49 protein-coding genes and 3 pseudogenes (1 of these 52 only partly in view) are annotated in these 56,546 nt (G+C 71.9%); 31 read left to right on the top strand and 21 right to left on the bottom strand.

Translation table 11 applies throughout. From position 1 onward, the window contains the following. Positions 1 to 53: 53 nt before the first annotated feature. Complete coding sequence (locus tag BLV72_RS22330; RefSeq protein WP_093464398.1) at positions 54 to 806, bottom strand: GntR family transcriptional regulator; 753 nt, start codon at positions 804 to 806, stop codon at positions 54 to 56. Between the two features lie 188 nt (positions 807 to 994). Continuing rightward, positions 995 to 1,360, bottom strand: a complete 366-nt coding sequence (locus BLV72_RS22325; protein ID WP_093470485.1) for a hypothetical protein — start codon at positions 1,358 to 1,360, stop codon at positions 995 to 997. A 458-nt stretch (positions 1,361 to 1,818) separates the two neighbouring features. Between BLV72_RS22325 and BLV72_RS22315 the strand changes: the two genes are divergently transcribed. From BLV72_RS22315 to BLV72_RS22300, 4 genes and pseudogenes are all read left to right on the top strand, one after another. Further along, entirely contained in the window at positions 1,819 to 3,285 is a 1,467-nt protein-coding gene (locus BLV72_RS22315; protein WP_093464397.1) for a M1 family metallopeptidase, read from the top strand. A 20-nt stretch (positions 3,286 to 3,305) separates the two neighbouring features. After that, a pseudogene (locus BLV72_RS50015) lies at positions 3,306 to 3,437 on the top strand (Uma2 family endonuclease); the annotation flags it as partial. An 83-nt stretch (positions 3,438 to 3,520) separates the two neighbouring features. Then, positions 3,521 to 3,772 (top strand): hypothetical protein, encoded by a 252-nt coding sequence (locus tag BLV72_RS22305; RefSeq protein ID WP_093464395.1) that lies wholly within the window; start codon positions 3,521 to 3,523, stop codon positions 3,770 to 3,772. After that, positions 3,772 to 4,164 carry a DNA-binding protein gene (locus BLV72_RS22300; protein WP_093464394.1) on the top strand — a complete coding sequence of 131 codons (393 nt, stop codon included), beginning with the start codon at positions 3,772 to 3,774 and terminating at the stop codon, positions 4,162 to 4,164. The genes BLV72_RS22305 and BLV72_RS22300 overlap by 1 nt, the downstream gene beginning before the upstream one ends. A gap of 60 nt (positions 4,165 to 4,224) precedes the next feature. Here the strand turns inward: BLV72_RS22300 and BLV72_RS22295 are convergent, their stop codons facing one another. Continuing rightward, positions 4,225 to 5,115: a LysR family transcriptional regulator gene (locus BLV72_RS22295; protein ID WP_093464392.1), complete on the bottom strand. Its 891-nt coding sequence runs from the start codon at positions 5,113 to 5,115 to the stop codon at positions 4,225 to 4,227. Positions 5,116 to 5,185: 70 nt separating this feature from the next. On the opposite strand from BLV72_RS22295, the gene BLV72_RS22290 reads away from it, so the two are divergent. Beyond that, positions 5,186 to 5,503: a hypothetical protein gene (locus BLV72_RS22290; RefSeq protein WP_093464391.1), complete on the top strand. Its 318-nt coding sequence runs from the start codon at positions 5,186 to 5,188 to the stop codon at positions 5,501 to 5,503. Further along, positions 5,500 to 6,252, top strand: coding sequence for an SDR family NAD(P)-dependent oxidoreductase (locus BLV72_RS22285; protein WP_093464389.1), 753 nt, complete (start codon positions 5,500 to 5,502; stop codon positions 6,250 to 6,252). The genes BLV72_RS22290 and BLV72_RS22285 overlap by 4 nt, the downstream gene beginning before the upstream one ends. Before the next feature lie 410 nt (positions 6,253 to 6,662). Here BLV72_RS22285 and BLV72_RS22280 read toward each other — a convergent pair whose 3' ends face one another. The 4 genes from BLV72_RS22280 to BLV72_RS22265 form a co-directional block, all read right to left on the bottom strand. Then, positions 6,663 to 7,544 (bottom strand): SDR family oxidoreductase, encoded by an 882-nt coding sequence (locus BLV72_RS22280; protein ID WP_244320912.1) that lies wholly within the window; start codon positions 7,542 to 7,544, stop codon positions 6,663 to 6,665. A 174-nt stretch (positions 7,545 to 7,718) separates the two neighbouring features. Continuing rightward, positions 7,719 to 9,296, bottom strand: a complete 1,578-nt coding sequence (locus BLV72_RS22275; protein ID WP_208905699.1) for an FAD-dependent oxidoreductase — start codon at positions 9,294 to 9,296, stop codon at positions 7,719 to 7,721. Next, positions 9,293 to 10,021 (bottom strand): class I SAM-dependent methyltransferase, encoded by a 729-nt coding sequence (locus tag BLV72_RS22270; protein WP_093464387.1) that lies wholly within the window; start codon positions 10,019 to 10,021, stop codon positions 9,293 to 9,295. The genes BLV72_RS22275 and BLV72_RS22270 overlap by 4 nt, the downstream gene beginning before the upstream one ends. After that, positions 10,018 to 11,295: a lycopene cyclase family protein gene (locus tag BLV72_RS22265; protein WP_093464386.1), complete on the bottom strand. Its 1,278-nt coding sequence runs from the start codon at positions 11,293 to 11,295 to the stop codon at positions 10,018 to 10,020. The genes BLV72_RS22270 and BLV72_RS22265 overlap by 4 nt, the downstream gene beginning before the upstream one ends. Before the next feature lie 266 nt (positions 11,296 to 11,561). On the opposite strand from BLV72_RS22265, the gene BLV72_RS22260 reads away from it, so the two are divergent. From BLV72_RS22260 to BLV72_RS22245, 4 genes are read left to right on the top strand one after another with little or no spacing between them, the layout of a single operon-like run. Beyond that, complete coding sequence (locus BLV72_RS22260; protein ID WP_093464384.1) at positions 11,562 to 12,905, top strand: polyprenyl synthetase family protein; 1,344 nt, start codon at positions 11,562 to 11,564, stop codon at positions 12,903 to 12,905. Further along, positions 12,902 to 14,677, top strand: a complete 1,776-nt coding sequence (locus BLV72_RS22255; RefSeq protein WP_244320910.1) for a phytoene desaturase — start codon at positions 12,902 to 12,904, stop codon at positions 14,675 to 14,677. Before BLV72_RS22260 ends, BLV72_RS22255 begins: the two co-directional genes overlap by 4 nt. Beyond that, on the top strand, positions 14,674 to 15,705 hold the full coding sequence (locus BLV72_RS22250) for a phytoene/squalene synthase family protein (protein ID WP_093464383.1): 1,032 nt from the start codon (positions 14,674 to 14,676) through the stop codon (positions 15,703 to 15,705). The genes BLV72_RS22255 and BLV72_RS22250 overlap by 4 nt, the downstream gene beginning before the upstream one ends. Then, entirely contained in the window at positions 15,702 to 16,712 is a 1,011-nt protein-coding gene (locus BLV72_RS22245) for a Rieske (2Fe-2S) protein (RefSeq protein WP_093464381.1), read from the top strand. The genes BLV72_RS22250 and BLV72_RS22245 overlap by 4 nt, the downstream gene beginning before the upstream one ends. A 139-nt stretch (positions 16,713 to 16,851) precedes the next feature. On the opposite strand, the gene BLV72_RS22240 is transcribed toward BLV72_RS22245, so the two are convergent. Both BLV72_RS22240 and ychF read right to left on the bottom strand, forming a co-directional pair. After that, positions 16,852 to 17,226, bottom strand: coding sequence for a hypothetical protein (locus BLV72_RS22240; protein ID WP_093464379.1), 375 nt, complete (start codon positions 17,224 to 17,226; stop codon positions 16,852 to 16,854). A gap of 33 nt (positions 17,227 to 17,259) precedes the next feature. Further along, on the bottom strand, positions 17,260 to 18,348 hold the full coding sequence (gene ychF, locus BLV72_RS22235; protein WP_093464377.1) for a redox-regulated ATPase YchF: 1,089 nt from the start codon (positions 18,346 to 18,348) through the stop codon (positions 17,260 to 17,262). A 196-nt stretch (positions 18,349 to 18,544) separates the two neighbouring features. On the opposite strand from ychF, the gene BLV72_RS22230 reads away from it, so the two are divergent. After that, a complete protein-coding gene (locus tag BLV72_RS22230) occupies positions 18,545 to 19,219 on the top strand; it encodes a DUF6542 domain-containing protein (RefSeq protein ID WP_093464375.1) in 675 nt (224 codons plus the stop codon). On the opposite strand, the gene ppgK is transcribed toward BLV72_RS22230, so the two are convergent. Both ppgK and BLV72_RS22220 read right to left on the bottom strand, forming a co-directional pair. Next, positions 19,125 to 19,916, bottom strand: coding sequence for a polyphosphate--glucose phosphotransferase (gene ppgK, locus BLV72_RS22225; protein ID WP_093464373.1), 792 nt, complete (start codon positions 19,914 to 19,916; stop codon positions 19,125 to 19,127). The two genes, BLV72_RS22230 and ppgK, sit on opposite strands and share 95 nt — an antisense overlap. Continuing rightward, positions 19,913 to 20,953 carry a 4-hydroxy-3-methylbut-2-enyl diphosphate reductase gene (locus tag BLV72_RS22220; RefSeq protein WP_208905698.1) on the bottom strand — a complete coding sequence of 347 codons (1,041 nt, stop codon included), beginning with the start codon at positions 20,951 to 20,953 and terminating at the stop codon, positions 19,913 to 19,915. Before BLV72_RS22220 ends, ppgK begins: the two co-directional genes overlap by 4 nt. Positions 20,954 to 21,006: 53 nt before the next feature. On the opposite strand from BLV72_RS22220, the gene xseA reads away from it, so the two are divergent. The 3 genes from xseA to BLV72_RS22205 all read left to right on the top strand — a co-directional run bounded on the left by xseA (position 21,007) and on the right by BLV72_RS22205 (position 23,290). Further along, positions 21,007 to 22,227: an exodeoxyribonuclease VII large subunit gene (gene xseA / locus BLV72_RS22215; RefSeq protein WP_093470483.1), complete on the top strand. Its 1,221-nt coding sequence runs from the start codon at positions 21,007 to 21,009 to the stop codon at positions 22,225 to 22,227. Positions 22,228 to 22,237: 10 nt separating this feature from the next. After that, positions 22,238 to 22,537 (top strand): exodeoxyribonuclease VII small subunit, encoded by a 300-nt coding sequence (locus BLV72_RS22210; protein ID WP_093464369.1) that lies wholly within the window; start codon positions 22,238 to 22,240, stop codon positions 22,535 to 22,537. 162 nt (positions 22,538 to 22,699) lie between these two features. After that, entirely contained in the window at positions 22,700 to 23,290 is a 591-nt protein-coding gene (locus BLV72_RS22205) for a malonic semialdehyde reductase (RefSeq protein WP_093464367.1), read from the top strand. A gap of 72 nt (positions 23,291 to 23,362) precedes the next feature. Here BLV72_RS22205 and BLV72_RS22200 read toward each other — a convergent pair whose 3' ends face one another. Then, positions 23,363 to 23,902, bottom strand: coding sequence for a DUF4245 domain-containing protein (locus tag BLV72_RS22200; protein ID WP_093464365.1), 540 nt, complete (start codon positions 23,900 to 23,902; stop codon positions 23,363 to 23,365). A 185-nt stretch (positions 23,903 to 24,087) separates the two neighbouring features. Here BLV72_RS22200 and glpX point away from each other — a divergent pair, with 185 nt between their 5' ends. Continuing rightward, positions 24,088 to 25,119, top strand: a complete 1,032-nt coding sequence (glpX, locus tag BLV72_RS22195) for a class II fructose-bisphosphatase (protein WP_093464363.1) — start codon at positions 24,088 to 24,090, stop codon at positions 25,117 to 25,119. A 98-nt stretch (positions 25,120 to 25,217) separates the two neighbouring features. Here glpX and BLV72_RS22190 read toward each other — a convergent pair whose 3' ends face one another. Continuing rightward, on the bottom strand, positions 25,218 to 25,574 hold the full coding sequence (locus tag BLV72_RS22190) for a WhiB family transcriptional regulator (RefSeq protein WP_020868722.1): 357 nt from the start codon (positions 25,572 to 25,574) through the stop codon (positions 25,218 to 25,220). Between the two features lie 179 nt (positions 25,575 to 25,753). Next, positions 25,754 to 26,461: a DUF1707 SHOCT-like domain-containing protein gene (locus BLV72_RS22185; RefSeq protein ID WP_093464362.1), complete on the bottom strand. Its 708-nt coding sequence runs from the start codon at positions 26,459 to 26,461 to the stop codon at positions 25,754 to 25,756. 207 nt (positions 26,462 to 26,668) lie between these two features. Between BLV72_RS22185 and BLV72_RS22180 the strand changes: the two genes are divergently transcribed. Further along, positions 26,669 to 28,372 carry a fumarate hydratase gene (locus BLV72_RS22180; protein ID WP_093464360.1) on the top strand — a complete coding sequence of 568 codons (1,704 nt, stop codon included), beginning with the start codon at positions 26,669 to 26,671 and terminating at the stop codon, positions 28,370 to 28,372. A 188-nt stretch (positions 28,373 to 28,560) separates the two neighbouring features. On the opposite strand, the gene BLV72_RS22175 is transcribed toward BLV72_RS22180, so the two are convergent. Further along, positions 28,561 to 29,655 (bottom strand): chitinase, encoded by a 1,095-nt coding sequence (locus BLV72_RS22175; protein ID WP_093464359.1) that lies wholly within the window; start codon positions 29,653 to 29,655, stop codon positions 28,561 to 28,563. Positions 29,656 to 30,842: 1,187 nt separating this feature from the next. On the opposite strand from BLV72_RS22175, the pseudogene BLV72_RS22160 reads away from it, so the two are divergent. The 5 genes and pseudogenes from BLV72_RS22160 to BLV72_RS22140 all read left to right on the top strand — a co-directional run bounded on the left by BLV72_RS22160 (position 30,843) and on the right by BLV72_RS22140 (position 38,660). Next, a pseudogene (locus BLV72_RS22160) lies at positions 30,843 to 33,043 on the top strand (bifunctional polysaccharide deacetylase/glycosyltransferase family 2 protein). A gap of 78 nt (positions 33,044 to 33,121) precedes the next feature. Continuing rightward, entirely contained in the window at positions 33,122 to 34,540 is a 1,419-nt protein-coding gene (locus BLV72_RS22155) for a class II fumarate hydratase (RefSeq protein ID WP_093464355.1), read from the top strand. 68 nt (positions 34,541 to 34,608) lie between these two features. Beyond that, entirely contained in the window at positions 34,609 to 35,310 is a 702-nt protein-coding gene (gene fomD, locus BLV72_RS22150) for a cytidylyl-2-hydroxypropylphosphonate hydrolase (RefSeq protein WP_093464354.1), read from the top strand. A 134-nt stretch (positions 35,311 to 35,444) separates the two neighbouring features. Continuing rightward, positions 35,445 to 36,164, top strand: coding sequence for a class I SAM-dependent methyltransferase (locus tag BLV72_RS22145; RefSeq protein WP_093464353.1), 720 nt, complete (start codon positions 35,445 to 35,447; stop codon positions 36,162 to 36,164). 57 nt (positions 36,165 to 36,221) lie between these two features. Continuing rightward, positions 36,222 to 38,660 carry a SpoIIE family protein phosphatase gene (locus BLV72_RS22140; RefSeq protein WP_093464351.1) on the top strand — a complete coding sequence of 813 codons (2,439 nt, stop codon included), beginning with the start codon at positions 36,222 to 36,224 and terminating at the stop codon, positions 38,658 to 38,660. 55 nt (positions 38,661 to 38,715) lie between these two features. Here BLV72_RS22140 and BLV72_RS22135 read toward each other — a convergent pair whose 3' ends face one another. Next, the gene (locus BLV72_RS22135; protein WP_093464350.1) at positions 38,716 to 39,363 is read right to left on the bottom strand and encodes a TetR/AcrR family transcriptional regulator; all 648 of its coding nucleotides are present in this window, start codon (positions 39,361 to 39,363) and stop codon (positions 38,716 to 38,718) included. Between the two features lie 114 nt (positions 39,364 to 39,477). Between BLV72_RS22135 and BLV72_RS22130 the strand changes: the two genes are divergently transcribed. From BLV72_RS22130 to BLV72_RS22120, 3 genes and pseudogenes are all read left to right on the top strand, one after another. Continuing rightward, positions 39,478 to 40,386: a shikimate dehydrogenase gene (locus tag BLV72_RS22130; protein WP_093464348.1), complete on the top strand. Its 909-nt coding sequence runs from the start codon at positions 39,478 to 39,480 to the stop codon at positions 40,384 to 40,386. A gap of 2 nt (positions 40,387 to 40,388) precedes the next feature. Then, positions 40,389 to 42,184, top strand: a pseudogene (locus tag BLV72_RS22125) (bifunctional sugar phosphate isomerase/epimerase/4-hydroxyphenylpyruvate dioxygenase family protein). A gap of 68 nt (positions 42,185 to 42,252) precedes the next feature. After that, on the top strand, positions 42,253 to 43,695 hold the full coding sequence (locus tag BLV72_RS22120) for an Nramp family divalent metal transporter (RefSeq protein ID WP_093464347.1): 1,443 nt from the start codon (positions 42,253 to 42,255) through the stop codon (positions 43,693 to 43,695). A 65-nt stretch (positions 43,696 to 43,760) separates the two neighbouring features. Here the strand turns inward: BLV72_RS22120 and BLV72_RS22115 are convergent, their stop codons facing one another. Continuing rightward, entirely contained in the window at positions 43,761 to 45,995 is a 2,235-nt protein-coding gene (locus BLV72_RS22115; RefSeq protein ID WP_093464345.1) for a transglycosylase domain-containing protein, read from the bottom strand. A gap of 231 nt (positions 45,996 to 46,226) precedes the next feature. Here BLV72_RS22115 and BLV72_RS22110 point away from each other — a divergent pair, with 231 nt between their 5' ends. From BLV72_RS22110 to BLV72_RS22090, 5 genes are all read left to right on the top strand, one after another. Beyond that, positions 46,227 to 47,183 (top strand): SPFH domain-containing protein, encoded by a 957-nt coding sequence (locus BLV72_RS22110; protein WP_093464343.1) that lies wholly within the window; start codon positions 46,227 to 46,229, stop codon positions 47,181 to 47,183. Beyond that, a complete protein-coding gene (locus BLV72_RS22105) occupies positions 47,180 to 47,479 on the top strand; it encodes a type II toxin-antitoxin system antitoxin (protein ID WP_093464342.1) in 300 nt (99 codons plus the stop codon). Before BLV72_RS22110 ends, BLV72_RS22105 begins: the two co-directional genes overlap by 4 nt. 87 nt (positions 47,480 to 47,566) lie before the next feature. Next, positions 47,567 to 48,091: a PadR family transcriptional regulator gene (locus BLV72_RS22100; protein WP_014054635.1), complete on the top strand. Its 525-nt coding sequence runs from the start codon at positions 47,567 to 47,569 to the stop codon at positions 48,089 to 48,091. Then, a complete protein-coding gene (locus BLV72_RS22095) occupies positions 48,088 to 48,774 on the top strand; it encodes an ABC transporter ATP-binding protein (protein ID WP_093464340.1) in 687 nt (228 codons plus the stop codon). The genes BLV72_RS22100 and BLV72_RS22095 overlap by 4 nt, the downstream gene beginning before the upstream one ends. Beyond that, a complete protein-coding gene (locus tag BLV72_RS22090) occupies positions 48,771 to 51,182 on the top strand; it encodes an ABC transporter permease (protein WP_093464339.1) in 2,412 nt (803 codons plus the stop codon). Before BLV72_RS22095 ends, BLV72_RS22090 begins: the two co-directional genes overlap by 4 nt. A 96-nt stretch (positions 51,183 to 51,278) precedes the next feature. On the opposite strand, the gene BLV72_RS22085 is transcribed toward BLV72_RS22090, so the two are convergent. Beyond that, the gene (locus tag BLV72_RS22085) at positions 51,279 to 52,244 is read right to left on the bottom strand and encodes a hydrogen peroxide-inducible genes activator (protein WP_093464337.1); all 966 of its coding nucleotides are present in this window, start codon (positions 52,242 to 52,244) and stop codon (positions 51,279 to 51,281) included. A gap of 139 nt (positions 52,245 to 52,383) precedes the next feature. Between BLV72_RS22085 and BLV72_RS22080 the strand changes: the two genes are divergently transcribed. Together BLV72_RS22080 and BLV72_RS22075 are read left to right on the top strand one after the other, a co-directional pair. Further along, a complete protein-coding gene (locus tag BLV72_RS22080; RefSeq protein WP_093464336.1) occupies positions 52,384 to 52,938 on the top strand; it encodes a peroxiredoxin in 555 nt (184 codons plus the stop codon). Between the two features lie 11 nt (positions 52,939 to 52,949). Beyond that, on the top strand, positions 52,950 to 53,489 hold the full coding sequence (locus tag BLV72_RS22075) for an alkyl hydroperoxide reductase (RefSeq protein WP_014054603.1): 540 nt from the start codon (positions 52,950 to 52,952) through the stop codon (positions 53,487 to 53,489). A gap of 150 nt (positions 53,490 to 53,639) precedes the next feature. On the opposite strand, the gene BLV72_RS22070 is transcribed toward BLV72_RS22075, so the two are convergent. From BLV72_RS22070 to phoH2, 3 genes are all read right to left on the bottom strand, one after another. Further along, positions 53,640 to 55,241, bottom strand: coding sequence for an AI-2E family transporter (locus BLV72_RS22070; protein ID WP_093464334.1), 1,602 nt, complete (start codon positions 55,239 to 55,241; stop codon positions 53,640 to 53,642). Between the two features lie 144 nt (positions 55,242 to 55,385). Next, the gene (locus BLV72_RS22065) at positions 55,386 to 56,099 is read right to left on the bottom strand and encodes an aggregation-promoting factor C-terminal-like domain-containing protein (RefSeq protein ID WP_059146255.1); all 714 of its coding nucleotides are present in this window, start codon (positions 56,097 to 56,099) and stop codon (positions 55,386 to 55,388) included. A gap of 429 nt (positions 56,100 to 56,528) precedes the next feature. Then, positions 56,529 to 56,546: the final stretch of an RNA 5'-3' helicase PhoH2 gene (phoH2, locus tag BLV72_RS22060; protein WP_093464333.1), read on the bottom strand. The gene runs 1,317 nt beyond the window's last position; the window shows 18 of its 1,335 coding nt (coding positions 1,318-1,335); its start codon lies beyond the right edge, outside the window — the gene reads right to left on this strand; it ends in the stop codon at positions 56,529 to 56,531.

Raw genomic sequence — 56,546 nt, 5'->3', positions numbered from 1 at the left:
GGAGACGCCGAGCACCCACGGGCCGGCCGAGCACCCACGGGCCGGACGAAGAATCACTTCACCGGCAGCCGATAGGCGACCCGATAACGCTCGGCGAGCACCACCACATCGGCGGTCTCGACCGGACGGCCGCCCGCGAAGTACGTACGCGAGGTGACCAGCACCCAGTGCCCCGGCACCCCGCCGAGCGCCAGCACCTCCTCGGCCCGTCCGGGGCGCGCGCCGACCTCCTCCGCCATGTTGTCCACCACCAGGTCGAGGGCGGCCATCCGGTCGACGACCCCGCGCCCGGCCAGGGGCCCCTCCTCGGGCAGCATCACGGGCGTACGACCGGTGACGGCAAGCGGCTCCCAGGAGGTGGACAGCATGACCGCCTCCCCCTGCGACTGGAACACATAGCGGGTGCGCATCACCCGCTCCCCCACGTCGATCCCCAGCCGCCCGGCGATCTCCGCCCCGGCCTCATCCTGCTCACTGTGGGCGTCCCAGCTCCCGATGACCCGCTCATCGGCCTGCTCCTGCCGGAACGGCGTGGCCTCCCCAGCGTTATGAAACCCGCCTCGGACGACCCGCCGCGGCACGGGCTGGGCCCGCACATACGTCCCCGACCCCGACCGCCCCTCGACCAGCCCCTCGGCCATCAGCACCTTGCGAGCCTCGAGGGCGACGGTGTCCGAAACCCCGTACTCCTCCCGGATCCTGGCCTGCGAGGGGAGACGCGCATGCGGTGGCAGCTCACCCCCGGCGATCTTCTTCCGCAGATCGTCGGCGACGCGGAGGTATGCGGGCTGGTCACCAAAGGCCACGTGCACTCCCTGGGTTGACAGTCAGCCACAGCTTGGCAACCCAGCGTTGTCGATCGCAACTCAAGGCCATAGCTTCACTAGAAGTGGTGAACTGCAGCTCAGAGACGTTTAACTCGCTCAAAGCCCGCTGAGCTGCCCAACCCCGCCCCCGCCCCCGCCGTTTGCGACCGCGACGCGCTGTCGCCCCGTCAGCTCACGCTCTTCTCGATCGCCTCGAAGATGTCCGCGTCCGTCTCCTGCTGCCAGCCCGGGAGATCGCCCCAGTCGGCCACGTACCCCGGCTTCGGGTCCTCGAAGTGCTGATACATCTGCGCGATCCAGCACGTCGCGACGAAGCGCCCCTTCTGCTCACGCGTCAGGCGCGAGCCATGCCCACCACTCAGGTCGAGGAACTGACGCACCTGTGCACAGACCGCCCCGGCGGCCTCGCGCTCCCACTGCGGCGTGTCCTCCCAGGGCGTCACATAGCCGGGCTTGGGCTCACCGGGGAAGTGCCGGCGCACGCCCGCGATCCACGCCTCACGGAACAGCCGCGCACCTTCGGTCTGCGACATACCCACCCCCTCCATCACGTCACACTCAGTGCCTTGATCTCGGCGTCCAGCTCTGCGATGCGCCTATCACGAGCGAGTGGACCGAACTCCGAACGCAAGGCTTGGAGTCTACGAGCGACATAGCCGGAGGAGGATTCACGCGCCAGGTGGAGCGCCTCGCGGGCGTACGTGACCACCTGCTCCGGGTCCTCGCGCGCCTCGGTGGGTAGCCCACGCCCGTGCGGCGTCGGCCATGTCCGCCAGCCAGGTCGCGTCGGGGTACCGGTCCGCATGTGACTGGTTCATGCGGAGTGCGGCTGCGGCGAAAGCGTCGATGGCGTGTCCGAGAGGTCACGCTGATCGTGGAGGCGGCGCGGGGCCGCTCCTGATGTCCGCCGGGCGGGCCCTGGACCTCCGCCGGGCGGGCCCCGGCGGCCGTTACTCTCCTGAGCAGCAGCCGCCGAAGCGTAGGGACCGTGATGGACGACGAACCGCTCGCCTCGGAGCCCCACCGCGTGGCGCCCAGGCCCATTCGCCGCATCACGCGGGTGCTGCCCGGCGTGCTGCTGCTGGCGCTGTGCGTCGCGGGCTGCACCGGTGGCTCCGGGGCACAGGGCGCGGCCGGGACGTCCCGTGCCGGAGCGGGCGCCGCGGGGGTCGGCGACGCGCTCTTCCCCCGGCTCGGCAACGGCGGCTACGACGTGCGGAGCTACCGGCTCGCCCTCGACTACACACCCGGCACCCGCCACCTCAAAGGCACCGCCCGCATCACCGCCCGCGCGGACCGGGCCCTGCGCTCCTTCCACCTCGACCTCGCCGGGCTGCGCGTCCGGAAGGCCACGGTGAACGGCCGCCCCGCCAAGGCCGCCCGCAGTGGCACCGAGCTGGTCCTCACCCCGGCCTCGGCCCTCCCTCGGGACCGCCCCTTCACGGCCACCGTCGTCTACGACGGCAAGCCGAAAACCCTCACCGGCGAGGACACCGGGAAGGAGGGATGGATCCGCACCGACGACGGCGCCGTGGCCCTCGGCGAGCCGACCGGCTCGATGGCCTGGTTCCCCGGCAACCACCACCCCTCCGACAAGGCCGCCTACGACATCGCCGTCACCGTTCCCGAGGGCTACACCGCCGTCTCCAACGGTGAGTTGAAGGGCCGGCAGACCCGCGACCGCCACACCACCTTCCGGTGGCACATGGGCGAGCCCATGGCGAGCTATCTGGCCACCGTCGCCATCGGCCGTTTCGACGTCCGCACCACGACCACCGGCAAGGGCCTGCCCGTCTACGTCGCCGTCGACCCCACCGAGGCCGAACGCGCCAAGGACATCACCGCCCAGGTCGACGACGTCATCACCTGGGAGACCCGCACCTTCGGCCCGTATCCCTTCTCCTCCACCGGCGCCGTCGTCGACCACCTCCCCGGCCTCGGCTACGCCCTGGAGACCCAGACCAAGCCGTACTTCGACGCGGCCCCGGACACAACGCTCGTCGTGCACGAGCTCGCCCACCAGTGGTTCGGCGACTCGGTCACGCCCCGGGCCTGGAAGGACATGTGGCTCAACGAGGGCTTCGCGACCTACGCCGAGTGGCTGTGGGAGGCGGACCACGACGGCCGCAGCGCCCAGCAGACCTTCGACGACTTCTACGACGGCACCGACGACGAGAGCGAGGGCATCTGGGACTTCCCGCCCGCCGACCCCCCGAGCGTCGCCAGCGTCTCCGACCCGCCCGTCTACGGCCGCGGCGCGATGGTGCTGCACCAGCTCCGCCGGACCGTCGGCGACAAGACCTTCTTCTCCATCCTCCGCACATGGCTCAAGGACCACCGGCACGGCAACGCGGATACGAAGCAGTTCATCGAGCTGTGCGAACGCAAGTCCGGCAAGGACCTGACCCGCCTCTTCGACGTCTGGCTGTACGGCGAGGGCAAGCCGAAGAAGCCCTGACGGCAGGGGAAGGTGACGGCCACGTCTATGAGCTCGACGAGCCGACCGGCGCCTACGCCCCCGCCGGAATCTTCCGCCACAACCTCCAGCGGACGGTCCCCTTCAAGATCAACATCAATCTGGATGACCTCACCCCCGCCAAGAGCAGGTGAGACGACGACGTGCCGGAGTCCGGGAATCCCGCCCCGTCCCACACCCCACACCCCGCCTTGCTACCTCAGGCAGGATCAGCACCATGGCCGGTAGCAAGAAGTACTCGATCAGCCTGCCCGAGGAGCTCGCCGAGTCCGTGCGCGCCCAGGTCGGCCCCGGCGGGTTCTCCGCCTACGTCGCCGAGGCTCTCGAACAGCGCGTCGCCATGGACAAGCTCCGCGAGATCGTCGATGACTTCCAGACCGACAACGACGAGCTCTCCCGCGATGAGGTCGAGGCCGCCCGGTCCCTTCTGCGCCACGACCATCGCGCATCCGGCGGAGCCGCCGCCTGATGCCCGGCACCCTCCTGCTCGACTGCGAGGGGCTCTCCAAGCTCTACCGCAAGGACCGGCAGGTCATGGTGCTGGTCCAAGCCGCCTCCGAAGAGGGCATCCGCGTGGGCACCACTGCCATGACCGCCCTGGAGGCCGCCTACGACCGCATCCATCCCGCCCGTATCCGGTGGGTCCTCTCCCGTATCGATGTCCACGACGTCACGAGGGAGATCACCGACCGAGCCGCCGAACTTCTGCGTACCCACAGCCTCCACGGCCACAAGTACGCCATCGACGCCGCGTCCGCAGCCGTCGCCCGTGCTGCGCACGGGCCGGTCACCGTGCTCACGTCCGACCCTGAGGATCTGACACTGCTCTGCGGCTCCACCGTGGAGATCGTCAAGGTCTGAGCCCATCGTGGGCCCGAGTTGGGCGTTCTCTGCCGTGCGGGGGATCCCCCTGCGCCCGACTCACGACGTCAAGGTCGCCCCTGACACGTCAGCCCCGACCATGTCGGCCATTCTGGGCGGAACCCTCAGCGCCGCGGCCACGAACGTGGCGAGCAGCGGGCGACGGTCCTGTTCGTTCCAGGCGAGTACGAGGCGGCTGGGCGGGGCGTCGGATACCGGTACACCGACCAGGCCGGGCGGGAGCGGTTCGACGAGCGAGCGGGGAAGTACCCCGATCATCCGGCTCACTTTGATCATCTGGAGCAGCTGGACCACGTCGGCGACCTCCGGGCCGGTGCCGTCGCCCCCGGGCACGCCCTTCCAGCGCGGCAGTGTCTCGCCCTCCAGGTCGGCCATCCGTACCGAGGCGAGCCCGGCCAGGCGGTGTGCGGTGGGGACGATGGCCACCCGCTCCTCGGCGTGGAGCGTCTCGTGGTCCAGTCCGTCGAGATCGTCGAACGGTACGTAGAGCAGGCCGACGTCGGCCCGGCCGTCGAGCAGGAAGTCGGTGCGGTCGGCGGGGCCGCTGAAGAGGATGTCGACCCGGCGGGCATCGGGCTGGTGGGAGTACTCGGCCAGGATCCCGGACAGCAGCCCGGCGTCGCCGCCGGGTTTGAGTACGAGCCGCAGGTGAGCCTCGGTGTCGACGGCACGCCGGGCGCTGCGGACGGCGGCGGCGACCGCGTTGAGCGCGTGCCGTCCGTGCTCCTGCAACGCTTCCCCGGCCGGTGTGAGCTCGACGTGCCGGCTGGAGCGGAGGAACAGCGGGACGCCGAGCCGGGTCTCGATCCGCCGGATCGCCTTCGACAGCGCCGGCTGGGCGATCGAGAGCCGGGTGGCGGCCCGGCCGAAGTGCAGCTCGTCGGCGACTGCGACGAAGTACTCGAGCTCGCGGGTCTCCAGTTCAACCATGCCTGTAGGTTATCGCCGAATTCCATACCGATCTTGGACACTTGCGGCAAGCGGTCGCAAGAATTGCCGCATGATCCAGCACACGATGATCGTCTCCTTCGATCAGCCGCTGCCCGATACGGAACTCGACCAATACCTCGGGGATATCGAACGGGCCATGCTCGACACCGGCTTCGTGGAGTCGGTGGTAGCCCGCCGCCACCTTCCCGTCCCCGGGGAGGAGGCCATTCCCGCGCTGATCGCGACCGCGATCGTGCAGTTCGCCGTGGCCGACATCGACGCTCTGGCGAAGGGGTTCGCCGCGCCCGCCCTGCACGAGGTCATCCACCGCTGGCAGTCGCGGCACCCGTACAAGGTCGCCTGGGCCAATCACGAGCCGCTCGCATGAGCGCCGCATCCCGGAAGGTGGGACTGGTCACCGGCGCGGGCAGTGGGATCGGCCGCGCGGCGGCGCTGGAGTTCGCCCGGTGCGGCGCCGCGGTCGCCGTGCTCGACATCGACGAGAGCACGGCCGCCGAGACCACCGAGATGATCAGGGCGGACGGTGGGGAGGCACTGGCCGTCCCCGTCGACATCGGCGACGAAGACTCCGTACGGGCGGCCGTCGAGCGTACGGTCGCGGAGTACGGGGGCCTCGACTTCGCCGTGAACAACGCCGGTTTGGCCTCCCATCACCGGCAGCTCGAGCAGATGACACTGGACGAGTTCGAGCGCGTGGTTCATGTCAATCTGGCCGGAACCTTCCTGTGCATGAAGTACGAACTGCCCGCACTGCGCCGCCGCGAGGGCGGCGCGATCGTCAACATCGCCTCCAACGGCGGCTTGTACGCGATCCCGACCGCCCCCGCCTATGTGGCCGCCAAGCACGGCATCGTCGGGCTCACCAAGGTCGCCGCGGTCGACTACGCGCCGGACAGCATCCGGGTCAACGCCGTCTGCCCCGGCCCGACCCGTACTCCCGGGTTCGAGCGGGTGGCGGCCGGTACCGACCTGATCGCCATGCAGGAGGCGATCACGCCGCTCGGCCGGATGGCCAACCCGGAGGAGGCCGCGGCCGCCGCCGTCTGGCTCTGCTCGGACGCGGCGTCCTACATCACCGGCATCGCCCTGTCGGTCGACGGCGGACGGCGGGCCTGAGGAATCCACCGCGCGCGGGCACCGGACCCTCCTCAGGCCACATGGCACCCGGCCCCGCCCCCGCGCTCTCCGTCGCCCGCGCTCCTGAAGAGCCGGGTGCGGAGGGGGCCGGGCCGTCGGGGCTCGAGTCGGCGGATCGCGCTCGGGCCCCCGCACGGGATCAGGCCGCATCGGGCACGGCCCCCCTGCCCGGCCCCTATGAACGAGCCCCCTCCCCCGGCCCGGCCCACCCCGCCGGGCCGCACCGACGTACCTCCGCCCTCCGCGCATGGTTCCGCTGGTCCGCCGCCCTGCCCCCGCAGGATCCGGTCGCCGCCGCAGCCGAACTCGAACGCTGCGTGGAGCAACTCGGTGGGCGCCCCGGTCAACGACCACACCCACGGCCGCGATCTTGTCCTGGGCCTTGCCGGTCAGTCTGCCTGCCCGTCCGGCCGCGGACTCGGTGCGGACCGGTGCGCGCTCCAGTCGGCGCGGCCGCCCGCGCCCAGGACTCCGGTGCCGGCGGTGAACTCGGCCCCGCTCGGGCGTCGCAACTCCCGCCGGGAGATGCGGGCGACGAGGGCGGGGAAGACCGGGCGCAGCGGCTGGCACCAGCGCAGCCAGGGCGGCGCGTGGACGCGGGGGGCGCGGCGGACGATGCCGGCGGTGAGCAGGTCGGCCACCCGCGCCGGAGTCTGGACGCGGCGGGCGAACCGGGGCTGATGCGCGCGCAGGGCCCGCAGTACCGGGTTGTCGTCGATGCCGCCGATCATGTCGGTGCCGGTCCAGTGCAGGTAGGCGATGCCGACGGCGATGCCGTCGGGTTCGAGCTCGCAGCGCAGGGCTTGGGCGAAGGACTCCGCACCCGCCTTGGAGGCGCAGTACGCGCTCATCATGGGCGCGGAGCCGAACGAGGCGGTGGAGGCGACCTGGAGGAAGTAGCCGCGGGTGCGGGTGAGGTGGGGCAGAAAGGCCCTGGCGGTGTTGGCCGCGCCGGTCAGGTTGACGTCGACGACCCGCTGCCACAGGTCGGCCGCGGTGGTGCGGAAGGGTCCGCTGACGGCGATGCCCGCGTTGGCCACGACCACGTCGGCGGGGCCGAGCCGCGCCTCGACCTCGCGTGCGGCGGCGTCCAGGGCGGCCTGGTCGGTGACGTCCGCCTCGACGCACAGGGTGGGCGCGGGCAGCCCGGCCGCCGCCTCCCGCAGCCTCTCCTCCTCCCGGCCGAGCAGCGCCACCCGTGCACCGGCCTCGGACAGCGCGGCGGCGACGGCCGCGCCGACACCGCGGGCGGCTCCGGTGACGACGGCCACGCGTCCGCGCAGCGGTGAGACGCCGGTGTGCGGGCTCGGGGGCGGGCGATGCCGTGGCGGCCGCGTCCTCGTCCGCTTGTCCTCATGGTCCTCTTCTCCTGCCGACGGGTCTCTCCATCCCCCGGCGGTTCTTCCGGCGTACTCGTCTCCGAAGGAGTCGTCCCGCCCGGCCGTTCAGTCCGACCGCCCGCGGACGGCGGGCGTCCGCCCCCACGTGGCCAGGGCCCTGAGGAGCGCGCCCCGCCCGCGCTGCGGCACCGTCCACAGCGTCTGCCCCCGCACCCCCCACCGCTCCAGCAGGGCGTTGGCCGCGAGGAAGCCGCTCGTCGCCGCCCGTTCCATGAGCGCCACGGGCAAGTCGGTGCGGACCACGTCGCCGGCCACGACCAGTCGAGGGTGCGGGGTGCGGACGGTGGGGCGGTCGCCGTAGCCGCCCACCGGGAACAGGGGGCAGTCGTCGTGCCACTCGTGGCGGGCGTCGAGGACCGTGGCCGTGCTGGTCTCCGGGTAGACGCGGTGGAGTTGGTCGAGGAGACGCTTGTGTTCGACGTCCCGGGGGGCGTCGGGCGGTACGGCGTAGGCGTGCAGTTCGACGACGGAGCCACCGGTGCGGGCGTTCCAGCGGGCCGCCTCGTCCTCGTAGCGTTCCAGCACGCTGATGTTGTCGAGGGTGCCGAAGCCGCTGGTGCCGAGGAAGCCGGGCCGGTCGGGTGCGACGGGCCGGTCCAGCCACAGGCGGCTGACCAGGAAGGGCGGGGCGGTGCGCAGCCGTCCGATCCGCTCGCGCCACGGCGCGTCGCTCAACTGTGGGCAGCGTGCGACCAGCGAGCGCAGCCCGGCGGTGTCCAGTGCGAGGACGACCCCGTCGTGGCGGCGCTCGTCCCGGTCGGAGGCGACCACGAAACCGCCGTCCGGGACGGGCGCGATGTGCTCGACGGCCGTGCCGGTGCGCACCTCGGCGTGGTGGCGGGCCAGATAGCCGGCGAGCGGGTCCCACAGCGCGGCCGGGAAGGGGGCGCGGACCACGTCGAACAGCAGCCCTTCGGCGGAGCCGAGGAAGTAGATGTGGAACGTCAGCGCCATCTCGGCCGCCGACAGCTCCCGCGGGTCGGCGAAAAAGCTGCGGGAGAACACCTCGAAGGCCAGGTGACGGGCGCTTTCGGGAAAGCGCACGGCGTCCAGGAAGTCGTGGGCGCTGGTGCCGTCCAGGCGTTCGTACACCTCCGGCACGCGCACGTCCAGCAGGGGCAGGGCGGCCACCGGGTCGATGGCGCGCAGGTCCGCGAGCCGGAAGGAGGGACTGAGCGCCACGAAGCCGAGCGCGCCGAACGGCGGGGTGCGCGGGACGTGCCGGAAACTGTCGTGCAGGCCGTCGGCGCCCCGCAGCGGGTAGTCCGGGAGGCCGGTGAGCCGCTCCAGGCCGGGGTCGGTCCGGCGCAGCAGTCCACGCAGGTTGTAGTACTGACGGAAGAACGCATGGAAGCCGCGGCTCATGGTCACCGTGGTGCCGTCGCACAGTGCGGTCGGCCAGCCGCCGACCCGCCCGCCGAGGTAGGGCCGCTTCTCGTACAGGGTGACGGCCACCCCGCGCTCGGCGAGCGCGGTGGCGGCGGCCAGGCCGGCGATGCCCCCGCCGACCACCGCCACCGACGGCGGGGTCCCCCGCACCCGGGGGACGCCGGGCCGGGCCGGCAGCGTCCGGGCCCGCCGGTCGCGTCCCCGGCGCGCGGCGCCCCGGCGTGGGGTCCTCATGCGTCCTCCCTCCGGTCGTGTGCCCGGCGGGCGACGAAGGTGTGGGCGATGCCCGTCTGCCAACCCGGCAGCGGCAGGGCGCGGATCCGGTCGAAGCCGGCCGCGCCGAGGCGCCGCGCGAACCGCCCGGCAGTGTCGAACTCCAGCACACTGCGCCACAGGTGCCGGTACAACGGCGCGTCCCCCAGCAGGGTCGCGACGGGCTGTACGACACCCCGGCACACCAGCGTCCACACCGCGCGGTCGGCGCGCCGCCCGCGGAGGGTGTACTCGTGCACGCCGAGCCGGCCGCCCGGCCGCAGCAGCCCGCGCACGCCGGTGAGGACGGCGTCGGGGTCGGTGACGTTGCGGAAGAGGTACGCCGCGAAGACCGCGTCGAAGGGGCCGCGTACCCCGGCCTCGGCCAGCCGCTCGGCGGGGGCGTGCACGAAGGTCACCCCGTCTGCCCACGGCTTGGCCGCGGCCCGCCGGAGCATGCCGGCCGAGGCGTCCGCGGCCGTGATGTCGGCGGCGGGCAGGACGTACCGCAGCGCGGCGGTGGAGGCGCCGGTGCCGCAGCCGAGGTCGAGCAGGCGCAGCCCCTGCCCATGTCCGGGCAGCCCGAGCCGGCGCACCGAGCGGCGCAGGTGGGCGTGGTAGCCGGGATTGGCGGCCACGAGCGTGTCGTAGCTGCGGGAGGCGTGGTCGAAGGCGGCGGCGAGGCGCTCGTCGCGCAGCAGCGTCATGCGGTCTCCGTGGGGGGCGGGGCGGGCGGGTCCGGCGTGGGAGGCGGCGGAGTGGCGGGGCGCGCCGGCGGATGCGGCGACGCGAGCAGGTCGAAGCGGCGGCGGGGCAGGCGGGGCAGCTCCAGGGCGGAGCGCAGCATCGGCCCGACGGGCGTACGCAGGCCGATGGACACGTCCTCGTGCAGGCGGGTGCCACCGTCGAGGAAACGCAGCAGCCGTGCCATGGGCACGCGGGCGAACAGGCGGCTGAACAGTTCCGGGCCGTCGGCCCGGCCGCTGTCCAGGGCGCGCAGCAGGACGGCGTCCATGGCGCGGGAGCGCACCGAGTGGGCGGCGGGCGGCACCGGGCGGCGCCCGCGGCGCAGGGCGTCGGCGACGGCCCGGGTCTGGCGCTGCAGTCCGGCGAAGGTGTAGCCGGTGGCGGGGCGGGTCGCTCCGCCGGCGGCGCCGATGTGGAAGACCGAGGCGCCGGCCTGCCGGGGGATCGGCGCGTCCGTCATCGGGATGACGCCGGTCTCGGTGGCCAGGACCTGCCGTTCGCCGAGCCTCAGCACTTCGTCGGCGTAGTGCCGTACGGCGGCCTCGTAACGGTCCGGCGTGAGGGTGCGCCGGGAGAACTCGGTGTACTCCACGAGCGCCTCGCACGGCCCGAGCGGCAGGACGTAGCCGAAGGACAGGCCGTGGGCGGGCTGCGGGGTACGGAAGTCCATCAGCTCCACGGCGGCCGGGTCGAAGGCGGGCCGGGCGGTGCGCACGACCCAGCCGTGGAAGTGCTGCAGCAGAGTGGTGCGAGCGGCCGGCAGGCTGCTCGGGGGGCGGGAGTCCAGCACCCAGCGGGCGCTGAGCACCCGCGCCCGGCCGTCGGTGTCCCTCAGGTGGACTTGAGCGCCACCGGGCACGTCCTCCACCGTTCCGACGGTCGCTTCCAGGCGCCGGACGTTGGGGCTGCCGGCCAGGTCCCGGGAGACCAGGCGCTCGAAGTCCTCGGAGAGGATCATTCGGTACCGCAGCGGGGCGATGTCCCCCTCGATCGGGGCGCCGGTGCGCGGACGCACCCTCAGCCGCCGCCACTCGGCCCGCACCGCCGCGTCGAACCGCCCGGGTCCCGCCGCCCAGTAGCACCAGGTCCGCGGCGGCGGGCGCAGCGGACCGGGCGGCGCGTCCACCAGCACCACGGACGGTGTCCGCAGGCCGGGAACGCGTCCGGCGAGCCGGTGGGCCAGCGACAGCCCGGCGGCGCCCGCCCCCACAACGGCCACGTCCGTCTCCGGCACGATGCCTCCCTTCCTCGGTCCGCTCCCGTGCCGCCGGGCGGATGGGCCACACGGCACCCGTTTTCGAATGCCTTGGCCTGGTTTTTCCACATTGTGTACCCCGGCGGATGCAGGGCGCCCCCTGACGGCGAGCGCCCGAGCGCCGGACACGGCACCGTGAAAGGGCGGTGGTCGCCATGCGCGTGAGGCGTTCGCATATCCGTCCGCACCGCCCGCACCGAAGCAGACGTGTGACGAGAACGACGGACACGACGGAGGGAACCGGAATGCGTCCCACCCACGCGAAGGACCACCCCGCGACCGCGCCGCCGTGCCCGGTCGCGGTGGCAAAGACGCCCGTGGCGTCACTTCCGCGCAGGCCGGTGGCCGACGGCGGCGCCGGACACGGCACGACGGAGGCGTGGCCCGCGGCGGGCGGGCCGCTCCCCACCGGGTCCGCCGAAGTGCGCCAGGTCGACGCCGACGTGCCCGGCGCCGTCGGCCGGATGCTCGACCATGTGCTGGCGGAGCGCCTGCGCCACGCTCGGCTGGCGGATCCGCTGTTCGCCGAGGAGCTGGCCGAACGGGTGACACGCTTCACCCTGGAGGGCGGCAAGCGCACCCGCGCGCAGCTGGTGTGGTGGGCCTCGCGGGCCTGCGCCGGCCGGGATCCGGCGGCCGCGGCAGCGGCCCTGCGGATCGCAGGCGCCCTGGAACTGCTCCAGACCTGCGCGCTCGTCCACGACGACGTGATGGACCGGGCGGCGCTGCGGCGCGGCCGGCCCGCGCTGCACACGGACCTGGCCGATCGCTACGCCGACCGGGTGGGGGCCGAGCGGGCCGAGCGGTTCGGGCAGTCGGCCGCGGTCCTCGCCGGGGATCTGGCGCTGGCCTGGGCCGACGACCTGGTGGTGGAAACGCCGCTGGCGCCCACGACCGCGGTGGTGGTGCGGCGGCTGTGGAGCGACATGCGCACGGAGATGGTGGCGGGCCAGTACCTGGACGTGCAAGGCCAGATCACCACCGCGCGGTCCCTGTCCCGCGCGCTGCGCGCCGCCCGCCTGAAGAGCGCCCCGTACACGGTGGAGCGGCCCCTCACCCTGGGGGCCGCCGTGGCGGGCGCGGACGAGGCGACACTGCGCCGGCTGCGCGACGCCGGCCGATGTGTCGGCTTGGCGTTCCAGCTCCGCGACGACCTGGACGACGTCTTCGGCGGCCCGCGGGAGACCGGTAAGGCATGCGGCGGCGACATTCGGGAGGGCAAGCCGACCTATCTGGTCGCGGTCGCCCGTGCGCGGGCCGAGGCCGCCGGCGACGGCGCCGCGCTCGCCGTGCTGGAGCGGTGGCTCGGTGACGCGGCGCTCACCGAGCGCGGCCTGGACGAGGTGCGGGACGTGCTGATCGCGACCGGGGCGCGCGCCACCGTGGAGACCACGATCGACCGGCTCGCCGCGCAGGGGCTGGGGCACTTCGACCGCGCCCGGCTCGACCCGGAGGGCACCGGCCCGCTGCGCGCTCTGCTGCTCGCGGCGGCCGGGGCGCGGCCGGGTCAGGAGGCCGCCGTACGCCTGCGGCCCGCGCACGATCCGTGCGGGACACGGCCCTGCGGCACCGAGGGGACCGGCCGATGACCCGCGCCCTGCCCGGTCCCACGGACCACGTGGTGGTCGTCGGCGCCGGACTCGCCGGGCTGTCGGCGGCGCTGCACCTGCTGGGCGCCGGGCGCCGCGTCACCGTCGTCGAACGCGAGGACCTGCCCGGCGGCCGGGCCGGACGCCTCGACCTGGCCGGCTACCGGATCGACACCGGGCCCACCGTGCTGACCATGCCGGAGCTGGCCGACGAGGCGTTCGCCGCCGTCGGCGACAGCCTGTACGAGCGGGTCCGCCTGGTCCCTCTGCACCCGGCCTACCGGGCCTGCTTCGCGGACGGCAGCAGCCTCGACGTACACACCGGAGCGGACGCGATGGCCGCGGAGGTGGAACGGTTCGCAGGACCGGCCGAGGCGGCGGGCTACCGGCGGCTGCGCGACTGGCTGGAGCGGCTGTACCGGGCTCAGATGCGCCGGTTCATCGACGTCAACTTCGACTCGCCGCTCGGCCTGCTCAACGCCGACCTCGCCCGGCTGGCCGCGCTGGGCGGCTTCGGCCGCCTCGACGCCCGGATCGGCCATTTCCTGAGCGACGAGCGGCTGCGCCGGGTGTTCTCCTTCCAGGCCCTGTACGCGGGTGTGCCCCCGGCGCGGGTGCTGGCCGCCTACGCGGTCATCGCCTATATGGACACCGTCGCCGGCGTGTACTTCCCCCGGGGCGGCATGCACGCGCTTCCGCGGGCGATGGCGGAGGCAGCCGGCGACGCGGGCGCCGAGCTGCGGTACGGGCAACGGGTGACCCACCTGGAACGGTCGGGCGAGCGGATCACGGCCGTCGTCACCGGCACCGGCCGCATCCCGTGCGACGCGGTCGTCCTCACCCCGGATCTGCCCGTCGCCTACCGGCTGCTCGGCCGCCGGCCACGCAGACCGCTGGGGCTGCGCCACTCCCCCTCCGCGGTCGTGCTGCACGCCGGCACGGACCGCACCTGGCCCCAGCTCGCCCACCACACGCTCTCGTTCGGCGCGGCATGGCACACCACGTTCGACGAACTCACCCGTGCCGGACGGCTGATGAGCGACCCGTCGCTGCTCATCACCCGGCCCACCGCCACCGACCCCGGCCTCGCGCCGCCCGGCCGCCACCTGCACTACATCCTCGCCCCCTGCCCCAACACCGCCATCGGCCCGCACGCGGCGGCCTGGTCCGACCTCGGCCCGCGCTACCGGGACACGCTGCTGCGGGAGCTGGAGCGACGCGGACTCGATGGCATCGAAGCCGCCATCGAGGAGGAGTGCCTGATCACCCCGGCCGACTGGCACACCCGGGGGCACGCCGCCGGGACCCCCTTCTCCGCCGCCCACACCTTCGCCCAGACCGGCCCGTTCCGGCCGCGCAACCTGGTGCGCGGCACGCAGAACGCGGTTCTGGCCGGCTGCGGCACCACGCCCGGCGTCGGCGTGCCGACCGTGCTGCTGTCGGGGAAGCTGGCCGCGGCCCGCGTGACCGGCGTACCCGGACGGGGGGCCACCCGCTCGCGCCCCTCCGCGACCGCCGCCCTCCCGGCGAGGGCCGGTGCCCCGGCCCGCCCGGGTTCCCCGGTCCCGTCCGTATTCCGGACCGTCACGCGGGAGGCGGCGGCCGCCCCACCAGCGCTCGAGGCACCTCGCCCCTGTCCGACCGGCGCGCCGGAGCCGCCGGCCTCCTCACCGCAGTCCCCGCCCGCCGCGCTTCAGTCCCCGGTGCCGGAAAGCCCCCCGGCCGACCTCACCGACCCCACGGCCCCCGCGACCGAAGGCAGGACCGGATGACCGATCGAGAGCTCGACGCGGCGGGTATCACCGATCCGGCGCTGCGTGCGGCCTACCGCCACTGCCGCGCCCTCAACGCCCGGCACGGCAAGACCTACTTCCTCGCCACCCGGCTGCTGCCCGTCGAGCGCCGGCCCGCCGTGCACGCCCTGTACGGCTTCGCCCGCTGGGCCGACGACATCGTCGACTCCCTCGACCCCGGCGCCGGACCGGATGTGCGGGTGCGGGCGCTGAGCCGGCTCCAGGGCGAGCTGGAGGAGGGGTTGCGGCGGGGTGGCAGCGGCGAGCCCGTGGTGCGCGCGCTCGCCGACACCGCACACCGTTACGCCATCGACCACGCCCACTTCCGGGACTTCATGACCGCGATGCGCTCCGACCTGGTCGTGACGGCCTACCCCACCTACGCCGATCTGCGTGCCTATATGCACGGCTCGGCCGCGGTGATCGGGCTCGAGATGCTGCCGGTGCTGGGCACGGTGGTGCCGCGGGAGGAGGCCGCGCCGTACGCCGCGGCGCTCGGCGTCGCCTTCCAGCTGAGCAACTTCCTGCGGGATGTCGGCGAAGACCTGGACCGCGGACGCGTCTACCTGCCCGCCGACCTGCTCGCCGGTCACGGCGTGGACCGGGAGCTGCTGGTCCAAAGCCGCGCGACAGGCCATCCGGACCGCCGGATCACCGCCGCGCTCAAGGAGTTCGAGGCGCTGACCCGCGGTGTGTACCGGACGGCGGTGCCCGGCATCGATCTGCTCGAACCGGTGGCGCGGCCCTGCATCCGCACGGCGGCCGTCCTGTACGGCGGCATCCTGGACACCGTCGCGCGCGACGGCTACGCCGTGCTGCACCGGCGGTCGGCGGTGCAGCGGCGGCGCAGGGCGGTGGTCGCCGTCGACGGGCTGGCCCGGGTGGCGGCGGCCCGGCTGCGGGCGCGGACCGGTCCCGGAGACCGGCCGCCCGCTTGCGCCCGCCCCCTGCCCGCGGCCGCGCCCTCGCCGGCGATGGCCGCTTGCTCCGCCGAGGAGGTCGCGTGAACCGCCGTCGCCTGCCGCTGTCGCTGCGTCACCACGCCGTGCCCTGGGAGCGTCAGCGGCCCACCTGGCGCGAGGCTCGGCCGGCGGTGATCGCCGGGGCACTGAAGCGGGCGCAGGCCCGTCCGTCCGGGAACTGGTACGTCGTCGGCGCCTCCCGCGCCCTGCGGGGGGACGCCAAGCCGGCGTCGCGGACCGTGGCGGGTCAGGAGGTCGTGGTCTGGCGCGGCCCCGGCGGGCGCCTCGTCGGCGGACCGGGGATCTGCCCGCACCTGGGGGCGCCGCTGCGGGACAGCCCGGTGCGCTGCGGCACGCTGGTGTGCCACTGGCACGGGCTCGCCCTGGACGGCAGCCCGTACGCGGGCTGGTCGCCGTTGCCCGTGCACGACGACGGGGTGCTGGTGTGGGTGCGGCTGGACACGGTGGGCGGTGAGGAGCCGCTGGACGCACCCGTCGTACCGCGACGGCCCGAGCCCACCCGCGCCCTGACGGCCGTCTACACCGGGGTGGGTGTCTGTGAGCCCGAGGACGTGCTGGCCAACCGGCTCGATCCATGGCACGGGGCGTGGTTCCACCCCTACTCGTTCGTCGACCTCACGGTGGTGGACGCGCCCGGCGGGCCGGCCTGCGCGGCGGACGGCGGCGCGGACGGCCTTACCGTCGACGTGTCGTTCAAGGTGGCGGGCCGGCTGGTCGTGCCGGTCCGTGCCGTCTTCACGGCGCCCGAACCCCGCACCGTTGTCATGCGTATCACCGAGGGCGAGGGCGCGGGCTCCGTCGTGGAGACCCACGCCACCCCGCTCGGCACGGACGGGTCCGGCCGCCCGCGCACCGCCGTCATCGAGGCGGTGGTGACCGCCTCGGACCGTCCGGGCTTCGCCGCCGCCCGCCGGGCCGCGCCGCTGCTGCGTCCCCTGGTGCGCGCCGTGGCCGGGCGGCTGTGGCGGGACGACCTGGCCTACGCCGAGCGGCGCTGGCGGCTGCGGTCGACGGGCCGCTTCCCGGGCTGAGCGGCGCACCAGGCGTTCCCGAGCCCGTTCTCCCACCCGACGGTCACCGGCTCGACCGGCGCGCGCCGGTCGAGCCCTCAACGCGTTCGGTGTCCGGTCGGCAGGACAGCGCCTGCAGGGCCGACCAGAGGTCCGTGACTCATGAGTCGGAGTAGCTGAAGTCGCCAACGGTCCAACTGCTGACGTCCTTGATCGCTACGCGGTACATCCCGCCCGTCTCGGGGATCCCCATGCTTCCTTGCAGGATTCGGGCCACGTGAAAATGCAGATGGGTGGGCGGCCCACCGCGGCCGGGCCGGTCCTGCGTCCCGTCGGCGGTGAAGACACCGGCGAAGGGGCGGAGGCGGTCCGAGTCCCTCAGGATCTCCGACACACGCCGCCTCCACACGGCTTCGGGAGCCAACCGTCCGGTGATGACAGCGCCGCCGGTGACCACGGTCAGGGACATCTGATTGCTCTGCTCGGACTCCACCTTGGCGGCCACGTCAACGAGTAGTTCGTCAGCGTTCGACATGAGAGCCGATTTTATTCATCGATCCGCGGGAGTTCACACGTTGAAGCGGAACTCCACCACGTCCCCGTCCTGCATCACGTAGTCCTTGCCCTCCATGCGGGCCTTGCCCGCCGAGCGGGCCTCGGCCACCGAGCCGGTGGTGACGAGGTCCTCGTAGGAGATGACCTCGGCCTTGATGAAGCCCTTCTGGAAGTCGGTGTGGATCACACCGGCCGCCTCGGGGGCCGTGGCGCCCTTCTTGATGGTCCAGGCGCGGGATTCCTTGGGGCCGGCGGTGAGGTAGGTCTGCAGGCCCAGGGTGTCGAAGCCGACGTGGGCGAGGGTGGCGAGGCCGGGTTCTTCCTGGCCCACGGACTGGAGGAGCTCGAGGGCCTCGTCCTCCTCCAGCTCGGCGAGGTCGGCCTCCAGCTTGGCGTTGAGGAAGATCGCCTCGGCGGGGGCGACGAGGGCGCGCTGCTCGGCCTTGAAGGACTCGTCGGTGAGCTCGTCCTCGTCGACGTTGAAGACGTAGAGGAAGGGCTTGGTGGTGAGCAGGTGCAGCTCGTGGAGGAGGGCGGCGCGCTCGCTGCCCTGGACGATGCCGGCGGAGAAGAGGGTGCGGCCCTCGTCGAGGATGGCCTTGGCCTCCTCGACGGCCTTGACCTGGGGCTGCTTGTCCTTCTTGATCCGGGACTCCTTGACCAGGCGCGGCAGCACCTTCTCGATGGTCTGGAGGTCGGCGAGGATCAGCTCGGTGTTGATCGTCTCGATGTCGCTCTTCGGCGAGATCTTGCCGTCGACATGGACGACGTTCTCGTCCTTGAAGGCGCGGATGACCTGGCAGATGGCGTCGGACTCACGGATGTTCGCCAGGAACTTGTTGCCCAGTCCCTCGCCCTCCGAGGCGCCCTTGACGATGCCCGCGATGTCGACGAAGTCGACGGTTGCGGGGAGCTTGCGGGCCGAGCCGAAGATCTCGGCGAGCTTGTCCAGGCGGGGGTCGGGGACGCCGACCACGCCGACGTTGGGCTCGATGGTGGCGAACGGGTAGTTGGCCGCCAGCACGTCGTTCTTGGTCAGGGCGTTGAAAAGGGTCGACTTGCCGACATTCGGCAGACCGACGATTCCGATCGTGAGCGACACGTTGGCGACTTCCCGTAACTTCCCGTGGTCGGGATGTGAGGACAGAGGACGGACCCCGGCGGGGCCGGTCCACCAGTCTACGGGGCCGCCCCCGATCACCCGGCCGGGCTGACAATCGGTCGAACACACTGCCAAGGTCCTGCGAAGGGCGTGTCCAAGACCGGATTCCCGCCCTCCGGCCGCCTACGTTGGTCGGGTGGAGCAATACAGCACGCGTACGCCGCGCCGCGCGGCGGCCCCGCCGCCCCGCCCGGCCGCGGACGACACGTATACCGGCCGCAGCCGAGGCGCCGGCGCCGGTCAGGGCCGTGGACGGCCCGGCGGCGCGGTCCGGGACCCCCGGCCGCCCGCGCGGCGGCCGACGCCGTCCGGTCCGGCCGCGGCGCTGACCGCCGCGCTGCGGCGGGCCCGGGGGCTGTCCCTCCCGGACCCCCGGCTGACCGGGCTTGGCGCGGGGCTGCTGACCACGCTCACGATGCTGGGCATCGGGTGCCTGGACGCGCTGCTGTTCTCCGGCTCACCCACCGTGTACAGCGTGCTCTTCCTGCCGGCCTGCGCGGCCTGCGGGATGTGGGTGCGCCCGGCCGACCTGCTGGCGGCGCCGGTGACGGCGCCGCTGGCCTATACGGTCGGGCTGCTGCCGATCAACGACGGTTCGGCCGGGTTCAGCGGACAGGCGGTGGGGGTGTTCACCGCACTGTCGCTGCAGGCCGGCTGGCTCTACGCGGGGACGCTGCTGACCGTGCTGATCGTGCTCGTACGGCGGGCGGTGCTGGTCACCCGGCGTCGTCGGCAGCAGCGACCGCGGCCATCCCGGCACCCACGATCCCCGCATTATTCTGCAGCTGCGCAGGCACGATCTCGGCCCTGACGCCCTCGATGAGCGGCAGGAACTTGTCCGCCTTACGGCTCACCCCGCCGCCCAGCACGAAGAGCTCCGGTGAGAACAGCATCTCCAGGTGATGGAGGTACTTCTGCACCCGGCGCGCCCAGTGCGACCAGCTCAGTTCGTGATCGTCCTTGGCCTTGGTCGAGGCCCGCTTCTCCGCCTCATGGCCGTCCAGCTCCAGATGGCCCAGCTCGGTGTTGGTGAGCAGCTGCCCGTCGGTGAAGAGCGCGCTGCCGATGCCGGTGCCGAGGGTGAGCACGATCACGGTGCCCTTGACGCCGCGGGCGGCGCCGAAAGCCACCTCCGCGACCCCGGCCGCGTCCGCGTCGTTCAGCACCGTGACGGGGCAGTCCAGCCGCTCGCCGAGCTGTGACGCCAGATCGGTGCCGATCCAGCTCTTGTCGACATTCGCGGCCGTAAGGGTGACACCGTTCTTCACCACGCCCGGGAAGGTCACCCCGACCGGCCGCCCGGACCAGCCGAAATGCCGGACGACCTCCACCACACCGTCCAGAACCGCCTCGGGCGTGGACGGATGCGGGGTGAGCACCTTATGGCGCTCCTCAGCGAGCTCACCGCGATCCAGGTCCACCGGGGCGCCTTTGATGCCCGAACCGCCGATGTCGATGCCGAACACCTTCGCCGCGGACGCCCCCGTGGCCCCCTGGTCCTGCGTCACCGCTGCGATCCCTCCGCCTCGGCGGCGACCGCCGCGGCCTCCGGCTCACCGGCGGACGTCGCGGCCGCCGCCTCCGCCCGCAGGTCCCGGCGCAGCTCCTTGGGGAGCGAGAAGGTCAGGGACTCCTGCATCGGCTGGACGACCTCGACATCGCCGAAGCCGCGCTCGGCCAGCCACTCCAGGACGCCCTCGACGAGCACGTCCGGCACGGAGGCGCCCGAGGTCACGCCGACCGTGGTGACGCCCTCCAGCCATGCCTCGTCGATCTCGCTCGCGTAGTCGACCAGATGGCCGTCCTTGGCGCCCGCGCCGATGGCGACCTCCACCAGCCGCACCGAGTTGGAGGAGTTCTTGGAGCCGACCACGATGACCAGGTCGGACTCGGCGGCCACCTGCTTGATGGCGATCTGGCGGTTCTGGGTGGCGTAGCAGATGTCGTCGCTGGGCGGGCTGATGAGCTGCGGGAAGCGCTCCTTGAGCGCGTCCACGGTCTCCATGGTCTCGTCGACCGAGAGGGTGGTCTGGGAGAGCCAGACGACCTTGGACTCGTCACGCACGTCGACGTTCTTCACATCGTCGGGGCCGTCGACCAGGGTGATGTGGTCCGGGGCCTCACCGCTGGTGCCGATGACCTCCTCATGGCCCTCATGACCGATCAGGAGGATGTCGTAGTCCTCCTTGGCGAACCGGACTGCTTCCTTGTGGACCTTGGTCACCAGGGGACAGGTGGCGTCGATGGTGGCCAGCTTGCGCTCGGCGGCCTCCTCGTGGACCACCGGCGCGACACCGTGCGCCGAGAAGATCACGATGGAGCCCTCGGGCACCTCTTCGGTCTCGTCGACGAAGATGGCGCCCTTTTTCTCCAGGGTCCGGACGACGTACTTGTTGTGGACGATCTCCTTGCGCACATAGATCGGCGCGCCGTACTGCTCCAGGGCCTTCTCGACGGCGATCACGGCACGGTCGACACCGGCACAGTAGCCACGGGGGGCCGCGAGCAGGACCCGGCGGGCGGAGGTTGCAGTCATGTCCCCCATGGTAGGGGCGATGACCCCGGGGTCTGTCGGTGGTGACCGATACCCTCGCGGTCATGGCTGTCAACACGTCCGCGGAGGCGCCGATCCCGGTCGGCGAGGTGTCCCGGCTGATCGGAAGCTGGATCGACCGGCTCGGCGCGGTGTGGGTCGAGGGGCAGATCACCCAGCTCTCCCGGCGCCCGGGCGCCGGTGTGGTGTTTCTGACCCTGCGCGACCCCAGTTACGACATCTCGCTGACCGTCACCTGCTTCCGTGCCGTCTTCGACCGCATCGCGGACACGGTCAGCGAGGGCGCGCGGGTCGTGGTGCACGCCAAGCCGGAGTGGTACGCGCCGCGGGGCCAGCTCTCCCTGCGGGCCGCCGAAATCCGCCCGGTGGGCGTGGGCGAACTGCTCGCGCGGCTCGAGCAGTTGAAGAAGGCGCTGGCGGCGGAGGGACTGTTCGCGGCCGACCGCAAGAAGCCACTGCCCTTTCTGCCGCAGCTCATAGGGCTGGTCTGCGGGCGCGCCTCGGCCGCCGAGCGCGATGTGCTGGAGAACGCACGGCTGCGCTGGCCCGCCGTCCGCTTCGAGGTGCGCAATGTGGCGGTGCAGGGGGTGCACGCGGTGCCGCAGGTGATCGAGGCGGTCAAGGAGCTCGACGCGCTGCCGGAAGTGGATGTGATCGTGGTGGCGCGCGGCGGCGGCAGCGTGGAGGATCTGCTGCCGTTCTCCGATGAGCAGCTGGTGCGGGCGGTGGCCGCGTGCCGTACGCCGGTGGTCTCCGCGATCGGCCATGAGCCGGACTCCCCGCTGCTCGACCTGGTGGCCGATCTGCGCGCCTCCACGCCCACCGACGCGGCGAAGAAGATCGTGCCGGATGTTGGCGAGGAGCTGATGCGCGTCCAGCAGCTTCGGGAGCGCGCGCTGCGCAGTGTGCACGGGCTGCTGGACCGGGAGGAGCGGGGGCTGGCCGCCGCGCTGGCCCGGCCGTGCATGCGGGAGCCGCACCGGATGGTGGACGAGCGCGCGGAGCGGATCACGGCAGTGCTGGAGCGCGCCCGCCGCTGCCTGGGCCATCTGCTGGACCGGGCCGACTCCGAGCTGTCCCACACCCAGGCGCGGGTGGTGGCCCTCTCCCCCGCCGCGACGCTGCGGCGGGGCTATGCGGTGCTGCAGCACCCCGACGGCTCGGTGGTGCGGGCGGCCGACGAGGTCACGGAGGGCGAGGAGCTGCGGGCGCGGGTCGCCGAGGGCGAGTTCCGGGCGCGCGTCGCTGTCGGTCCGGCTGAATAGGGTGAGGGACATGGCGAAGACGGACGAGCAGGCCCAGCAGACCGCGCGGAGCGACACACCGCGGGCGGAGACCACGCTCGGCTATGAGCAGGCGCGGGACGAGCTGGTCGAGGTGGTCCGCCGCCTGGAGGCGGGCGGCACCAGCCTGGAGGAGTCGCTCGCGCTGTGGGAGCGGGGCGAGGAGCTGGCGAAGGTCTGCCGCCGCTGGCTGGAGGGCGCGCGGGCACGGCTGGACGCGGCGCTGGCGGACGAGACGGACGCGGATGGGGAAGGGGACGGCGAGGGCGCGGAGCGCCCGGCCGAGGGGTGACCGCCGGCGGTTTATCGCGTCCCCAGCGCAAGCACGCACCCCACCCCTGTGTGATTCAGAGCACCTTCCGCACACTGCGCCCGCTTTTTAGTTGAACATTAATCTAAGCGCCGTACAGTAGAGGCCGTCAGCGATATCCCCGCTTATGCAGAGGTTTCTTCCATGGCACTCGTACTCGACCCCGCCGCTCAGGACCTTCTCTTCCGTGAGGCCCGCACCGCGAACACCTTCACCGACGAGCCGGTGACCGAGGAGCAGGTGCAGGCGATCTACGACCTGATCAAGTACGCGCCGACCGCGTTCAACCAGTCGCCGCTGCGCGTTGTGCTGGTCCGTTCCCCCGAGGCCCGTGAGCGGCTGGTCCAGCACATGGCCGAGGGCAACCAGGCCAAGACCTCCACCGCCCCGCTGGTCGCGATCCTCGCCGCGGACAACGAGTTCCACGAGGAGCTCCCCGCGCTCTTCCCGCACTTCCCGCAGGCGAAGGACGTCTTCTTCTCCGAGCGCGCCGCCCGTGAGCAGGCCGCCGGGCTGAACGCCTCGCTGCAGGCCGGTTACTTCATCCTGGGCATCCGCGCCGCCGGTCTCGCCGCCGGCCCGATGACCGGTTTCGACGCCGCCGGGATCCAGAAGGAGTTCCTGGACGAGGACCACACCCCGCTGGTGGTCATCAACATCGGCAAGCCGGGCGAGGACGCCTGGTTCCCCCGTGGCCCGCGCCTGGACTACGACCAGGTCATCACCACGGTCTGAGCCACCACAGACCACACGCCGAAGGGCGTGGTCCGGACCGCTGGTCCGGGCCACGCCCTTCGGTCGTCGCGCTCAGCCCTTCTTCTCGGTGAGCGCGGTGGCCATCTTCGTCAACTGCCCGTACGACGCCGTCCCGGTGACCACCGTGGTCACGCCCGGTTCCTGGCGCACCAGCGCGTCGTACTTGTCGCCCTCGTAGCGGACCCACTCCTCGCCGTCGATCCGCTGGGTGCGCTTCGTCTCCCGCGCCTGCTGTGTGACCTCTTCCACGAACGGCACGGGCTTGCCGTCGCTCTGCTCGACCGCGATGTACTCCTCGTCCTGGTCGAGGAAGCCGAGGTGCCAGAGCGCGCCGTCCGGCTCGGCGGCCGGGCGGTAGGTCACCGACGTCGCGCGCCAGCCCTTGGGCAGGCTCCCGGGCTCGGGGGCGGCCACCGGGTACGGGGCGGCGCGACGGGCCGTGTCCACCTCCACGCGGTAGTCCACCGTCTTCACCCCGGAGCCCTTGGCGCCCTCGTCGTGCGGGATCCCGAAAAGGTAGATGGCCGCCGCGACGACGCCGATCGCCGCCAGCGACAGCACCATGTCCCGGACCGTCTCTTTGCCACGCATACCTGCCACGCCCCCTATCGTCCCTCATCCGGTCGCCGCACCTCGCAACAGGGCCGTGCTCATGCGTGGGGCTGTCTGCTCACTTAGCCAATCAGCGGATAAAGTCATGAACACCCTCACCCTCCTAGCCCCCTGCGGGAAGGAGGGACCTCCCGGTCCGTCGCCGTACAGAAAGGTGCGCTCCGATGACCGAGCATCATCTCCCCTCCCAGCTAGAGGTCAGCCCCGAGGCTCCCGATCGCAACCTCGCCCTGGAACTCGTCCGGGTCACCGAGGCGGGTGCCATGGCCTCCGGCCGCTGGGTGGGCCGCGGCGACAAGAACGGCGCCGACGGCGCCGCCGTGAAGGCCATGCGCTCCCTCGTGCACACCGTCTCGATGAACGGCGTCGTCGTCATCGGAGAGGGGGAGAAGGACGAGGCCCCGATGCTCTTCAACGGTGAGCGCGTGGGCGATGGCACCGGCCCGGAGTGCGACGTGGCCGTGGACCCCGTGGACGGCACCACGCTCACCGCGAAGGGCATGGCCAACGCCGTCTCCGTACTCGCGGTGGCCGAGCGCGGCACCATGTTCGACCCGTCGGCCGTCTTCTACATGGACAAGCTGGTCACCGGCCCCGACGCCGCCGAGTTCGTCGACATCACCGCGCCCCCCGGCGTGAACATCCGCCGGATCGCCAAGGCCAAGAAGTCCAGCCCCGAGGACGTCACGGTCGTGGTCCTCGACCGCCCCCGCCACGAGGGCATCGTCAAGGAGATCCGGGAGGCGGGCGCCCGGATCAAGTTCATCTCCGACGGCGATGTGGCCGGCGCGATCATGGCCGCGCGCGAGAGCACCGGTGTGGACCTGCTGCTGGGCGTCGGCGGTACGCCGGAGGGCATCATCGCGGCCTGTGCGATCAAGTGCCTCGGCGGCACCATCCAGGCCAAGCTGTGGCCCAAGGACGACGAGGAGCGGCAGCGCGCCCTGGACGCGGGCCACGACCTCGACCAGGTCCTGGAGACCAACGACCTGGTCAGCGGCGACAATGTGTTCTTCGTCGCGACCGGCATCACGGACGGGGATCTGCTGCGCGGGGTGCGGTACCGCGCGGAGACCGCCACCACCCAGTCGCTGGTCATGCGGTCCAAGTCCGGGACCATCCGGCAGATCGACTCCACCCACCGGCTGGCCAAGCTGCGCGCCTACGCCTCCGTCGACTTCGAACGGCCGAGCTGAGCGCGCGGTACATCATGCGGCCAGCGGGTAACGCAGACGGCACATGACGAGGGCCGGGTCCCGCCTCCCGGCGGGGCCCGGCCCAGGTCCCGAAGAGTTCAGCCCGCGGCGGCGACCCGCACCGCGCGCTGCAGCTCCGCCTCCCGGCGCCGCCGGCGGGCCAGCACGACCCGGCGCTCGGCCGCGGTCAGCCCGCCCCACACGCCGTACGGCTCGGGCTGCAGCAGTGCGTGCTCCCTGCACTCGACCATGACCGGGCAGCGCGCACAGACGCGCTTGGCGGCCTCTTCCCGCGACAGCCTGGCAGCCGTGGGCTCCTTGGAAGGAGCGAAGAACAGCCCGGCCTCGTCCCGTCGGCACACCGCCTCCGAGTGCCAGGGGCCGGCCTGATCCCGCGCGGGGACGCGCTGCGGGGGCACGGCGGCTTCCAGCAGGGGCTGATGCGGTTGCAGCACGGTCTACTCCTGACGACGGCTCCGGTGGTCACCCTTGCCCGCCTCGAGGTGTACGGCCCCGTGAGCACCCCCATCAGCCGTACGAGAGACGATGCACCAAGCCTTACCCGCTGTGCGCGCGCTTATGCACACCGTTGTCCCACCCGGAACTTCCCCCGCGCATGCTCGTTCTTCAGGGCTTATGCCCGCAGGTTCTTCAGCCGCTTCCCCCGCTTGGGCTTGGCCTCGACACCGCCGAAGACCGCGAACCCGGTGACGTGGATCACCGGTGCGTCGGGGTCCTGCGCCTCGTACGTCCTGACGTCGAAGCCGCCGAGGATGCCCGCGCCCGAGCCGCGCAGCGAGACGTTCTCCGGGACCTTGATGTCCACTCCGCCGAAGGCGGCCACGACATTGATGACGATCTCCCGGTGCTCGAAGACCGCCTCGGTCAGATCGATCTCGACGCCGCCGAAGACCGCCAGGGCGTTCGTACGGCGCCTGACCCGCCAGCGTCCCTTGCGCGTCGAACCGCCGAAGACCGCCACCAGGTTCTCCGACTCGGGCACGGTGCGCGCCCAGTCCGGCTCCGCGTCGTGCGCCGGCGCCGGGCCGGAGCCGCGGGTGGCGGCGACGGGCAGATCGCGCACCAGGGGCTCCAGCGCGCCGAGGGTCTTGGCGCGATAGACCGCGTCGATCCGCTCGGCGTGCTCCTCGGGCTGGAGCCGCCCCTCGGCGAGCGCCTCCCGCAGGATGTCCGCGATCCGGTCGCGGTCCGCGTCGGACGCGCGGAGCTCCCCCTCCGCGACGGGGGCGGCCGCCGGGGCCGGGGCCGGGGCGGCCGCGGGGGCCACCGGGGCGGGTGCGGGGGCGGATTTGGTCAGGGGCACGGGCTGCTGCTCATCCACGGACTCAGGGTATCCAGTCGCGATCTATCGCGACTAGGGGAACGATCCCTGACGGATCCCTGATCCTTCCCCTACCGTCCCAGCGCCCGCGGCCGCGCCCGCTACTGAGCCCTACCTCACAGGTCCCGTTCCGCCGCCCCGTTCTACGCTTATGGACGCGCTGTCGACGAAGTCAGCCGAAGCCCTGTCGAGTGAGGAATGGCCGCGATGCCCCCCGTCTCCCGTCCCGCCCACCCAGCGTTTGCCTATTCGGACCTGCTGCCCCTGGGAGAGGACACCACGCCGTACCGCCTGGTGACCTCCGACGGCGTGAGCACCTTCGAGGCCGGTGGGCGCACCTTCCTGAAGGTCGAGCCGGAGGCGCTGCGCAAGCTCGCGGCCGAGGCGATGCACGACATCTCGCACTATCTGCGCCCCGCCCACCTCGCCCAGCTGCGCCGCATCCTCGACGACCCGGAGGCCAGCGCCAACGACCGCTTCGTCGCGCTGGACCTGCTGAAGAACGCCAACATCGCGGCCGCCGGGGTGCTCCCGATGTGCCAGGACACCGGCACCGCGATCGTCATGGGCAAGCGCGGGCAGAACGTGCTCACCGAAGGCGGCGACGAGGAGGCCCTGTCGCGGGGCGTCTTCGACGCGTACACCAAGCTCAATCTGCGCTACTCCCAGATGGCCCCGCTGACCATGTGGGAGGAGAAGAACACCGGCTCCAACCTGCCCGCGCAGATCGAGCTGTACGCGACCGACGGCGGCGCCTACAAGTTCCTCTTCATGGCCAAGGGCGGCGGCTCGGCCAACAAGTCCTTCCTCTACCAGGAGACGAAGGCGGTGCTGAACGAGGCATCGATGATGAAGTTCCTGGAGGAGAAGATCCGCTCGCTGGGCACGGCCGCCTGCCCGCCGTACCACCTGGCGATCGTGGTCGGCGGCACCAGCGCCGAGTACGCGCTCAAGACCGCCAAGTACGCCTCCGCGCACTACCTGGACGAGCTGCCCGCCGAGGGCTCCCCGACCGGACACGGCTTCCGCGACAAGGAGCTGGAGGAGAAGGTCTTCGAGCTGACGCAGAAGATCGGGATCGGCGCGCAGTTCGGCGGCAAGTACTTCTGCCATGACGTCCGCGTGGTCCGGCTGCCGCGCCACGGCGCCTCCTGCCCGGTCGCGATCGCGGTCTCCTGCTCCGCCGACCGCCAGGCCCTCGCCAAGATCACGCCGGAGGGCGTCTTCCTGGAGCAGCTCGAGACCGACCCGGCGCGCTTCCTGCCGGAGACGACGGAGGAGGAGCTGACCAAGGGCGCGGGCCCGGACCTGGACGCGGTCGCCATCGACCTCAACCGGCCGATGGACGACGTCCTGGCCGAGCTGACCCGGCACCCGGTCAAGACCCGGCTCTCGCTCACCGGCACGCTGGTCGTCGCCCGGGACATCGCGCACGCGAAGATCAAGGAGCGGCTGGACGCGGGCGAGGAGATGCCCGAGTACCTGAAGAACCACCCGGTCTACTACGCGGGCCCGGCCAAGACCCCCGAGGGCTACGCCTCCGGGTCGTTCGGGCCGACGACGGCGGGCCGGATGGACGCGTACGTCGAGCAGTTCCAGGCGGCGGGCGGCTCGAAGGTCATGCTGGCCAAGGGCAACCGCTCGAAGCAGGTCACCGACGCGTGTGCCGCGCACGGCGGCTTCTACCTGGGCTCGATCGGCGGTCCGGCGGCGCGGCTGGCCCAGGACTGCATCAAGAAGGTCGAGGTCCTCGAGTACGAGGAGCTGGGCATGGAGGCGGTCTGGAGGATCGAGGTCGAGGACTTCCCGGCGTTCATCGTGGTGGACGACAAGGGGAACGACTTCTTCCAGGATCCGGCGCCGCAGCCGACGTTCACGAGTATTCCGGTGCGGGGGCCGGGGGTGGCGTAACGCGCCTTGGGGGCGGCGGGGGCGTGGATGCGCCCCCGCCGCCCTTACCCGTCCCCTCCCGGGGCCGCGCCCCGGGGCCCCCGACCGGCCCGGGGCGGGCCTTGTCCGCAAGCGCCGGACGGGCTGGATTTGCCGGACCTGGGCTGGGATTGCATAGGGGCCCGGACGGGGCTTCGCCTCGAAGGGGGTCAGCCTCTCAGTGCCGCTTCGAAGGCGCCGGGGCGTTGGATGACGCCGCTGCAGCGGGTGTTCGGGACGACGTTCTCGGCCGTCTCGGGGCCCTCGGCGCCGGGCGTGGGGACGGCGGAGGTGTCCGACTGGGTCATTTCCGGGGTGCACGGCTGGTCGCGTTCGGCGGACCACATCGACAGCCGTCCGATCCCCTTGTCCGCGGCGAAGCGCGCCAGCCCGGACGCGTCCTCCAGCGTGAAGGTCTCGCCGGTGACGTCGTTGACCCCGATCATCGGTGTCACGGCGAGCACCTTCCAGGCGGCGGCGTCGGACATGCCGAGCACCTCGCGGATCCGGGCCTGTGCGGCGGTGGCCGCCTGGACGGCGTAGTCGCCCATGTCGCCCGTATGGTCCCCGCTGTAGTTCATCGCCATGATGTTGACGGTCGAGAGGATGACCCCCTCCTGTTTGGCGGCCTCCAACTGGGCGACGCTCTCGGCGGTCAGCCCGTCGGGCATGGCGGGCAGGGTGAAGGAGATGTTCAGGCCCTCGTGGGTGCGCTGGATCAGCGCGAGCGCCTGGGCGCGGCGGGCGGCGGCCTCGGTGTTGGCGAGCGCCTCGCCCTCGAGGTCGAAGTCGATCCGGTGCGCCTGGTAGCGCTCGATCACCTCGGCGTAGGCGGAGGCGAGTTCGGGCACGTCGGTGCACACGGTGGCGAGCTCGGTGCCCTCGGCGCCGCCGAAGGAGATCCGTACGTCGCCGCCCGCCCGGCGGACGCCCTCGACCCGCGCCTCCAGCTCCTCGTCGTCGAGCGAGGTGCCGCCGTCCCACACCGGGACGCAGCCGTCGCCCGCGACGACGAAGCCCAGGCTGAACTCCTTGACCCCGCGCGCGGCCGCGGCGGCCATGTCGTACCCCGAGTCCGACCAGGCGTTGACGTACGGCACGAACTCGGCGGGTGGCCGGGCCTCGGGGGGCTGCGACGCCTGCGGCGGTGAGGGCGCGGCGTGCGGCTCGGGTGACTGCTTGTGGTGTCCCGCCCATACGGCGATGGTGGCGCAGACCACCGCGCCGGCCACGGCGATTCCGCTCATGCGGGGGCTGGCCCTCATGGCTCTGGCTCCTTCTTGCGGTCCGGTACGAGGCGCCGGGGGCTGCGCCGCCCGTGCCGTTCTCCTCGCCAAACCTCGCATATTCGGTGAAGCCTACTGAACTATGACACACCGCATGTTTGACTTATATGTCGCATGTCGTATTTTCTGCATTAGCCTCTTCCGTATGGATCCTCAGTCAGATGTGGCCGAGCGCGCGCCTTCGCGTCCCCTCCGCGCTGACGTGGCCCGGAAGGGGCCCGTGTTCGTGGACCTCTCCGGGCGCCGTGGCCGACTGGTACGACATGTGGGCGTAGTCGCGGGGGCCGCCTGCCTCGGCTATTCGGCGGTCCTGGGGCTGGGCTACGCGGGCGGTACGCCGTTCGCGCCGCAGACGCTGATCCCCGGGCATCCCGTCTCCACCGAGGCGTTCGGCCGGCAGCCGAAGCACACCCCGGAGGGGCGTTCGGGACCCTCCGAGTCCCCTGAGCGGCGCGACGACGCGCAGGAGTACGCGTACGCCCCGACCCACCGTCAGCACCAGCGCCACCGGCACGACTCCGAGCGCCCGGAGCCCCAGGCCGCCCGGGAGCCCGTGGCCCTGCCCCCCATCACCACCCGGCCGCGGCCCGCGCCCCCGCAGCCCGCCCCGCCCAGGGCCCACCGCGCGGCGCCGCGGCATTCCCCCGCGTACCCCCGCACCGGCGCCCGCCAGTCCGCCGAGGGACACCGGGCCGCGGGGCACCGCAAGCACACCCACGCGCCCTCGCATCCGGCCGCCCACCCGCCCGCCAAGCACCCCGTGGACGCGTCGCACACCCCGCCGAAGAAGCACCCCACCACCGCCAAGCCACCGGCCAAGGGCTCCGGCCACCCGCAGGCCCCCGGCCGCACCACGAAGCCCGGCCACACCACGTCCCCCAGAAGCCCCAGACCCAGAAACCCCCGCAGCCCAACACGCCCAAGCCCCCGAAGGGCCCCCAGGGGCCCGCCGACGGCGGCAACCCGGCCGGTGGGACGGACGCCCCCGAGGCCGAGGGCGAGGAGTCATGAGCGGCGGCAGACCGCCGAGGCTGCCGCGGCCGCGCCGCCGACCCCCCGCGCCCCGTCAGGACGGCGCGCCCCGCACGGTGTTCCGGCTGACCGGCTCCGGGCGCCGCGCCGCGAAGCTCACGGGCAGGCTCCGGGGCATGGGCAGGCTCGGGGTCATGGGCAGGCTCCGGTTCACGGGCAGGTTCCGCACACCCAAGCTGTTCAAAGCTGACGGCCACACTCCCAAGCTCCGCACCGTCAAGCTGCGAAAGCTCCGCACCCGCACCCGGATGGTGCTCGCCCTCGCGACCCTGCTCGCACTGGTGTGCACTCTGCTGCTGGACGGCTATCTGCACGCCGAGGTCGGCAACGACGCCCGGGTCTACCGCTCACACGCCTCGCGCACCGTCCCCGACCGGCTGCGCAAGGGCGGGCCGGTGATCACCTTCGACCGGAAGGGGAAGGCCACCGAGCACGCCATCCCGTCCAAGACCATCGCGCTGACCTTCGACGACGGCCCGGACCCCCGCTGGACCCCGGAGATCCTCGACGTCCTGCGCCGCCACAAGGTGCGGGGGACCTTCTTCGTGCTGGGCCAGATGGTGGTCCGCCATCCGGAGCTGGTCCGCCGGATGCGGGCCGCGGGCCATGAGGTCGGGGTGCACACCTTCTCCCATGTCGACCTGTCCTACCAGGACAAGGGGCGCATGGACCGCGAACTGGCCCAGTCCCAGCTGGCCCTGGCCGGTGCGGCGGGCATCACCAGCTCGCTCTTCCGCGCGCCGTACGCCTCCAAGGTCCGCGCGCTGGACGACCGCACCTGGCCGGTGCAGCAGCACATCGGCTCCAAGGGCTACATCAGCGCGTTCGTGGACACCGACAGCGAGGACTGGCAGCGGCCCCCGGTCAAGGAGATCGTCCAGAACGCCACCCCCGAGAAGAAGAAGGGCGCGTCCGTGCTCTTCCACGACGCGGGCGGCAACCGCGCGCGGACCGTGACGGCCCTGGGGCTGTACATCGAGCGGATGCAGAAGAAGGGCTACTCCTTCACCACCGTCACCGGCGCACTCGGCGCCCACAGCGCCAACCACCCGGCCCACACCCTGCCGATCTGGGAGGGCCGCGCGCTGATCTGGGCCGCCGCGTTCACCCACAGCGCGCTGCCGGCGCTGATGGCGCTGCTGGGGCTGGTGGGCTTCTCGGTGATCGGGCGGCTGCTGCTGATGGTGGTCCTCGCCTGGTGGCACCGGCGCTCGCGGGAGCGGCGGCGCTGGAGCCGGGTGCAGGAGGTGACCGATCCGGTGAGCGTGATCGTGCCCGCGTACAACGAGAAGGAGTGCATCGCCAACACCCTCAAGTCGCTGTCCGCCTCCACCCATCCGATCGAGATCCTGGTCGTGGACGACGGCTCCACCGACGGCACCGCCGATATCGCCGAGGCGATGGGGCTGCCCAACGTGCGGGTGCTGCGCCAGGCCAACGCGGGCAAGCCCGCCGCGCTCAACCGGGGCATCGCCCATGCCAGCCACGAGCTGATCGTGATGATGGACGGCGACACCGTCTTCGAGCCCACCACCATCCGTGAGCTGGTCCGTCCGTTCGCCGACTCGCGGGTGGGCGCGGTCGCGGGCAATGCCAAGGTGGGCAACCGGGGCAAGCTGATCGGCGCCTGGCAGCACATCGAGTATGTGATGGGCTTCAACCTCGACCGGCGGATGTACGACCTGCTGCGCTGCATGCCCACCATCCCCGGCGCGATCGGCGCCTTCCGCCGCCGGGCGCTGCTGGAGGCCGGGGCATGAGCGCGGACACCCTGGCCGAGGACACCGACATCACCATCGCCCTGCACCGGGCCGGCTGGCAGGTGGTCTACCAGGAGCACGCCCGTGCCTGGACCGAGGCGCCCAGCTCCCTCGGCCAGCTGTGGAAGCAGCGCTACCGCTGGAGTTACGGCACCATGCAGGCGCTGTGGAAGCACCGCCGCTCGCTGATCGACCGGGGGCCCTCGGGGCGGTTCGGCCGGGTGGGGATGCCGCTGGTGGTGCTCTTCCAGATCCTCACCCCGCTGTGCGCGCCGCTGATCGACCTCTTCACCCTCTACGGGGTGATCTTCCTGGACCCGGTGCGCTCGCTGCTGGCCTGGGGCGCGCTGCTCCTGGTGCAGCTGCTGGGGGCGGCGTACGCGTTCCGGCTGGACCGCGAGAACTACCGGGCACTGGCCGTACTGCCGCTGCAGCAGATCGCCTACCGCCAGTTGATGTATCTGGTGCTGCTGCACTCCTGTGTCACCGCGGCGACCGGCGCCCTGCTGCCGTGGCAGAAGCTCAAGCGCACCGGTGAGGTGGAGACCCCGCGGGCGCCGGAGGCCGTACGGTGACCGGGCTCACTCGTTCGGCACCGCGGGCGCGGGAACACGAGGTGGCGTGATGACGCTGTGCCGGACGGAGGTGTCCCCATGACCGACGAGAGCCACCGCGACGACAGCCCCCCGGAGGGCTACCGCATCGAGCACGACTCGATGGGCGAGGTGAGGGTCCCCGCGCACGCCAAGTGGCGCGCCCAGACCCAGCGGGCGGTGGAGAACTTTCCCGTCAGCGGGCAGCGGCTGGAGCGGGCGCATATCGAGGCGCTGGCCCGGATCAAGGGCGCGGCCGCGCTGGTCAACGCCGATCTGGGTGTGGTGGACAAGGACATCGCGGGGGCGATCTCGGAGGTGGCGGCCCAGGTCGTTGAGGGCCGCTGGGACGACCACTTCCCGGTGGACGTCTTCCAGACCGGCTCCGGCACCTCGTCCAACATGAACACCAATGAGGTGCTGGCCACCCTGGCGAGCGAGCGTCTGGGCCGTCCGGTGCACCCCAACGACCATGTGAACGCCAGCCAGTCCTCCAACGATGTCTTCCCCTCGTCGATCCACATCGCGGCCACCGCGGCCGTCACCCGCGATCTGATCCCGGCCCTGGCCCATCTGGCGGAGGCGCTGGAGCGCAAGGCGACCGAGTTCGCGGAGGTGGTCAAGGCGGGGCGCACCCATCTGATGGACGCCACTCCGGTGACCCTCGGTCAGGAGTTCGGCGGCTACGCGGCCCAGGTGCGGTACGGGATCGAGCGGCTGCGCGCCGCGCTCCCCCGGCTGGCCGAGCTGCCGCTGGGCGGTACGGCGGTGGGCACCGGGATCAACACCCCGCCCGGGTTCGCCGCCGCCGTCATCGCCGAGCTGGCCCGCGCCACCGGGCTGCCGCTGACCGAGGCCCGGGACCACTTCGAGGCGCAGGGCGCGCGGGACGGGCTGGTCGAGACGTCCGGGCAGCTACGGACGATCGCGGTCGGCCTCACCAAGATCTCCAACGATCTGCGCTGGATGGCGTCGGGCCCCCGCACCGGGCTCGCCGAGATCGCCCTGCCCGATCTGCAGCCCGGCTCCTCGATCATGCCGGGGAAGGTCAACCCGGTGATTCCCGAGGCCACGCTGATGGTCGCGGCGCAGGTCACCGGCAATGACACCACCGTCGCCATGGCCGGGGCGGCCGGGAACTTCGAGCTCAATGTGATGCTCCCGGTGATCGCCAAGAATCTGCTGGAGTCGATCCGGCTGCTGACCAATGTCTCCCGGCTGCTCGCGGACCGCACGATCGACGGGATCACCGCCAACGCCGAGCGGGCCCGGGAGTACGCGGAGTCCTCGCCGTCCGTCGTCACCCCGCTGGGCCGCTACCTCGGCTACGAGGAGGCGGCGAAGGTGGCCAAGCGGTCGCTGGCGGAGCGCAAGACCATCCGGGCGGTGGTGCTGGAGTCCGGCTATGTGGAGCGCGGGCTGCTGACCGTGGAGCAGCTCGACGAGGCGCTCGACGTGCTGCGCATGACGCATCCTTAGCCGGGCGTTGGCCACCGGTTGCGGCATAGGTCACGGCATCGCGGCCCCTGCGCACCTAAGATCTGCTCATGACAGCGGACATCGCGGAGACGACGGGGACGGCGGACATCGCCCGGTGGGCACCGGGTGACCATATCCTGTGGCGCTATCGGGCCAACGCCTCCGAGCTCATCCACATCTGCCGTCCCGTGACCGTCGTCGAGGACACCGCCGAGCTGCTCGCCGTCTGGCTCGCCCCCGGCACCCCCTGCGTCAAACCGCAGCTCACCGACGGCACCTCGGTGCACCACGAGCCGCTGTCCACGCGTTACACCAAGCCGCGGACCACCGCGCTGTCCCAGTGGTTCGGCACCGGGGTGCTGAAGCTGGCGCGGCCCGGTGAGCCGTGGTCGGTCTGGTTGTTCTGGGACCAGGGCTGGCAGTTCAAGAACTGGTACGTGAACCTGGAGGAGCCGCTGGTCCGCCGGGCCCGCGGAGTGGACTCCGAGGACCACTTCCTGGACATCGCGGTCTACCCCGACCGTAGCTGGGAATGGAAGGACGAGGACGAGTTCGCGCAGGCGCAGCGGGCCGGGCTGATGGGCCCCGAGCAGGCGGAGCGGGTCCGGGCCGCGGGCCGGGCGGCCGTGGCGACCATCGAGTCCTGGGGAGCGCCGTTCCGGGACGGGTGGGAGGACTGGCGGCCCGACCCCGCATGGTCCGTGCCCGCCCTTCCGGCGGACTGGGGCCGTACGGACAAGAAGCACACCTCGGCACACTCGAGGTCATGAACCTCTTGTCGTGTCCCAGTGTTTCAAACGTAGGATCGTCGTCCGGAACACTGCCCATGCGGGACACCAGATGCCGGCGCAAGTCACGGGCGATGCGCAAGATCTGACGTATTGTCACAGGAGGGGGCGGAGTCGTGAGCGGTGAGGACGCGTGCAGGGACGGTTACGAGGGCTACGAGGACTTCGACCGCCTGGCACTGGACCGCAGCGGTCAGTCGGACGCCTTCGACACCATCGGCGACCGCTATGACGAGGCCTTTCCGTACAAGGAGGGCCAGATCGCGGCCGGCCAGTGGCTGGCCGAATCGCTGCCGCCCGGCTCCCGGGTGCTCGACGTCGGCTGCGGTACGGGCCTGCCCACGGCCCGTCAGCTGGTGGACGCCGGGCACGAGGTGGTCGGGATCGACATCTCCCCGGGGATGCTCAAGCTGGCCCGGGACAATGTGCCGGAGGCCACCTTCCACCATGTGGACATCGTCGATCTGCGGGTGGGCGGCCGATACGGCCCCGGAGGCCCCCGGGAGCTCGGCCCCTTCGACGGCATCGCCGGCTACTTCACCCTGCTGCTGCTGCCCCGCCCGGAGATCCCGTACGCACTGCGGACCCTGCACGCGGTGCTCAGGCCCGGGGGGCTGCTGGGGCTGGGCATGGTGGAGGCGGACATCGACGACTTCCCCATCCCGTTCCTCGGCAACTCGGTCCGGGTATCCGGATATCTGCGGGACGAGCTGCGCCAGGTCGTACGCGAAGCGGGCTTCGAGATCGCCGGGGAGGACTCACACGCGTACGCCCCGGCCAGCACGGACGTACCACCCGAGATCCAGCTCTATCTGAACTGCCGACGACGTGCCTGACACTCGGTGCGCCCACGACCTGCGGGCGCACGGCCCCGGACGGATGGAAACCCACGCGTGACGGAGCACCCCACCTCCCACAACAGGCGGCAGGCGGCCACCTCTGCCGCCGCCCCGGGCGCGCCCGCGCCCGACGACGCGCACGGCGCGGTCCCGGACCCGCGGACCGCCGTGCGGCAGACGGCTGCCCCCGGCCAGGAGCCCGGCGGCGGCCGCCCGCGTCCTGCCGAGCCCCGTCCGGTCGGCGCCGGACCCGCGGGCCCGGCGGCCCATGACGGACCCCCGGGCCCCGAAGGGGAGCCCGTGCCGCGCGCCAGAGAGCGCGGTGGCGCCCCCGAGCGCGGCGACGGCGCCGAGCGGACGGGGCGCGGCCGCCGTGGCCGCGGCAGGGGCGGCGCGGACGGGGGCGCCACCGCGGCGCGCGGTGGCGGAGGCAGGGAGCGCCGGAACACGGCGGAGAGCGAGCACCCGGCGCAGCCGGAGCACGGCACACCGGAGGGCGAGCCTGTGTGGGACGCGGATCGCAATGCCGCAAGAGGCGCGTCGAGCCGGCCCGGAGGGCCGGGCGGCGCCACCGGCCCCGATGAGCAGCCCCCGGCCGCCCAGAGCGGCGGCCGGGGCCGGGAAGCGGCGCGCCGGGGCGCCGGCGCGGGCGAGCACCCGGAGCGGGCCGTCGAGACCCACGCGGCGGCCGCCTCCGCGGGCGAGGTGGCGTACAGCGCGCCGGAGGGCGGAGTGCCCACGGTGCCGCCCGCGGCCGGATCCGCCGCCGCCGAGGCCGCCACGCGGGACCGGGGCGGCGACCGGCTGCGGTTCGTGGGGGCCGCCACCCGGCGGATCGCCCGGGGCATCGACCTGGACGAGATCGTGCTGGGCCTGTGCCGGGCCACCGTGCCCACCTTCGCCGACGCGATCCTGGTGTATCTGCGCGATCCGCTGCCGGTCGGCGACGAGCGCCCGGTCGGCCCGGTGGTGCTGCGGCTGCGCCGCACCGACCGGATCCCGCTGGACCCGGACACCGACAGCGGCCGGCTCTCCCTGCTGCCCTCCCAGCCGGATCTGTCGCCCGCCGTGGGCGGCGGCCCGGCCGCCGAGCTGTGCGAGGTGGAGGCGGGCGGTCCGCTGGCCGAGGTGCTGCGCGGGGTGCGGCCGGTCTTCGGCGACTCCCAGGCCGCCCGCGCCGCGCTGCCGGAACTGCTCGGCGAGGGCCCCTCGGTGGCGACAGGTCAGCGCACCGTGCTGGCGCCGCTGCGCGGCCGCCGCCGGGTGATCGGCGCGGCCGTGTTCGTACGCCGCCCGGACCGGCCGCCGTTCGAACCGGACGATCTGCTGGTGGCCGCGCAGCTCGCCACCCACACCGCGCTCGGCGTCGACAAGGCGGTGCTGTACGGGCGCGAGGTGTACATCGCGGACGAGCTGCAGCGCACCATGCTGCCCGACTCGCTGCCGCAGCCCACCGGCGTCCGGCTGGCCAGCCGCTATCTGCCCGCGGCCGAGACCGCGCGGGTCGGCGGCGACTGGTACGACGCGATCCCGCTGCCGGGCAACCGGGTGGCGCTGGTGGTCGGCGATGTGATGGGCCATTCGATGACCTCCGCCGCGATCATGGGCCAGCTCCGCACCACAGCGCAGACCCTGGCCGGGCTCGATCTGCCGCCGCAGGAGGTGCTGCACCACCTCGACGAGCAGGCCCAGCGGCTGGGCACCGACCGCATGGCCACCTGCCTGTACGCGGTCTACGACCCGGTCGCGCACCGCATCGTGGTCGCCAACGCGGGCCATCCGCCGCCCCTTCTGCTGCACCGGGGCGGCCGCGCCGAGGTGCTGCGGGTGCCGCCGGGGGCGCCGATCGGGGTCGGCGGCGTCGACTTCGAGGCGGTCGAGCTGGACGCCCCGGCCGGAGCCACCCTGATGCTCTACACCGACGGGCTGGTCGAATCGCGGATGCGCGATGTGTGGACCGGGATCGAGCAGCTACGGGAGCGGCTGACCGCCACCGCCCGGCTCACCGGCCCCAACCCGCCGCCGCTGGAGCCGCTGTGCGACGAGGTGCTGGACATGCTCGGCCCCGGCGACCGCGACGACGACGTGGCGCTGCTCGCCGCCCGCTTCGAGGGCATCGCGCCCAGCGATGTCGCCTACTGGTTCCTGGACCCGAAGGCGCAGACCGCCGGGCAGGCGCGCCGGCTGGCCCGCCGCGCGCTGGCCCGCTGGGACCTGGACGATCTGACGGACGCGGTGGAGCTGCTGGTCAGCGAGGTGGTGACCAACGCGGTGCGCTACGCGGAGCGGCCGATCACCCTGCGGCTGCTGCGCACGGACGTCCTGCGCTGCGAGGTCGGGGACGACGTGCCGCAACTGCCGCGACTGCGCCAGGCCCGGCCGTCCGACGAGGGCGGCCGCGGGCTGTATCTGGTGAACCGGATGGCGCGGCGCTGGGGCGCGACCCGGCTGTCCACGGGCAAGGTCGTCTGGTTCGAGCTCGCGATGCCGTGAGGCGCACGGTCGTGAGGCGTACGGTCCCGGGCCGCCCGGTGCGGGGCCGTACGGTTCAGGACCTCGCGCTGAGGTAGGCCACGACCATGTCGCCGAGCATCCGGCGGTAGTGGGCGCGGCGCTCCGGGTCCAGGGGGTCGCGGCCGAAGAGGGTGCCGAAGGTGTACTGGTTGGCCACCGGGAAAACGGCGAACGAGCTGATCATCATGTGGACGTCGACGGCGTCGGTGTCGTCGCGGAAGACGCCCTGCTCGCGGCCGCGGGCGAGGATCCCGGAGATCAGGTCGATCACCGGGGTGCCGGCCTTGGCCAGCGTCTCGGATTTGACCAGGTGCTCGGCCCGGTGGATGTTCTCGATGGACACCAGCCGGATGAAGTCGGCGTGTGCGGTGTGGTGGTCGAAGGTCAGCTCGGCCAGGTGCCGGATGGCCTCGGCGGGGTCCAGACCGGTGACGTCCACGGCCTGTTCGGCCTCGCGGATGCCGGTGTAGGCGCGCTCCAGGACCTTGATGTAGAGCTGCTCCTTGCCACCGAAGTAGTAGTAGATCATCCGCTTGGTGGTGCGGGTGAGGGCGGCTATCTCGTCGACGCGGGCCCCGGCGTAGCCGCGCTCGGCGAATTCCCGGGTCGCGACGTCCAGGATCTCGGCCTGGGTGCGGACGGCGTCGCGGAGGCGGCTGTTCTTCGGCGGCTGATCGCTCATGCTGGGCCCACTCTACGTGCAGGGGGTTCACAAGAAGGCGTCCTGGGTTTTTACTGTCCGAACTACTAACGAACCAGTTCGTACATTAGCCCGGGAACGCAGGAGGTCACCCGTATGCGGGGCAGTGCACACCAGCGGGAGTCACAGAAGGGCCGGGAGTCCTGTCTGGTGGGGCTGATCGGATCCGGCGTGGGTCCCTCGCTCTCCCCCGCCCTGCACCAGCGCGAGGCCGACCGGCACGGGCTGCGGTATCTCTACCGCACGATCGACATCGATCTCCTGGGGCTCGGCCCGGACGGAGTGGGCGAGTTGGTGCGGGCCGCCGCCCGGCTGGGCTTCGACGGGCTGAACATCACCCACCCCTGCAAGCAGACGGTCATCGGGCATCTCGACGGGCTGTCGGAGGACGCCGCGCTGCTCGGCGCGGTCAACACGGTGGTCTTCGGCGAGGACGGCCGGGCGATCGGCCACAACACCGACGGGTCCGGCTTCGCCCGCTCCTTCGCCCGCGGCCTGCCCGACGCGCCCACCGGCGAGATCGTGCTGCTCGGCGCGGGCGGGGCGGGCGCCGCCGTCGCCCACGCGCTGCTGACCGTCGGCGCCGACCGGCTGACGCTGGCCGACACCGATCCGGCGCGGGCCGCCGGGCTCGCCGGGACGCTGACGACACGGTTCGGCGCCGCCCGGGTCCGTACCGTGCAGGGCGGCGGGCTCCCGGCAGCCGTCGAGGTCGCCGACGGGCTGGTGCACGCCACCCCCACCGGGATGGCCGCCCACCCCGGGCTGCCGCTGCCCGCCGGGCTGCTGCGGCCCGGGCTGTGGGTCGCCGAGGTGGTCTACCGCCCTCTGGTCACCCCGCTGCTGACCGCCGCCCGCGCGGCCGGCTGCCGCACCCTGGACGGCGGCGGCATGGCCGTCTTCCAGGCCGCCGACGCCTTCCGGCTCTTCACCGGCCGCGAACCCGACGCCGAGCGGATGCTCACCGACCTCACCGACCTGCTCGAGCTCCCCGCCGGAGGCTGATCATGCGCAAGTCCATCGCCACCGTGTGCCTCAGCGGCACCCTCGAGGAGAAGCTCACCGCCATCGCCGCCGCCGGTTTCGACGGGGTCGAGATCTTCGAGAACGACCTGCTGGCCAGCCCGCTGTCCCCCGAGGGAGTCCGGGACCGCGCCGCCGAACTCGGCCTGGCCATCGACCTCTTCCAGCCCTTCCGCGACTTCGAGGCCGTCCCGAGGACCTGCTGGCCCGCAATCTGCGCCGGGCCGAGAAGAAGTTCGCGGTCATGGAGCGGCTCGGGGCGGATCTGATGCTGGTGTGCTCCGGCGTCTCCCCCGCCGCTCTGGACGACGACGCCCTCGCCGCCGAACAGCTCCGGCTGCTCGCCGAGCGGGCCGCCGCCCACGGCATCCGCATCGCCTACGAGGCGCTGGCCTGGGGGCGGTATGTGAACACCTACGACCACGCCTGGCGGATCGTGCGCGAGGCCGGCCACCCCGCGCTCGGCACCTGCCTGGACAGCTTCCACATCCTCTCGCGCGGCTCGGACCCCAAGGGCATCGAGGAGATCCCCGGCGAGAAGATCTTCTTCCTCCAGCTCGCCGACGCCCCGCTGATGGCCATGGACGTCCTCCAGTGGAGCCGCCACTACCGCTGCTTCCCCGGGCAGGGCGGCTTCGACGTGGCGGCGCTCCTGGAGCACGTGCTGCGGGCGGGCTACGACGGACCGCTGTCCCTGGAGGTCTTCAACGACGTCTTCCGGCAGGGCGATACGGCCCGCACCGCCGTGGACGCGCTGCGCTCGCTGATCGCCCTGGAGGAGGCCGCGGGCCGCACCGATCTGCCCGCCCCCGTGGTCCCCACCGGCTTCGCCTTCGCCGAACTGGCTTCGGGCGGAGCCGAGTTGTCGGCGCTGCTGACCGGGCTCGGCTTCGCCCGCACCGGCCGCCACCACTCCAAACCGGTGGAGCTGTGGGAGCAGGGCGACGCCCGGATCGTCCTCAACTCCGGCCTCGACGCCACCACCGGCCACCCCGAACCCGCGCTCGCCGCCATCGGCCTGGAGACCCCCGACCCGGCCGCGTCCGCGGGCCGGGCGCGGGCCCTGCTCTCCCCCGTCCTGCCGCGCCACCGGGCCGTGGCGGACGCCCCGCTGGACGCGGTCGCCGCACCCGACTCCACCGAGCTCTTCTTCTGCCGCACCGAACACCCCGACCACCCGAGCTGGACCGGCGACTTCACCCCGCGCGCCCACGCGGCCTCCCCCGCCGGCATCACCCATATCGACCACGTGGCACTCACCCAGCCCCGGCACCACTTCGACGAGGCGTCGCTGTTCTACCGCGCCGTCCTGGGGCTGCGGCCGCACGAGTCCCTGGAGCTGGCCGATCCGTACGGGCTGCTGCGCAGCCGGGCCGTGTCCAACGCCGACGGCTCGGTGCGCCTGGCGCTCAACGTGGCCCAGGTCCGGCCGGGTTCCGGTCCTTCCGGCTCCCTGTGGCAGCACATCGCGCTGCACAGCCGGGACATCCTCGCCACCGCGCGCCGGCTGCGGGAACTCGGCGCACCGCTGCTGCCCATCCCCGACAACTACTACGACGATCTCGAAGCGCGCCATGAGCTCGACCCCGGGCTCCATCGCACCCTGCGGGAGCTCGGCCTGCTCTACGACCAGGACGACAGCGGCACCTTCCTGCATCTGTACACGGCCACCGTCGGCCGGGTCTTCTTCGAGATCGTCCAGCGGATAGACGGCTACCAGGGCTACGGCGCGGCCAACGCCCCCGTACGCCTGGCCGCCCAGCACGCCCGTAACGGCTGAGCACCCGAGCATCGCAAACCCCTTTCCCGGTCCCCGTCACGACCTCGCCGTCCCCCGTAGGAGCCGCCATGTCGTCAGCGTCGTCGACACCGTCACCATCCGCCGAGCGCCCGTCCCACCCGGCCGACGCGCCACCCGATCTGCTCGATCTGCCCGATCCACCGCCGCTGCGCACGATGGTCGGCCCGGGGGTCGTCGCCGTCGGGATCGGCATGGCGGCGGGCGAGATCATCCTGTGGCCGTATCTGACCTCGATCGGCGGGCTCGGGCTGCTGTGGCTCGCGGTGGTGACCCTGGTCGTCCAGACCGTGATCAATCTGGAGATCGAGCGCTACACCCTGGCCACCGGGCAGACCGTGGTCGCCGGTTTCTCCCGCTGGTCCAAGGCGTGGGGCATCCTGATCTGCCTGGCCGGAGCCTTCCAGTACGTCTGGCCGGGCTGGGCCACCTCCGGCTCGACGGTGCTCACCTATCTGACCGGCGGCGGTGATGTCACCTGGATCACCGTGGGCTCGCTGGTGGGCTTCGGGGTGGTGCTGACCGTCTCACCGGTGGTCTACCGCACGATCGAGAAGGTCGAGGTGGTCAAGGTCGGGCTGACGCTGTTCTTCCTGGCCGTCGTCGCGGTCGCCGTCATCGGCTGGCACACCTGGAGCACGGCGGGCGAGAAGACCGTCACCGGCGCCGGCCGGATACCGGACGGCATCACCTTCACCATGATCCTCAGCGCGATCGGCGCCGCCGGGGCGGGCGGGGTGCACAATCTGGTGCTCAGCAACTGGATCCGGGACAAGGGCTACGGCATGGGCGCCCATGTCCCCAAGCTGGTCTCCCCCATCACCGGCCAGTCGGAGGCATCGGGCGCCGACCGCTACGCCTTCCCGCAGGACGAGGCGAACCTGGCCCGCTGGCGGGTGTGGTGGCGCCGGGCCAACACCGAGCACATCGTGTCGTTCTTCGTGGTCTGCCTGGTGACGATCGGGCTGATGAGCATGCTCGCGTACGAAACGCTCTTCGGACGCGACGATGTGGAGAACAGCCCGACGTTCCTGCGGATCCAGGGCGATCTGCTGGGGCAGCAGGTGGGCGACTGGCTCAAGATCGTGTTCTTCGCGGTGGCCACGGTCTCGCTTTGGGCCGCCTCGATCGGACTGCTCGACGTCATCGGACGGGTGGTCAGCGACTTCGCCAAGCGCAACTACCTGCGGGAGTCCGCCTTCTGGACCGAGGGGCGCCTGTACTTCGCGGTCGTATGGGCCGAGGTGGGCATCGGCTCGGCGATCCTGCTGTCCGGGGTGAACCAGCCGATCGTGCTGCTGACCATCTCCACCTGCACCGCCTCCGTCGTCACCCTCGTCTACTCGGCGCTGCTGATCCGGCTCAACCGCCGCGATCTGCCGACCGCCGTACGGCTGCGGGGGTCGCGGCTGGGCATGATGCTGCTGGCCGTCGGCTTCTACGGCTTCTTCGCCCTCGCGATGCTCAAGAGCCAGATCGAGGCGAACTTCTGACCTTCCGGCCTTACGGTCATGCGGTCCGGTGCGGGCGTGCCCCTCGGCACGCCCGCACCGGGCCGTCACTGTTGGTCTCTGCGGAGAACGCCGCCGTCGTCGTCGTCCGAGGACGACGTCGACGGGTCGGGCGCGCTCGGGGAGCCCGGGGCGGACGGCGACCCCGAGGACGTGGCGGAAGGCGACCCGCTGTCGGACGGGGAGGACGACGGCGACGACGAGGGCGACTCGCTGGTGGACTCGCTCGCCGACGGGCTGGAGGACGGCGACTCGGAGGTCTCGCTCGAGCTCGGCGGCGCGGGCGGCTTGACCGCCGCCCCCATGTCGGTGTCCAGGTCGAACTTCGAGGCCTTCTGGCCGTTCAGCGCGGACTGGGTGTACGCGGCCCAGATCCGGGCCGGGAAGTCACCGCCGTTGACGCGGCCGCCGCCCGCGGTGCCCTTGAGCGAGACCTGCTTGCCGACGCCCTTCAGCTCGCCGAACATACCGACGGAGGTGACCAGGTCGGGGGTGTAGCCGGAGAACCAGGCCGACTTGTTGTCGTCCGAGGTGCCGGTCTTGCCCGCGACCGCCTGGCCCTGCTGCCGCACCGCTTGACCGGTGCCGTCGTCGACCACCCCGGTGAGGACGGAGGTGACGGAGTCGGCGGCGCCCCGGCTGATCGCCTGGCCGTTGGTGGGATCGGGCAACTGGGGCCGCTCATCGCCCTTCTCGGCGGACTTCACGATCGCCGGGGTGACCTTCTTGCCGTGGTTGTCGAGGGTGGCGTAGACCCCGGCCATGTCCTTGGGACTGGCGCCCATCACGCCCAGCGACATCGCGGGGCGCACGTCGAAGCCGCCCGCGTCCTTGCTCATGCCCAGGTCGATGGCGGTGCTCTTCACCTTGTCCAGGCCCACGTCCACCGCCATCTGCGCGAAGACGGAGTTGACGGAGTTGTTCATCGCCTTCTGGACGGAGATGGGGCCATAGGACTTGTTGTCCTCGTTCGGCGGGGCGAAGCCGGTGAGAGAGCCCTTGACGGGCCGTCTGCTGGTGCCGTCGTAGACGGTGCTGGACGTGATCGGCGTGCTGTCCTGGGTGGTTGAGCCGTTCTCCAACGCCGAGGCCAGGATCAGCGGCTTGAAGGTAGAGGCGGGCTGGTAGTCAGAGCGGGTGGCGTTGTTGGTCCAGTGCTCCGTGTAGCCCGCACCGCCGTACATCGCCACGATGCCGCCGGACTTGGGGTCCACCGAGACCGCGCCCACCTGGGCGTCGCCGTCGACCTTGCGCTTCTTCGGGTCCAGCTTGTCGGTCAGCTCGGTGCGGACCGCCTTCTCCAGCGCCTTCTGCTTCTTCTTGTCGATGTTGAGGGTGACCGTCCAGCCGCCGGCCCCGAACTCGTTCTCGTTCACCCCGGCCTTGAGCAGCTCGGCCTCGGCGGCCTTGATGAAGTAGCCGGCCTGGCCGTCGAGGCCCGGGATGGGGCGGGGCTCGACGGGCACGGGGAACTTCATGCCCTCGCGCTCGCTCTTCGGCAGCCAGTCCTTCTCGACCATGTTGTTCAGGACGTAGTTCCAGCGGTTCTTCACCAGCCGCTTGCCGTTGGGGCCCGCCGCCGACCAGTCGTACTGGCTGGGCGCCTGGAGCACCGACGCGAGATAGGCGCCCTGTGCGACGCTGAGGTCCTCGACATCCTTGTCGTAGTACGCGCGGGCGGCGGCCTGGATGCCGTAGGCGCCGCGGCCGTAGTAGCTGGTGTTGATGTAGCCCGCGAGGATGTAGTCCTTGGACTTCTGCTGGTCGACCTTGAGCGAGATCACCAGCTCCTTCAGCTTGCGGCTGACGGTCTGTTCCTGGCTCAGGTAGTAGTTCTTGACGTACTGCTGGGTGATGGTCGAACCACCCTGCTTGCCCCGACCCAGCGCGGTGTTGATCAGACCGCGGGCGGTGCCGGTGAACGAGACGCCGGAGTCGCTGAAGAAGTCCTTGTTCTCGGCGGCGACAAAGGTGTGCTGCACTTCCTTGGGGATCTTGGACAGCGGTACGGACTCACGGTTGACGTCGCCCGTCTTCGCCATGATCGTGCCGTCGCTGTACTTGTAGATGTTCGCCTCCGCCTTGGCCGCGGCGTTGGCAGGGGGAACATCGACCCACAGATAGAGGACGAAGAACGCCCCGACGAGCAGTGCGCAGAGCCCCAGGACGTAGCCGAGCACCCATTTCCAGGTGAAGAAGCGGCGTATGCCCCCCGACTTCGCCGCCCGCTTGGCTCTGCGAGCGCCCTTCTGCCGCGCGCGTCGCTCTTCCGCTCTACCCATCGCTCCCGCCGCTCCAGTCCATAAGCCCCCCAGGCCAGCTCATGAAGCTAACACCGCAACAACCCTCAAATGCTCATCGATCTAGCTTTTTCCGAAGGTGACAAAAAGCACCCACTCCAAGGGAACTGACGGCTTACGGGCGCCAAGGGTTGCGAGGGGCGCGTAATGTGCTATCACTTTGCTAGAACGCGAGAACGCACCGCACCACCGAACGGAAACGGGGATCCACCCATGTCCGACACCACCTCCACCGAGGGCATCACCGACCAGGCCGACATACCGCCCCTTCCGGAGCCGCAGGTCCGGGAGCGGCCCGCGCACAACGTCAGCGGCGGGCTGGCCCTGCTCGGGGGCCTGGCCGGACTCGTGGGCGGGGTCGGCCTGATCTTCGCGGGGGCCGCCGTCGCCTCCGACCACAAGGGCGCCGGGTCCACGCTGCTGATCGTCTCCGGCATCGTGGTGATCGTCGCCGCGATCCTCACCATGTGCGGCCTCAACACCATCGCGCCCGGTGAGGCCCGGGTGGTCCAGCTCTTCGGGCGCTACCGCGGCACCATCCGCACCGACGGGCTGCGCTGGGTGAACCCGCTCACCAGCCGCGAGAAGATCTCCACCCGGGTGCGCAACCACGAGACCGCGATCCTCAAGGTCAACGACGCCTACGGCAACCCGATCGAGCTCGCCGCGGTCGTCGTCTGGCGGGTCGAGGACACCGCCCAGGCGATGTTCGAGGTGGACGACTTCCTGGAGTTCGTCTCCACCCAGACCGAGGCCGCGGTGCGGCATATCGCCATCGAGTACCCGTACGACGCCCATGACGAGGACGCCCTCTCGCTGCGCGGCAACGCCGAGGAGATCACCGAGAAGCTCGCCGTCGAACTGCACGCCCGGGTCGAGGCGGCTGGGGTCCGCATCATCGAATCGCGCTTCACCCACCTCGCCTACGCCCCGGAGATCGCCTCCGCGATGCTCCAGCGCCAGCAGGCGGGCGCGGTGGTGGCGGCCCGCCGGCAGATCGTGGACGGCGCGGTCGGCATGGTCGAGGCGGCGCTGGCCCGGATCACCGAGGAGGAGATCGTGGCACTGGACGAGGAGCGCAAGGCCGCGATGGTCAGCAATCTGATGGTGGTGCTCTGCGGGGACCGCTCCCCGCAGCCCGTTCTGAACACGGGCACGCTGTACCAGTGACGGACGAGAGCGGGCCGAAGGGACGGCAGCCGCGGCAGCGCAAGCAGATGCTGCTGCGGCTGGATCCGGCCATCCATGACGCCCTCGCGCGCTGGGCCAACGACGAGCTGCGCAGCGCCAACGCGCAGATCGAGTTCCTCCTGCGCAAGGCGCTCGCGGACGCGGGCCGGCTGCCCGGCGCGGCGCGCCCGATCCCGCGCCGGGGCCGTCCGCCGCGGCGGACGGCGGAGGGCACCGAGGGCGGGGGCCCCTCCGAGGGCCCCGAGGGCCCCGGCCGGGCACCGAACCAGCCCTGACCCCGCTCACACCTCTCCGACCTGCGGTAACGCACTCTCCGGCGCAGCTATACACCCCAGGTATACGCATGGTGTAGAGTGCTGCGCATGTCAATTGGCCACACCCTGCTCGGACTCCTCGAGGGCGGCCCCCGCCACGGCTACGACCTCAAGAGAGCCTTCGACGAACGATTTGGGCACGACCGCCCGCTGCACTACGGGCAGGTCTACTCGACCATGTCCCGGCTGCTGAAGAACGGCCTGGTGGAGGTCGACGGCATCGAGCACGGGGGTGGCCCGGAGCGCAAGCGCTACGCCATCACCGACGCGGGCATCACCGATGTGGAGCACTGGCTCACGGAGCCCGAGAAGCCCGAGCCCTACCTCCAGTCGGTCCTCTACACCAAGGTCGTCATCGCCCTGCTCACCGGGCGCGACGCGGCCGATCTCCTCGACGTCCAACGCGCCGAACACCTGCGGCTGATGCGCGAACTGACCCAGCGCAAGCGCGAAGGCGACCTCAGCGACCAACTCATCTGCGACCACGCCCTCTTCCATCTCGAGGCCGATCTGCGCTGGCTGGAACTCACCGCCGCCCGCCTCGGCCAACTCGCCAAGGCGGTGCGTTCATGACCCCGGCAGGCTCCTTGCTGATCGCCGCGTCCCTGAACAAGACGTATGGTCACACCCCCGCCCTGGACGGTGCGGACTTCTCCATCCACCCCGGCGAGGTCGTCGCCGTCATGGGCCCCTCCGGCTCGGGCAAGTCGACGCTCCTCCACTGCCTGGCCGGGATCGTCCGGCCGGACTCCGGCACCGTCCACTACAACGGGCGCGAGCTGACCGCCATGTCGGACACCGAGCGCAGCGGTCTGCGCCGCGGCGAGTTCGGCTTCGTCTTCCAGTTCGGCCAGCTCGTGCCCGAACTGAGCTGTGTGGAGAACGTCGCCCTGCCGCTGCGGCTGAACGGCACCAAGCGCAAGGAGGCCGAGGCCCGCGCCGCGTCCTGGATGGAGCGGCTGGAGGTCGCGGACGTGGCGCACAAGCGGCCCGGTGAGGTCTCCGGCGGCCAGGGGCAGCGGGTCGCCGTCGCCCGGTCGCTGGTCACCTCGCCGCGGGTGCTCTTCGCCGACGAGCCGACCGGCGCGCTGGACTCGCTCAACGGCGAGCGGGTGATGGAGCTGCTGACCGAGGCCGCCCGCGAGTCCCGTACCGCCGTGGTGCTGGTCACCCACGAGGCCCGGGTCGCCGCCTACTCCGACCGCGAGGTCGTGGTCCGCGACGGCAAGGCCCGGGACATGGCAGGGGTCCGATGAGCGGCCAGGACGCCCCGGCGCAAGAGCCCCGCTCCCGTGCCTCCGTCGCCCGCTGGGCCGCCGACCTGGCCATGGGCGCCCGGTTCGCGGTCACCGGCGGCCGGGAGAGCTGGGCCAGGACGATCATGACCGCGGTGGGCGTCGGCCTGGGGGTGGCGCTGCTGCTGCTGGCCTCCTCCGCCCCCACCGCGTACCAGCTTCGCGGTGAGCGGTCCGACACCCGCGCCGCGCTGGGCTTCCAGGAGGACCCCGAGCCCGGCCCCGAGACCATCCGCCTCGGCCAGGCGAACACCACGTACCGCGACCAGGACATCGAGGGCCTGGTGATGGCGCCCGACGGCGACAGCCCGCCCAAGCCCCCGGGCATCAACCAGCTCCCGGGCCCCGGCCAGATGTGGGTCTCGCCCGCGCTGGAGAAGCTGCTCGACTCCGACGAGGGCAAGCTGCTGCGCGACCGCTTCCCCTACCGCACCATCGGCACCATCTCCCACGACGGGCTCTCCGGCCCGTCCGACCTGCGCTACTACGCGGGGATCACCCACAAGGCGTTCGACCGGGCGGGCAACGACTACCGCATCGACCGTTGGGGCACCAAGAACGCCGGCAAGCCCCAGCCCCTCGACCCCGCCCTGCTGCTGCTGGTCATCGTCGGCTGTGTGGTGCTGCTGCTGCCGGTGCTCATCTTCATCGCCACCGCGACCCGCTTCGGCGGTGAGCGGCGCGACCGGCGGCTGGCCGCGCTGCGGCTGGTCGGCGCCGACATCCAGATGACCCGGCGGATCGCCGCCGGAGAGTCGCTCTTCGGCTCGCTCCTCGGGTTGGCCGTCGGCACCGGATTGTTCCTGCTGGCGCGGGAGATCATCGGCGGCGTCGAGGTCTGGGACGTCAGCTTCTTCGCCTCCGACATCGTGCCGTCCACCCCGCTCGCTCTGGCGGTCGCGGTGGCCGTGCCCGCCTCGGCCGTCATGGTCACGCTGGTCGCCCTGCGCGGTATCGCCATCGAACCGCTGGGGGTCGTGCGGAACGCCGCGCCCAGGCGGCGGCGCCTGTGGTGGCGGCTGCTGCTGCCGCTCCTGGGCCTGGGCCTGCTCCTACCGCTGGCGGGAGGTTTCGGGTCGGACAGCACGAGCGGTGACATCAAGCCGTACCAGGCCGCGATCGGCGCCGTACTGGTACTCGTCGGCACCACCGCACTGCTGCCCTGGGTCGTCGAGGCCGTCGTGGAACGGTTCGGCGGCAAGGGCTCGGTGCCCTGGCAGCTCGCCACCCGTCGGCTCCAGCTCAGCAGCGGCACCGCTTCGCGCGCGGTCAGCGGCATCACGGTCGCCGTCGCCGGGGCCCTCGCGCTCCAGATGCTGTTCGCCAGCGTGGAGGCCCAGGACAGCACGTCGACCGGTCAGGACCCGCACCGCGCCCAGCTGATGACGAACGTCCCGGTGTCCAACGGTGCCGAGGCGCGCGCCGCCTTCGAGCGGTACCGCGCGACCAAGGGCGTGCGCGATCTGCTCGGTGTCACCGAGGACTACGTCTCCGCTCTGCACCACAGCAAGGACGACCCCTCGTCGGTCCCGGAAGAGGCCCTCACCGTCGCCGACTGCCCCTCGCTCCGCGAGGTGATCCGCGTCACCAGCTGTAAGAACGGCGATGTCTTCCTCGTCGACTCGCCGGACGACTACTACGAGGGCGGGGAGAAGTTCGCCAAACCGGGCGCCCAGATCAACCTCACCTACCGCGACGACGGTACGCCCGACCTGAGCAAGAAGAAGCTGTGGACGATCCCCCGCTCGGCCACGAAGGTGAAGTCCCGGCCGGACCCGATCGGCGCTCAGCGCAGCGGTATCTTCGCCACCCCCGGCGCCTTCGACGTCGCCGATCTGCCGGCCCCCCAGGCAGTGGCCATGATCCGGCTGGACGCGAAGGTGCCGGACGCGACCGAGTACGTACGCAACGTCAGCGCGGTGTTGTCCCCGACCATCGATGTCATGCGGCTCAGCAGCACCGAGCAGTCGGATGAGTTCACGGTCATCCGCAAGTCCCTGTTCATCGGCGCCACCGCGACCCTGCTGCTCATCGGGGCCAGCATGATCGTGACCACCCTGGAGCAGCTGCGCGAGCGCAAGCGGCTGCTGTCCGTGCTGGTCGCTTTCGGCACCCGGCGCACCACGCTGAGCTGGTCGGTGCTGTGGCAGACCGCGGTCCCGGTGGTGCTGGGCCTGGCGCTGTCGATAGCGGGCGGGCTGGCGCTGGGCGTGATGCTGCTGAAGATGGTCGGCCAGCCGCTGGCCGTGGACTGGGCCGGGCTCGGCACCATGACCGGCATCGGCGCCGGCGTGATCCTGCTGGTGACCCTGGTCAGCCTGCCGCCGCTGTGGCGGATGATGCGGCCGGAGGGTCTGCGGACGGAGTAGGCCCCCCTGAGTGCCCCACCTCACCGGGGGCCGTTCCCCACCACGGGAACGGCCCCCGCTGGCATGTTCAGGCAGGACCGGCCCCCGCTGGCACGTTCAGGCGGACCGGCCCGCGACCCGTACCGGCAGGGGCCGCAGCGCCTCCCGCAGCGCCTCCGCGAACGCCTCGAACTCCTCCGTGCGCGCCGCGCCCGCCCGCATGGCCAGGGCTATCCGGCGGGCGGGCGCCGGATCGGCGAAGTCGCCGGTGGCCAGCTGGTCGTTGCGCGCGGTCTCCACCCGGAGCGCGGTGCGCGGCAGCAGCGTCACCCCGAGACCGCCCGCGACCAGCTGCACCAGGGTGGAGAGCCCGGCGGCGCTGGTGGTCACCGGCGTGCCCTCGGTGCGGCCCGCCTCACGGCAGATGTCCAGGGCCTGGTCGCGCAGGCAGTGGCCCTCGTCGAGCAGCAGCAGATCCAGCTCCTTGAGCGCCTCCCGGGGGATGTCATCGCGTCCGCCCAGCCAGTGGTCCCGCGGCGTGACCAGGACGAAGTCCTCGTCGAACAGCGGCATTTCGACCACCCCGGGGGCGCCGAGCGGCACCGCGAGCAGCAGCAGATCGAGGCGGCCATGGGCCAGCCCGTCCAGCAGCGAGGCGGTCTGCTCCTCGTACACCTGGAGGTCGAGCCGGGGATAGCGCTCATGCACCAGCCGCAGCACGATCGGCAGCAGATACGGCGCCACGGTCGGGATCACCCCGAGCCGCAGCACGCCGGTGAAGGGCGCCCGCGCCGCCTCGGCCTCCTCCAGCAGCTCCCCGACCGCCTCCAATACGGTGCGTGCCCGGGCGGCCAGCCGCTCCCCCGCCGGGCTGAGCAGCACCTTGCGCGTCGTACGCTCGAGTAGCTGGACACCGAGTGTCTCCTCGAGCGCGGCGACGGCGCCCGAGAGCGCGGGCTGGCTCATCCCTATGGCGGCCGCGGCATCGCGGAAGTGCAGCTGCTCGGCGACCGCGACAAAGGCTCTGAGCTGGGAAATGCTGGGCTGCCGTGGTTTGCCCGCCGGTGTGGCTGATGCGGCCACTGATAGCCACCTCCAATCAACCCCACCGAGTGTAGCTATTTCACTGATCAATGCACTCTGTGCCAGGGTAGGAACCGTCCAACCCCAGGAAAACCCGGATGACCGGGCCTTTCCTACGCAAAACCTGCAAGGAGTGTGCGTGCTCACCGTCGGTGACAAGTTCCCCGAGTACGACCTGACCGCCTGCGTGTCGCTGGAGAGCGGCAAGGAGTTCGAGCAGATCAACCACAAGACCTACGAGGGCAAGTGGAAGATCGTCTTCGCGTGGCCGAAGGACTTCACCTTCGTGTGCCCGACGGAGATCGCCGCCTTCGGCAAGCTGAACGATGAGTTCGCCGACCGTGACGCCCAGATCCTGGGCTTCTCCGGCGACTCCGAGTTCGTCCACCACGCCTGGCGCAAGGACCACCCGGACCTGCGCGACCTGCCGTTCCCGATGCTGGCCGACTCCAAGCACGAGCTGATGCGCGACCTGGGCATCGAGGGCGAGGACGGCTTCGCACAGCGCGCCGTCTTCATCGTGGACCAGAACAACGAGATCCAGTTCACCATGGTGACGGCGGGTTCCGTGGGCCGTAACCCCAAGGAGGTCCTGCGGGTGCTGGACGCCCTGCAGACCGACGAACTGTGCCCCTGCAACTGGAGCAAGGGCGAGGACACCCTGGACCCGGTGGCCCTCCTCTCCGGTGAGTGAGCTGATTCCCCATGGCACTCGATGAGCTGAAGTCCGCGCTTCCGGACTACGCCAAGGACCTCAAGCTGAACCTCGGTTCGGTGATCGGCAACTCCGAGCTTCCGCAGCAGCAGCTGTGGGGCACCGTGCTGGCCTGCGCGATCGCCTCGCGCTCGGCGCGGGTGCTGACCGAGCTGGAGCCGGAGGCCAAGGCCAACCTCTCGCCGGAGGCGTACACCGCCGCCAAGTCGGCGGCCGCCATCATGGCGATGAACAACGTCTACTACCGGACCCGGCACCTGTTGTCCGACCCGGAGTACAACAACCTGCGCGCCGGGCTGCGGATGAACGTCATCGGCAACCCGGGCGTCGAGAAGGTCGACTTCGAGCTGTGGTCGCTGGCCGTGTCCGCGATCAACGGCTGCGGAATGTGCCTCGACTCGCATGAGCAGGTGCTCCGCAAGGCGGGCGTGGACCGCGAGACGATCCAGGAAGCCTTCAAGATCGCCTCTGTGCTGCAGGCGGTCGGCGCCACCCTGGACGCCGAGGGCGTCCTGGCCGCGAACGGCTGACCTGCTCGGTCACACGACCACTCGGTCACAGACCGCTCCGTCACAAGACCGCTCGGTCGCGGAGACCAGAGCGGTCGCGGAGACCCGAAGGGCGCCCCACCGGTCGGTGGGGCGCCCTTCGGCGTTCAACGGCCACGGCCCCGTCGCGGGTTACCGGGGCTCGGTGCCCTTCTCCGGCGGGGCGCCCGGCGGGTCGGTGGGCGCCGCGCTCGAGGCGGTGGCGCCGTGCGGGCCCGGGATGGCGCGCAGCGCGTTCTCCTGGTTGTAGCTGCGCAGATAGACGACGACCGCGTTGGCGACCGCCACCAGGGGAACGGCCACCACCGCGCCGCCGATGCCGCCGATCAGCGAACCGGCCGCGACCGAGAGCACCACGGCCAGCGGATGGACCCGCACCGCCCGGCCGAGGATGAAGGGCTGCAGCACATGGCCCTCGATCTGCTGCACGGCCAGCACCACGATCAGCACCATCGCCCCGGTGAACACGCCCTGGGTGACCAGTGCCACGACCACCGCGAGCGCGCCGGAGACCACCGCACCCACCAGCGGGATGAAGGCGAAGAGGAAGATGAAGACGGCGAGCGGCACCGCCATGGGCACATCGAGGAAGAAGAGACCCACGCCGATGAAGATCGCGTCGATCAGCGCCACGATCACCGTGCCGCGCACATAGGCGGTCAGCGTCGCCCAGGCCCGCGGACCCGCGCCCGCCACGCCCTCGCGGGCCGGGGCGGGGACCAGCTTGAGGGTCCAGTTCCAGATCTTCGGGCCGTCGTACAGCAGGAAGAGCGTGCAGAACATCGTCAGCAGAAGGCCGGTCAGCACCTCGACGACGACGGTGACGCCCTCGAGCCCGGCCGAGGTGATCTGCTCGGTGTTGGCGCCGACCGCCTCGCGCAGACTCTTGGCGACATGGTTGATCTGCTTCTCGGTCACATGGAACGGGCTGTGCAGCAGCCAGCGCCGCAGATCGTCGATACCGGCCTGGACCTCGCCCGAGACCTCGTCGATGTTCTCCATGACCTGCCAGACCACGAACCACACGACCAGGCCCATGACAACGAAGCCGGCGATGAAGGTGAGCGCGGTGGCCAGCCCGCGCGGCACACCGCGCCGGCGCAGCCGGGTCACGGTGGGTTCCAGCAGCGCGGTGATGAGGAGCGCGACGGTGAAGGAGAGCACCACCAGCTGGACGGAGCTGATGACCCTCATGAGCACCCACACCGTGCCGCCGAGCACCAGCAGCCGCCAGGCCGCCTCGGCGGCGACGCGGACGCCCCAGGGGACGGCGGCCACCGGATCGGGTCTGGCGGAAACGGCGGGGGCGTAGGAGGGCGGGGCGGGCACGCTGGACGGCTCCGGCCGGGGGGACTCGCCCTCCGCGCCCTTCCCCGCGGCGCCCGCGGAATTCCGGGAACTCTCGGGGCTCTCGGGGCTTCCCGGGCCGGCGGAACTCTCGGGGCTCCCCGGGCCCGCGGAACCCTCCCGGCCCTCAGCCCCCTGGGCGCTCTCGGCGCCACCCCGTGCGGCCCCGGCGCCTTGGCCCTGGTCCGCTCCGGTGCCGGGCGCGCCGCCGGACGGCCGTGCCCCCCGCGGGCGCTCCTCGGATGGTTCGGGCCCCGATGGGGACCTCGGGCCGGCGTCGCCGTCGCCCTCGCGCCCCCGCATTTCGGCCTGTTGGGATTCCAGCCGGTGGGCGAGCCGGGTAAGTCCGGTTCCCAGCCTGCCGACCCACTGCGGCAATTTGGACATTTCTCGTTTCCTACCCCCAGGTTCCCCCTCGGCCGTCAAGGAGACGTTACCTGCTGGGGATGCACGAAACCCCCGACCCATGGGCCGGGGGTTTCGTGAAGTGTGCGAGCGTGCGCCGCTGCCGGGAAGGCCGGTCCGATCGGCTCAGTAGTGGCCGTTGGCCTGCCAGAACGCCCAGGCGTCACACGGGCTGCCGTAGCGCTCGTTCATGTAGTTCACGCCCCACTTGATCTGGGTCGCCGGGTTGGTCTGCCAGTCGGAGCCCGCCGAGGACATCTTGGAGGCGGGCAGCGCCTGTACCAGACCGTAGGCACCAGACGAGGGGTTGGTGGCCTGGTAGTTCCAGGTGGACTCGTGGTCCACGATGTTGCTGAAGCACTGGAACTGGCCACTCGGAACGATCTGCCGGGCCATCGACTGGACCTCGGAGATCGTGTACGAAGCCTGCTGGGGGAAGTCGCCGGCGTCACGCGTGGCCGAACGGCTCGCGAGATCCTCCTTCTTCTTCGCTTCCCGCTCCTTGGCCAGCTTCTCGGCGGCTGCCTTGTCCGCGGCGGCCTTCTTGGCCTTCGCGTCCTTGGCCGCCTGCTTGCGGGCTGCCTCCTCGGCGGACTTGCGCGCCTCCGCGTCGGCCGCGGTGGACTGAACGTCCGCCTGCTGCGTCAGGGATGCGGTCTGGGCAACGGCTTGCTGCCCGGCGGGTATGTCCGCAAGGAGCGTCGAGTCGGCGGCAGTCGCCTCGATCGGGTCGGACGAGCCCTGCTGCTGTCCGCCCGCGGCGACGCCGACAACGGCGCCCACAGTGGTGACCGCGGTGGCCGAGGCCACTGCGAATCCCCGGACCGAAATCCGGCTCACTCGGTTTCCTTCCAGCTCGCCCGCTTAGGTGACCTCGCGGGCGCAATCGTGCCCCTGACGCTGGCCTCCCCTTGTTCCGCCCCCGGTGGTACCCGGTGGGGTCGGCTGGTCACGGGAGGCACGGGCCCGGTGGGGATCACCCGCGGGAGATCCTCGAGGTGCTCGGGCGGCATACGGCGAACTCTCTTCAATTCTGGTACTGCTGTGGTTCTGTACCGCTGGGGGTACCGGTGTGCCGTATGCGGGGCCTGACAGAACCCACACACTGCCGGACACGGAGCCCCCGAGGCAATTCCCCGCCAGGTGTGAAAGCTCACATCCCGTTTACGCCCTAGGATTTCTGGAAATCCCCGCGCACCAAGACGCCGCGCGGCTAAGCTCATTGGCCTTTCCGCGCGGCGCCTTGTGGTCGCAAACGACTCAACCAGCTCAGATGTGGCCGTCCTC

This window comes from Streptomyces melanosporofaciens (assembly GCF_900105695.1).
Classification (GTDB): Bacteria; Actinomycetota; Actinomycetes; order Streptomycetales; family Streptomycetaceae; genus Streptomyces; species Streptomyces antimycoticus.
Note: the sequence above shows the minus strand (reverse complement) of the source record. Positions and strands in the feature narration are given on the sequence as shown.

Bases quoted from the DNA above. Each gene is read 5' to 3' on its own strand.
- BLV72_RS22305 (WP_093464395.1), top strand. From the start codon at position 3,521: ATGGCCGGTAGCAAGAAGTACTCGATCAGCCTGCCCGAGGAGCTCGCC.
- BLV72_RS22205 (WP_093464367.1), top strand. From the start codon at position 22,700: ATGGCACTCGTACTCGACCCCGCCGCTCAGGACCTTCTCTTCCGTGAG.
- BLV72_RS22175 (WP_093464359.1), bottom strand. From the start codon at position 29,655: ATGAGGGCCAGCCCCCGCATGAGCGGAATCGCCGTGGCCGGCGCGGTG.
- BLV72_RS22135 (WP_093464350.1), bottom strand. From the start codon at position 39,363: ATGAGCGATCAGCCGCCGAAGAACAGCCGCCTCCGCGACGCCGTCCGC.
- BLV72_RS22120 (WP_093464347.1), top strand. From the start codon at position 42,253: ATGTCGTCAGCGTCGTCGACACCGTCACCATCCGCCGAGCGCCCGTCC.
- BLV72_RS22180 (WP_093464360.1), top strand. From the start codon at position 26,669: ATGCCCCCCGTCTCCCGTCCCGCCCACCCAGCGTTTGCCTATTCGGAC.
- BLV72_RS22070 (WP_093464334.1), bottom strand. From the start codon at position 55,241: ATGTCCAAATTGCCGCAGTGGGTCGGCAGGCTGGGAACCGGACTTACC.
- xseA (WP_093470483.1), top strand. From the start codon at position 21,007: ATGGCTGTCAACACGTCCGCGGAGGCGCCGATCCCGGTCGGCGAGGTG.
- BLV72_RS22155 (WP_093464355.1), top strand. From the start codon at position 33,122: ATGACCGACGAGAGCCACCGCGACGACAGCCCCCCGGAGGGCTACCGC.
- BLV72_RS22095 (WP_093464340.1), top strand. From the start codon at position 48,088: ATGACCCCGGCAGGCTCCTTGCTGATCGCCGCGTCCCTGAACAAGACG.
- BLV72_RS22115 (WP_093464345.1), bottom strand. From the start codon at position 45,995: ATGGGTAGAGCGGAAGAGCGACGCGCGCGGCAGAAGGGCGCTCGCAGA.
- BLV72_RS22075 (WP_014054603.1), top strand. From the start codon at position 52,950: ATGGCACTCGATGAGCTGAAGTCCGCGCTTCCGGACTACGCCAAGGAC.
- BLV72_RS22285 (WP_093464389.1), top strand. From the start codon at position 5,500: ATGAGCGCCGCATCCCGGAAGGTGGGACTGGTCACCGGCGCGGGCAGT.
- BLV72_RS22290 (WP_093464391.1), top strand. From the start codon at position 5,186: ATGATCCAGCACACGATGATCGTCTCCTTCGATCAGCCGCTGCCCGAT.
- BLV72_RS22255 (WP_244320910.1), top strand. From the start codon at position 12,902: ATGACCCGCGCCCTGCCCGGTCCCACGGACCACGTGGTGGTCGTCGGC.
- BLV72_RS22110 (WP_093464343.1), top strand. From the start codon at position 46,227: ATGTCCGACACCACCTCCACCGAGGGCATCACCGACCAGGCCGACATA.
- BLV72_RS22325 (WP_093470485.1), bottom strand. From the start codon at position 1,360: ATGTCGCAGACCGAAGGTGCGCGGCTGTTCCGTGAGGCGTGGATCGCG.
- BLV72_RS22270 (WP_093464387.1), bottom strand. From the start codon at position 10,021: ATGACGCTGCTGCGCGACGAGCGCCTCGCCGCCGCCTTCGACCACGCC.
- BLV72_RS22260 (WP_093464384.1), top strand. From the start codon at position 11,562: ATGCGTCCCACCCACGCGAAGGACCACCCCGCGACCGCGCCGCCGTGC.
- BLV72_RS22130 (WP_093464348.1), top strand. From the start codon at position 39,478: ATGCGGGGCAGTGCACACCAGCGGGAGTCACAGAAGGGCCGGGAGTCC.
- BLV72_RS22250 (WP_093464383.1), top strand. From the start codon at position 14,674: ATGACCGATCGAGAGCTCGACGCGGCGGGTATCACCGATCCGGCGCTG.
- fomD (WP_093464354.1), top strand. From the start codon at position 34,609: ATGACAGCGGACATCGCGGAGACGACGGGGACGGCGGACATCGCCCGG.
- BLV72_RS22300 (WP_093464394.1), top strand. From the start codon at position 3,772: ATGCCCGGCACCCTCCTGCTCGACTGCGAGGGGCTCTCCAAGCTCTAC.
- BLV72_RS22275 (WP_208905699.1), bottom strand. From the start codon at position 9,296: ATGAGGACCCCACGCCGGGGCGCCGCGCGCCGGGGACGCGACCGGCGG.
- BLV72_RS22240 (WP_093464379.1), bottom strand. From the start codon at position 17,226: ATGTCGAACGCTGACGAACTACTCGTTGACGTGGCCGCCAAGGTGGAG.
- BLV72_RS22090 (WP_093464339.1), top strand. From the start codon at position 48,771: ATGAGCGGCCAGGACGCCCCGGCGCAAGAGCCCCGCTCCCGTGCCTCC.
- BLV72_RS22315 (WP_093464397.1), top strand. From the start codon at position 1,819: ATGGACGACGAACCGCTCGCCTCGGAGCCCCACCGCGTGGCGCCCAGG.
- BLV72_RS22200 (WP_093464365.1), bottom strand. From the start codon at position 23,902: ATGCGTGGCAAAGAGACGGTCCGGGACATGGTGCTGTCGCTGGCGGCG.
- BLV72_RS22220 (WP_208905698.1), bottom strand. From the start codon at position 20,953: ATGGGGGACATGACTGCAACCTCCGCCCGCCGGGTCCTGCTCGCGGCC.
- glpX (WP_093464363.1), top strand. From the start codon at position 24,088: ATGACCGAGCATCATCTCCCCTCCCAGCTAGAGGTCAGCCCCGAGGCT.
- BLV72_RS22100 (WP_014054635.1), top strand. From the start codon at position 47,567: ATGTCAATTGGCCACACCCTGCTCGGACTCCTCGAGGGCGGCCCCCGC.
- BLV72_RS22295 (WP_093464392.1), bottom strand. From the start codon at position 5,115: ATGGTTGAACTGGAGACCCGCGAGCTCGAGTACTTCGTCGCAGTCGCC.
- BLV72_RS22210 (WP_093464369.1), top strand. From the start codon at position 22,238: ATGGCGAAGACGGACGAGCAGGCCCAGCAGACCGCGCGGAGCGACACA.